Source organism: Sphingomonas sp. GW821-FHT12D09, from assembly GCF_058807215.1.
Map to the genome: position 1 here is coordinate 113596 of NZ_JBXAQL010000003.1, position 56950 is coordinate 170545.

49 protein-coding genes (2 of these 49 running past the window's edge) are annotated in these 56950 nt (G+C 67.2%); 29 read left to right on the forward strand and 20 right to left on the reverse strand.

The window, feature by feature from the left end; all coding sequences use genetic code 11:
* The 3 genes from sppA to AC1RPL_RS14155 form a co-directional block, all read right to left on the reverse strand.
* Positions 1 to 1185, reverse strand: partial view of a signal peptide peptidase SppA gene (gene sppA / locus AC1RPL_RS14145; RefSeq protein WP_493069952.1) — the 5' portion only. 708 nt of this gene lie to the left of the window's left edge; 1185 of the gene's 1893 nt are visible here — the first part of the coding sequence; its start codon is at positions 1183 to 1185; its stop codon lies beyond the left edge, outside the window.
* A gap of 96 nt (positions 1186 to 1281) precedes the next feature.
* On the reverse strand, positions 1282 to 2856 hold the full coding sequence (locus tag AC1RPL_RS14150; protein WP_493069953.1) for a ShlB/FhaC/HecB family hemolysin secretion/activation protein: 1575 nt from the start codon (positions 2854 to 2856) through the stop codon (positions 1282 to 1284).
* A 64-nt stretch (positions 2857 to 2920) separates the two neighbouring features.
* Positions 2921 to 3718 (reverse strand): hypothetical protein, encoded by a 798-nt coding sequence (locus AC1RPL_RS14155; RefSeq protein ID WP_493069954.1) that lies wholly within the window; start codon positions 3716 to 3718, stop codon positions 2921 to 2923.
* A 359-nt stretch (positions 3719 to 4077) separates the two neighbouring features.
* Between AC1RPL_RS14155 and groES the strand changes: the two genes are divergently transcribed.
* The 4 genes from groES (at position 4078) to pepF (ending at position 8424) form a co-directional block, all read left to right on the forward strand.
* Positions 4078 to 4365, forward strand: a complete 288-nt coding sequence (gene groES, locus AC1RPL_RS14160) for a co-chaperone GroES (RefSeq protein WP_493069955.1) — start codon at positions 4078 to 4080, stop codon at positions 4363 to 4365.
* A 71-nt stretch (positions 4366 to 4436) separates the two neighbouring features.
* A complete protein-coding gene (gene groL / locus AC1RPL_RS14165) occupies positions 4437 to 6080 on the forward strand; it encodes a chaperonin GroEL (RefSeq protein ID WP_493069956.1) in 1644 nt (547 codons plus the stop codon).
* Positions 6081 to 6264: 184 nt separating this feature from the next.
* Positions 6265 to 6444 (forward strand): hypothetical protein, encoded by a 180-nt coding sequence (locus AC1RPL_RS14170; protein ID WP_493069957.1) that lies wholly within the window; start codon positions 6265 to 6267, stop codon positions 6442 to 6444.
* A gap of 117 nt (positions 6445 to 6561) precedes the next feature.
* Positions 6562 to 8424 (forward strand): oligoendopeptidase F, encoded by a 1863-nt coding sequence (pepF, locus tag AC1RPL_RS14175; protein ID WP_493069958.1) that lies wholly within the window; start codon positions 6562 to 6564, stop codon positions 8422 to 8424.
* A 47-nt stretch (positions 8425 to 8471) separates the two neighbouring features.
* Here pepF and AC1RPL_RS14180 read toward each other — a convergent pair whose 3' ends face one another.
* A complete protein-coding gene (locus AC1RPL_RS14180; protein WP_493069959.1) occupies positions 8472 to 8837 on the reverse strand; it encodes a hypothetical protein in 366 nt (121 codons plus the stop codon).
* Positions 8838 to 9053: 216 nt separating this feature from the next.
* Entirely contained in the window at positions 9054 to 9641 is a 588-nt protein-coding gene (locus AC1RPL_RS14185; RefSeq protein WP_493069960.1) for an aspartyl/asparaginyl beta-hydroxylase domain-containing protein, read from the reverse strand.
* 41 nt (positions 9642 to 9682) lie between these two features.
* Between AC1RPL_RS14185 and AC1RPL_RS14190 the strand changes: the two genes are divergently transcribed.
* The gene (locus tag AC1RPL_RS14190; RefSeq protein ID WP_493069961.1) at positions 9683 to 10813 is read left to right on the forward strand and encodes a sulfotransferase family protein; all 1131 of its coding nucleotides are present in this window, start codon (positions 9683 to 9685) and stop codon (positions 10811 to 10813) included.
* Here AC1RPL_RS14190 and AC1RPL_RS14195 read toward each other — a convergent pair.
* Positions 10810 to 11868: a mannose-1-phosphate guanylyltransferase/mannose-6-phosphate isomerase gene (locus tag AC1RPL_RS14195; protein WP_493069962.1), complete on the reverse strand. Its 1059-nt coding sequence runs from the start codon at positions 11866 to 11868 to the stop codon at positions 10810 to 10812. The genes AC1RPL_RS14190 and AC1RPL_RS14195 overlap by 4 nt on opposite strands.
* Before the next feature lie 160 nt (positions 11869 to 12028).
* Between AC1RPL_RS14195 and AC1RPL_RS14200 the strand changes: the two genes are divergently transcribed.
* The 7 genes from AC1RPL_RS14200 to AC1RPL_RS14230 all read left to right on the forward strand — a co-directional run bounded on the left by AC1RPL_RS14200 (position 12029) and on the right by AC1RPL_RS14230 (position 21703).
* Entirely contained in the window at positions 12029 to 13417 is a 1389-nt protein-coding gene (locus AC1RPL_RS14200; RefSeq protein ID WP_493069963.1) for a TIGR03013 family XrtA/PEP-CTERM system glycosyltransferase, read from the forward strand.
* Positions 13417 to 15486, forward strand: coding sequence for an XrtA/PEP-CTERM system histidine kinase PrsK (gene prsK / locus AC1RPL_RS14205; RefSeq protein ID WP_493069964.1), 2070 nt, complete (start codon positions 13417 to 13419; stop codon positions 15484 to 15486). The genes AC1RPL_RS14200 and prsK overlap by 1 nt, the downstream gene beginning before the upstream one ends.
* On the forward strand, positions 15483 to 16853 hold the full coding sequence (gene prsR, locus AC1RPL_RS14210) for a PEP-CTERM-box response regulator transcription factor (RefSeq protein WP_493069965.1): 1371 nt from the start codon (positions 15483 to 15485) through the stop codon (positions 16851 to 16853). Before prsK ends, prsR begins: the two co-directional genes overlap by 4 nt.
* Entirely contained in the window at positions 16837 to 18918 is a 2082-nt protein-coding gene (locus AC1RPL_RS14215) for a tetratricopeptide repeat protein (RefSeq protein ID WP_493069966.1), read from the forward strand. The genes prsR and AC1RPL_RS14215 overlap by 17 nt, the downstream gene beginning before the upstream one ends.
* Positions 18919 to 19217: 299 nt before the next feature.
* A complete protein-coding gene (locus tag AC1RPL_RS14220) occupies positions 19218 to 19802 on the forward strand; it encodes a hypothetical protein (protein WP_493069967.1) in 585 nt (194 codons plus the stop codon).
* Positions 19799 to 20611: an ATP-binding protein gene (locus AC1RPL_RS14225; RefSeq protein WP_493069968.1), complete on the forward strand. Its 813-nt coding sequence runs from the start codon at positions 19799 to 19801 to the stop codon at positions 20609 to 20611. The genes AC1RPL_RS14220 and AC1RPL_RS14225 overlap by 4 nt, the downstream gene beginning before the upstream one ends.
* A gap of 72 nt (positions 20612 to 20683) precedes the next feature.
* Entirely contained in the window at positions 20684 to 21703 is a 1020-nt protein-coding gene (locus tag AC1RPL_RS14230) for a sensor histidine kinase (protein ID WP_493069969.1), read from the forward strand.
* Here the strand turns inward: AC1RPL_RS14230 and AC1RPL_RS14235 are convergent.
* Positions 21700 to 23478 (reverse strand): ABC-F family ATP-binding cassette domain-containing protein, encoded by a 1779-nt coding sequence (locus tag AC1RPL_RS14235; RefSeq protein WP_493069970.1) that lies wholly within the window; start codon positions 23476 to 23478, stop codon positions 21700 to 21702. The genes AC1RPL_RS14230 and AC1RPL_RS14235 overlap by 4 nt on opposite strands.
* Positions 23479 to 23591: 113 nt before the next feature.
* Between AC1RPL_RS14235 and AC1RPL_RS14240 the strand changes: the two genes are divergently transcribed.
* From AC1RPL_RS14240 to AC1RPL_RS14255, 4 genes are all read left to right on the forward strand, one after another.
* The gene (locus AC1RPL_RS14240) at positions 23592 to 23888 is read left to right on the forward strand and encodes a hypothetical protein (RefSeq protein ID WP_493069971.1); all 297 of its coding nucleotides are present in this window, start codon (positions 23592 to 23594) and stop codon (positions 23886 to 23888) included.
* A 20-nt stretch (positions 23889 to 23908) separates the two neighbouring features.
* Positions 23909 to 24577: a response regulator transcription factor gene (locus tag AC1RPL_RS14245; RefSeq protein ID WP_116839133.1), complete on the forward strand. Its 669-nt coding sequence runs from the start codon at positions 23909 to 23911 to the stop codon at positions 24575 to 24577.
* 157 nt (positions 24578 to 24734) lie between these two features.
* The gene (locus AC1RPL_RS14250) at positions 24735 to 26042 is read left to right on the forward strand and encodes a sensor histidine kinase (RefSeq protein WP_493070932.1); all 1308 of its coding nucleotides are present in this window, start codon (positions 24735 to 24737) and stop codon (positions 26040 to 26042) included.
* A gap of 222 nt (positions 26043 to 26264) precedes the next feature.
* Positions 26265 to 26846 carry a hypothetical protein gene (locus AC1RPL_RS14255; protein WP_493069972.1) on the forward strand — a complete coding sequence of 194 codons (582 nt, stop codon included), beginning with the start codon at positions 26265 to 26267 and terminating at the stop codon, positions 26844 to 26846.
* A 53-nt stretch (positions 26847 to 26899) separates the two neighbouring features.
* Here AC1RPL_RS14255 and AC1RPL_RS14260 read toward each other — a convergent pair whose 3' ends face one another.
* Positions 26900 to 27889 carry an LLM class flavin-dependent oxidoreductase gene (locus AC1RPL_RS14260; protein ID WP_493069974.1) on the reverse strand — a complete coding sequence of 330 codons (990 nt, stop codon included), beginning with the start codon at positions 27887 to 27889 and terminating at the stop codon, positions 26900 to 26902.
* Between the two features lie 231 nt (positions 27890 to 28120).
* Here AC1RPL_RS14260 and AC1RPL_RS14265 point away from each other — a divergent pair, with 231 nt between their 5' ends.
* The 4 genes from AC1RPL_RS14265 to AC1RPL_RS14280 all read left to right on the forward strand — a co-directional run bounded on the left by AC1RPL_RS14265 (position 28121) and on the right by AC1RPL_RS14280 (position 31538).
* Positions 28121 to 28789, forward strand: coding sequence for a pyrimidine 5'-nucleotidase (locus AC1RPL_RS14265; protein ID WP_493069976.1), 669 nt, complete (start codon positions 28121 to 28123; stop codon positions 28787 to 28789).
* Entirely contained in the window at positions 28786 to 29604 is an 819-nt protein-coding gene (gene dapD / locus AC1RPL_RS14270; RefSeq protein WP_493069978.1) for a 2,3,4,5-tetrahydropyridine-2,6-dicarboxylate N-succinyltransferase, read from the forward strand. The genes AC1RPL_RS14265 and dapD overlap by 4 nt, the downstream gene beginning before the upstream one ends.
* Before the next feature lie 66 nt (positions 29605 to 29670).
* Positions 29671 to 30435, forward strand: coding sequence for a tryptophan 2,3-dioxygenase (locus AC1RPL_RS14275; RefSeq protein ID WP_493069980.1), 765 nt, complete (start codon positions 29671 to 29673; stop codon positions 30433 to 30435).
* The gene (locus tag AC1RPL_RS14280) at positions 30432 to 31538 is read left to right on the forward strand and encodes an aminotransferase class V-fold PLP-dependent enzyme (RefSeq protein ID WP_493069982.1); all 1107 of its coding nucleotides are present in this window, start codon (positions 30432 to 30434) and stop codon (positions 31536 to 31538) included. Before AC1RPL_RS14275 ends, AC1RPL_RS14280 begins: the two co-directional genes overlap by 4 nt.
* Here AC1RPL_RS14280 and AC1RPL_RS14285 read toward each other — a convergent pair.
* The gene (locus AC1RPL_RS14285) at positions 31525 to 31953 is read right to left on the reverse strand and encodes a CoA-binding protein (protein ID WP_493069983.1); all 429 of its coding nucleotides are present in this window, start codon (positions 31951 to 31953) and stop codon (positions 31525 to 31527) included. The genes AC1RPL_RS14280 and AC1RPL_RS14285 overlap by 14 nt on opposite strands.
* Before the next feature lie 9 nt (positions 31954 to 31962).
* Positions 31963 to 32925: an Mrp/NBP35 family ATP-binding protein gene (locus AC1RPL_RS14290; protein WP_493069985.1), complete on the reverse strand. Its 963-nt coding sequence runs from the start codon at positions 32923 to 32925 to the stop codon at positions 31963 to 31965.
* Between the two features lie 82 nt (positions 32926 to 33007).
* Between AC1RPL_RS14290 and hflK the strand changes: the two genes are divergently transcribed.
* From hflK to AC1RPL_RS14310, 4 genes are all read left to right on the forward strand, one after another.
* Positions 33008 to 34102: a protease modulator HflK gene (gene hflK, locus AC1RPL_RS14295; RefSeq protein WP_493069987.1), complete on the forward strand. Its 1095-nt coding sequence runs from the start codon at positions 33008 to 33010 to the stop codon at positions 34100 to 34102.
* Entirely contained in the window at positions 34099 to 34950 is an 852-nt protein-coding gene (hflC, locus tag AC1RPL_RS14300; protein WP_493069989.1) for a protease modulator HflC, read from the forward strand. The genes hflK and hflC overlap by 4 nt, the downstream gene beginning before the upstream one ends.
* Before the next feature lie 94 nt (positions 34951 to 35044).
* Entirely contained in the window at positions 35045 to 36541 is a 1497-nt protein-coding gene (locus AC1RPL_RS14305) for a Do family serine endopeptidase (RefSeq protein WP_493069990.1), read from the forward strand.
* A 71-nt stretch (positions 36542 to 36612) separates the two neighbouring features.
* The gene (locus tag AC1RPL_RS14310) at positions 36613 to 38280 is read left to right on the forward strand and encodes a helicase HerA-like domain-containing protein (protein WP_493069992.1); all 1668 of its coding nucleotides are present in this window, start codon (positions 36613 to 36615) and stop codon (positions 38278 to 38280) included.
* A 37-nt stretch (positions 38281 to 38317) separates the two neighbouring features.
* On the opposite strand, the gene AC1RPL_RS14315 is transcribed toward AC1RPL_RS14310, so the two are convergent.
* The 3 genes from AC1RPL_RS14315 to AC1RPL_RS14325 form a co-directional block, all read right to left on the reverse strand.
* The gene (locus AC1RPL_RS14315; RefSeq protein WP_493069993.1) at positions 38318 to 39382 is read right to left on the reverse strand and encodes an AI-2E family transporter; all 1065 of its coding nucleotides are present in this window, start codon (positions 39380 to 39382) and stop codon (positions 38318 to 38320) included.
* 196 nt (positions 39383 to 39578) lie between these two features.
* Complete coding sequence (locus tag AC1RPL_RS14320) at positions 39579 to 40007, reverse strand: SRPBCC family protein (RefSeq protein ID WP_493069994.1); 429 nt, start codon at positions 40005 to 40007, stop codon at positions 39579 to 39581.
* Positions 40004 to 40336 (reverse strand): ArsR/SmtB family transcription factor, encoded by a 333-nt coding sequence (locus AC1RPL_RS14325; protein ID WP_493069996.1) that lies wholly within the window; start codon positions 40334 to 40336, stop codon positions 40004 to 40006. Before AC1RPL_RS14325 ends, AC1RPL_RS14320 begins: the two co-directional genes overlap by 4 nt.
* 203 nt (positions 40337 to 40539) lie before the next feature.
* Here AC1RPL_RS14325 and AC1RPL_RS14330 point away from each other — a divergent pair, with 203 nt between their 5' ends.
* On the forward strand, positions 40540 to 42579 hold the full coding sequence (locus AC1RPL_RS14330) for an OPT family oligopeptide transporter (RefSeq protein WP_493069997.1): 2040 nt from the start codon (positions 40540 to 40542) through the stop codon (positions 42577 to 42579).
* A 34-nt stretch (positions 42580 to 42613) separates the two neighbouring features.
* Here AC1RPL_RS14330 and AC1RPL_RS14335 read toward each other — a convergent pair whose 3' ends face one another.
* From AC1RPL_RS14335 to queF, 3 genes are all read right to left on the reverse strand, one after another.
* Positions 42614 to 43900, reverse strand: coding sequence for a glycoside hydrolase family 130 protein (locus tag AC1RPL_RS14335; protein ID WP_493069999.1), 1287 nt, complete (start codon positions 43898 to 43900; stop codon positions 42614 to 42616).
* A 40-nt stretch (positions 43901 to 43940) separates the two neighbouring features.
* Complete coding sequence (locus AC1RPL_RS14340; protein ID WP_493070001.1) at positions 43941 to 46202, reverse strand: glycosyltransferase family 4 protein; 2262 nt, start codon at positions 46200 to 46202, stop codon at positions 43941 to 43943.
* Between the two features lie 147 nt (positions 46203 to 46349).
* Positions 46350 to 46796 (reverse strand): preQ(1) synthase, encoded by a 447-nt coding sequence (gene queF / locus AC1RPL_RS14345; RefSeq protein ID WP_493070003.1) that lies wholly within the window; start codon positions 46794 to 46796, stop codon positions 46350 to 46352.
* 54 nt (positions 46797 to 46850) lie between these two features.
* Between queF and AC1RPL_RS14350 the strand changes: the two genes are divergently transcribed.
* The 4 genes from AC1RPL_RS14350 (at position 46851) to AC1RPL_RS14365 (ending at position 51520) form a co-directional block, all read left to right on the forward strand.
* Positions 46851 to 47675: a sulfurtransferase gene (locus AC1RPL_RS14350; protein ID WP_493070005.1), complete on the forward strand. Its 825-nt coding sequence runs from the start codon at positions 46851 to 46853 to the stop codon at positions 47673 to 47675.
* Complete coding sequence (metC, locus tag AC1RPL_RS14355; protein ID WP_493070007.1) at positions 47672 to 48856, forward strand: cystathionine beta-lyase; 1185 nt, start codon at positions 47672 to 47674, stop codon at positions 48854 to 48856. Before AC1RPL_RS14350 ends, metC begins: the two co-directional genes overlap by 4 nt.
* Positions 48853 to 50124 (forward strand): mechanosensitive ion channel family protein, encoded by a 1272-nt coding sequence (locus tag AC1RPL_RS14360; RefSeq protein ID WP_493070009.1) that lies wholly within the window; start codon positions 48853 to 48855, stop codon positions 50122 to 50124. The genes metC and AC1RPL_RS14360 overlap by 4 nt, the downstream gene beginning before the upstream one ends.
* Before the next feature lie 253 nt (positions 50125 to 50377).
* Positions 50378 to 51520 (forward strand): GNAT family N-acetyltransferase, encoded by a 1143-nt coding sequence (locus AC1RPL_RS14365; protein WP_493070011.1) that lies wholly within the window; start codon positions 50378 to 50380, stop codon positions 51518 to 51520.
* Here the strand turns inward: AC1RPL_RS14365 and AC1RPL_RS14370 are convergent.
* The 4 genes in view from AC1RPL_RS14370 to AC1RPL_RS14385 are tightly spaced (at most 46 nt apart) and all read right to left on the reverse strand, a layout consistent with a single transcriptional unit that may run on beyond the window.
* Positions 51517 to 53304, reverse strand: coding sequence for a hypothetical protein (locus AC1RPL_RS14370; RefSeq protein ID WP_493070012.1), 1788 nt, complete (start codon positions 53302 to 53304; stop codon positions 51517 to 51519). The genes AC1RPL_RS14365 and AC1RPL_RS14370 overlap by 4 nt on opposite strands.
* A 10-nt stretch (positions 53305 to 53314) precedes the next feature.
* On the reverse strand, positions 53315 to 54841 hold the full coding sequence (locus tag AC1RPL_RS14375) for a hypothetical protein (protein WP_493070014.1): 1527 nt from the start codon (positions 54839 to 54841) through the stop codon (positions 53315 to 53317).
* Positions 54841 to 56556 carry a hypothetical protein gene (locus tag AC1RPL_RS14380; protein ID WP_493070015.1) on the reverse strand — a complete coding sequence of 572 codons (1716 nt, stop codon included), beginning with the start codon at positions 56554 to 56556 and terminating at the stop codon, positions 54841 to 54843. Before AC1RPL_RS14380 ends, AC1RPL_RS14375 begins: the two co-directional genes overlap by 1 nt.
* A gap of 46 nt (positions 56557 to 56602) precedes the next feature.
* Positions 56603 to 56950, reverse strand: the end of a protein-coding gene (locus AC1RPL_RS14385) for a transglutaminase-like domain-containing protein (protein ID WP_493070016.1). Its footprint extends 432 nt past the window's final position; the window shows 348 of its 780 coding nt (coding positions 433-780); its start codon lies beyond the right edge, outside the window — the gene reads right to left on this strand; its stop codon occupies positions 56603 to 56605.

Sequence of the window (56950 nt, forward strand, 5' to 3'; positions counted from 1 at the left end):
GCCGCCGCTCGCGGCCAGGCTGCCCATCGAGACGACCACCGGCAGCCCCTGCGCCTTGGCCTGCAGGATCGCCTGGCGGATCTGCTCCGACGCCAGCGCCGATCCGCCCGGCGAATCGACGCGCACCACGAGTGCCTTGAGGTTCTTGTTCGCCAGCCCCTTGAGCAATAGCGCGCTCACGCTGTCGCCGCCGGCATGGCCGGGACCCGCCTTGCCATCGACGATCTCGCCGGCGATCGTAATCACGCCGATCGCATCGCCGCCGGTCGGCAGCGGGTTGGCGGCGACGAAATCGTCCAGCTTGATCCGGTTGAACGTGCCGACGGGCTTGCCGCTCGGCGCGCCGGCGATCTCGGCGACGCGCTTGCTGAACGCCAGCCGGTCGCCCAGCTTGTCGACGATGCCGAGCGCCAGGTTGGACTTGGCGATATCGCCCTTGGCGGCGGTCACGATCTCGGCCGGCTTGGCGAGATAATCGGCCAGCTTGGCCTTGGGCCGTGCCTTGGCGATCTCCGCCTGCCACTGCGCCCAGATCGGCTGGTAGATCGCCAGCTCGGCTTCCTTGGCCTCGGGCGACATGTCGCTGCGCATATACGGCTCGACCGCCGACTTGAACTTGCCGACGCGGTAGATGTGCGCAGTCACGCCCAGCTTGTCGAGCAGGCCCTTGTAATAGAGGCGGGTCCCGCCCGGCCCGGCGAACATCGCGCCGCCCAGCGGGTTCACCCAGATCTCGCTGGCATTGGCGGCCAGCGCATAGCTGTCATCGGTATAGGCCGTGGCATAAGCGAGCACCGGCTTGCCGCCCGCACGCACCCGGCCCACGGCCGCCGCGACTTCACTGATCGCCGCGGGATAGCCGCCCATGAAGCGGTCGAGGTCGAGCACCACCGCCTTCACATGGGCGTCGGTCTTCGCTGCATCGAGCGCGCGCACCACGTCGCGCAGCCGCTGCTGCTTGACTGCGCTGCCGCCGGTGAACTTCGAGAAGGGATCCACTTCCTCGGGCTGCTCGACCAGCGTGCCGTCGAGTGCGACCACCAGCGCGCCGTCGCGGATCGCCGCCGGGTTGGGCTTGGCCGAGAGTGCGGCAAACAGCATCGTGAAGAACAGCAGCATGAAGACCAGGACCAGAAAGTCCTTGATCCCCACCAGGATCTTCCAGGCGCCTTTAACAAGCTTCACGTGCCGCTCCCATGCGAAGGAATCCGGCGCTCCTGCTAGAGGATCGCCACACGGGAGTAAACGCCTGTACTAGCCAGGCAAGACAGCTCCTGTCTCTCAGAGGGAGAGCCGCCAGGCGACCGAGAAACGCCAGTCCTCGTCATAGCCGGGATAGGGGTCGTCGATCACCCGCTCCGCCTCCAGCCCGATCTCGGCCTTGTCGACCCAGCGCAGCCGCGTGCCGAAGCCGGCAGAGGCGAGCGCATAGTCGTTGCGCCCGGGCACGCCGCCGCGCCCTTCGATGCCGATCCAGGCGCGGTCGACGAACGTATAGATCTCGCTGGTGCCGAATTTCTTGCCCTTGAGCGGCCGCACCGCGAACTCGCCCGTCGCCCCCGCCCCCCGATCGCCGCTGAGGAAGCCGACATCGAAGGCCCGGCCATAGCTGTCACCGCCCACCGCGAAGCGCTCCGCCGCCGGCAGCCGGTCGCGGCTCCACTGGCCGCCTGCCTGCACCCGCGCCACGAAGCGCTTGCCGATCGCCTGGGCAAGATAGGCCGAGCCGTTGAACTTCAGGAAACGCGGATCGGCATAGAGCGGGTCGGTGCGCGCGCCCAACATGTCGAGCCCCTGCGATCCCGACAGCCCGAACGCCACGCTCCTTTTCTCGCGCGTGTCGGAGAAGCTCGCCCCGCCGCGCAAGGCCCGCGTCCGCTCGGTCGCGATCAGCGCGCCGAACGCGGCATTGTCGCTGTTGAGCCCGTCCACGCCCAGCGACAGGTCGAGGCTACGGCGAAAGCCCTTGATCAGCGGATAGCTGAGCGAGGTGCCGGCCAGCTTGGCCGTACCAAGCACCGGATAGCCCTTGGGCCGCGTCTCGAGATAGCCGCCGCTGGTGGTCAGCGTCAGCCCGCTCGCGGTGATCGACACGCCGTAGCTGCCGCTCAGATAGCGATAGCGCTTGAAGTCGCTCGCCGCCGATGCCGCCAGGCTGAGCTGGTCGCCATCGACCCCGAGCCCATAGAATTCCGCCTTGGCATCGAACTGCCCGTCCCCCAGCTGCGCTACCCCGCGATTGGTGAAGCCGGCAGTGAAGCGCGTGCGCTTCTGCTTGGGCGTCACGGTCAGCACCAGCGCGCCGTTCGCATTAGGGTCGGCGAAGTCGGTGGTGAAGGTCAGGCCCGGTATCGCCCGCATCAGCGTCACTTGCCGTTCGAAGGTGCCGCGGCTGAGCGGCGTCTCGTCGAGCATCGGCGCCATCCGCGCGCGCAGCAGGGAGTTCCCACCCTTTGCGTCCTTCACCGCCGCGCTGGCGATCCGCCCTTCGGTGAGCAGCACCGTCACGGTGCCATTGCTGGTGTCCTGCTCGGGGATCGCCACCGTGTAGAGCGCGACATCGGTGCGCTGATAGGCGCGCGACAGCATGCCGGCGAGCTCGAGCAGCGTGTCCTTGTTGCCCGGCCGCCCGATGAAGCGCCGCGCCGCATCGGCCACCGCGACCGGTGCCTCGGCACCCTGGAAGCGGATGCCCTGGATCGGCACTTCGCTGCCGATGGCACCCACGCTGGCGGTGCCCCGCCTGGGCGTGGCTCGGGCGGGTGTCTCGCGCGGCACCGGGGTGCGGTCGATCCGGTTGCGATCGACGATGACGCCCGCGTCCTGCCCCGCGAACGCGGCTAGCGCGATCAGCATGACTCTCTCCGATCATGTTCAGGAAAGACGAGCCGCGCGCGGACGGGCGCGCGGCTCCTCAGGGTCAGCGCGGCTTGCCGCCGACCAGGCCGTTGACCACGCCACCGACCGTGTTGACGGTGCCGCCGACGATATTGGTGCTGGCGTTGGCGCCAGCACTCGCGCCCTGCGGATTGACCACGCCGTTCACCGTGGCGTTGACATTGCCCAGCGTCGAATTGACCGCGCCAGTGACATTGGCATTGGCGTTGGTCGCCCCGGTCACGCCGGTCAGCAGCCCGCCGGTGCCGCCCGTCGCGCTGCCGAGATTGCCGGGCACGGCGACGTTGAGCAGCTGGCCGCCCTGCCCATTGGGCACGGTCACGCTCGCCAGATTGCCGGCCGTCGCGGCGCTCACCGTGGCGAGCCGGCCGGTCGAGGGATTGCGCGCCAGCACGTTGAGGCCGACCAGCGGTGCGCTGCCGGCCGACGCGCCGACCACCTTGCCCTGGCCCAGGTCGATCGAGACCAGGTCGCCCAGCTTGCCGCCCTTGCCGTCGAGCAGCAGCGTACTGCCATTGCCGAGCGAGACCAGCGTCTGCCCCGTCGCGCCGAGCACCCGGTTGACCGTGCCGGTGATCACGCCGTTTGCGGGAACGCCGAGGCCCGCGGTGAGCCCGGTCTGGGCATTGGCCGCACCCATCACTGCATTGCCCGAGGCGACCAGCAGGTTGCTGCCGACACCGCTGCCGCTGCCCGCGCTTGCGCCGGCGCCCGAACCGCTGCCATTGGCACCAGCATTGCTGGTGCCGCCCTCGCCGGCAGCACCGCCCGATCCCTTGTCGGTGGCATCGGCGGCCGCCGTAGTCCCGACCGATGCCACCCGATAGCTTCCCGAGCTGTCGCATGCAGCCAGAGTAAAGATCCCGATTGATGCAAGCACAATGCCGGTCGTCCGGCGACGATTAGTGATCATCCCACGTCTCCTGTACAGCAATATACTTAGGTACTTGTTGGTACGTCATAAATCTGTTGGTCGAGACATTGTTTCAATCCGTTTCCAGGATTCGTGGTGCACGTAATCTTTACCAGGAACCTTGCGGGAGAGACGGCGCCTCCTAAATTTGCAACGGCACGCCGCGCACAGGTTGACGCAAGCCACTCGGCTCCGCATATCGCGCCGGCTGGCACTCGACTCCGTGGAGTGCCAAACAAAAGATCAACCTAAGTGAGGATCACTCCATGACCTTCCGTCCGTTGCACGACCGCGTGCTCGTTCGCCGCGTCGAAGCCGAGGCGAAGACCGCCGGCGGCATCATCATTCCGGACACCGCCCAGGAAAAGCCGCAGGAAGGCGAAGTCGTCGCCGTCGGCTCGGGCGCCAAGAACGACAAGGGCGAGGTTACCCCGCTCGACGTCAAGGCCGGCGACAAGATCCTGTTCGGCAAGTGGTCGGGCACCGAGGTCAAGGTCAACGGTGAAGACCTGATCATCATGAAGGAAAGCGACATCCTCGGGATCGTCGGCTGACCCTTCCCGCGGGCGTGCCCGCGGGGAGAGTCAAGAGATTCAACATTTTCAGCTTTTGAAAGGGCAGTCACATGGCAGCCAAGGACGTAAAATTCGGCCGCGACGCGCGTGAGCGCATCCTGCGCGGCGTCGACATCCTCGCCGATGCAGTGAAGGTCACGCTGGGCCCGAAGGGCCGCAACGTGGTCATCGAAAAGAGCTTCGGCGCCCCGCGCATCACCAAGGACGGCGTCACCGTCGCCAAGGAAATCGAACTCAAGGACAAGTTCGAGAACATGGGCGCGCAGATGATCCGCGAAGTCGCATCGAAGGCGAACGACACCGCGGGCGACGGCACCACCACCGCCACCGTTCTGGCCCAGGCGATTGTCCGCGAGGGCATGAAGTCGGTCGCCGCCGGCATGAACCCGATGGACCTGAAGCGCGGCATCGATCTCGCCGTCCTCAAGGTCGTCGAGGACATCAAGGCGCGCTCCAAGCCCGTCTCGGGCTCGGCTGAAGTCGCCCAGGTCGGCATCATCTCGGCCAACGGCGACAAGGAAGTCGGCGAGAAGATCGCGGAAGCGATGGAGAAGGTCGGCAAGGAAGGCGTGATCACCGTCGAAGAGGCGAAGGGTCTCGATTTCGAGCTCGACGTCGTCGAGGGCATGCAGTTCGACCGCGGCTATCTGTCGCCCTACTTCATCACCAACCCCGAGAAGATGGCCGTCGAGCTCGCGGATCCGTACATCCTGATCCACGAGAAGAAGCTTTCGAACCTGCAGGCGATGCTCCCGATCCTGGAAGCCGTCGTCCAGTCGGGTCGTCCGCTCCTGATCATCGCCGAGGACATCGAGGGCGAGGCCCTGGCCACGCTCGTGGTGAACAAGCTGCGCGGCGGCCTGAAGGTCGCAGCGGTCAAGGCACCGGGCTTCGGCGATCGCCGCAAGGCGATGCTCGAGGACATCGCGATCCTCACCAAGGGCGAAGTCGTCTCGGAAGATCTCGGCATCAAGCTCGAGAGCGTTACCCTGGGCATGCTCGGCACCGCCAAGCGCGTCACGATCGACAAGGACAACACCACCATCGTCGATGGCGCCGGTGAAGCCGATGCGATCAAGGGCCGCACCGAGGCGATCCGCCAGCAGATCGAAGTCACCACCAGCGACTATGACCGTGAGAAGCTCCAGGAGCGTCTCGCCAAGCTCGCCGGCGGCGTGGCCGTGATCAAGGTCGGCGGTGCCACCGAGGTCGAGGTCAAGGAGCGCAAGGACCGCGTCGACGACGCGCTGCACGCGACCCGCGCAGCCGTCGAAGAAGGCATCGTCCCCGGCGGCGGCACGGCGCTGCTCTATGCCACCAAGGCGCTCGAGGGCCTGAAGGGCATCAACGACGACCAGACCCGCGGCGTGGACATCATCCGCAAGGCGATCACCGCACCGCTCAAGCAGATCGCGCAGAATGCCGGCCATGACGGCGCCGTCGTCGCGGGCAAGCTGCTCGAGGGCTCGGATACGTCGCTCGGCTTCAACGCCGCGACCGACGTGTACGAGAACCTGGTCACCGCCGGCGTGATTGACCCGACCAAGGTCGTCCGCACCGCGCTCCAGGATGCGGCCTCGGTCGCCAGCCTGCTCATCACCACCGAAGCGGCGGTGAGCGAGCTGCCGGAAGACAAGCCTGCCATGCCCGCCATGGGCGGCGGCATGGGTGGCATGGGCGGCATGGACTTCTGAGCCGACGCCGCCTGAATTGGCCTCACTAATTCAGGCGGCGTGGTTCCGGCCCATTCCGAGCAAAAGAAGGGCCGGGAGCGATCCCGGCCCTCTCTTTTTGCGGCAAATCGAAGCGAGTTGCCGTTGACCTGTTGGAAATGATCCGGAAATAGCTTCCGCAACATTCAGATAAGGGGTCGATCGGGTGTTTGGTTGGATCAGTGGGCGGGTGCGTTGTGTTGGCGGCAAGCATGAGCGCTCGGAGAAGCACGCTCAGCAGATCGGCTCGGCCGACAAATACATCAGCAAGTGCCGCTATTGCGGAGTGCACATGACGCGGCGCGCCAAGCGCGACTGGATCGTCACGCCCAAGGGCGCGCGCTGATCCTGTCCGAAACGCCCCTATAGGGCGACAATCCCGCTTCCCTCCGTCCCGAAACCGCGACAGACTGGCGCATCCACAACGGCGCTGGGCCTATAGGCGCGTTCTCGGGGAATATTGATGACCGAACTCTCTCGCCGCGAAGCGCTGACCGCGGCTGCATTCGCCTCGCTCGCCGCCGCATTGCCGGCCTGGGCCCAGGAGACCAAGATGACCACCACGCCGATGTGGGATCTGACCGAACTCTATCCGAACGAAGCCGCCTGGGATGCGGCCCGCAAGCAGGCCCTCGCCGCGATTCCCGGCGTCGCCAAGTACAAGGGCCGGCTGGGCGAGAGCGCGGCGGTGCTTGCCGAGGCGATGCTGCTCCAGTCCGATCTCGGCCGCACGATCGCCCGCATCTACACCTATGCCAGCCTCAAGGGCGACGAGGATGTCCGCATCTCCGCCAACCAGGAGAAGCTCGCTCAGGCCCGCGACCTCTACACGGCATTCGGCGAGGCGAGCTCCTGGGCCGCGCCCGAGTTGCTGACGCTGGGCAAGGCGAAGATCGATGCCTTCGTCGCCGCCAACGAGACGCTGCGCACCCGCTTCGATTTTGCACTGGCCGATACGCTGCGCCAGGCCGAGCACACGCTGAGCCCCGAGAGCGAGTCGATCCTCGCCAGTGCCAGCTCGCCGCTCGGTGCCCCCGGCGAGATTTCGGGCCAGCTGCGATCCTCCGACATTCCCTGGCCGACGATCACGCTGTCGACCGGCAAGGCGGTCCGCCTCGATTCGCAGGGCTATTCGCTCAATCGCGATGCGCCCAACCGCAAGGACCGCAAGGCCGTGTTCAACGCATTCTGGACGGCGCATGGCAAGTTCCAGAGCTCGTTCGGCGCGACCTATGGCGCCAAGGTGCGCGGCGACATCTTCTACGCCAAGGCGCGGAAATACCCGACCTCGCTGGCCCGTGCGCTGTCGGGCAACAACGTGCCCGAGGCGGTGTACCGCACGCTGGTGGCCGAGGCGAACAAGGGGCTGCCCCAGCTCCACCGCTATTTCGAGCTGCGCCGCAAGATGCTCAAGCTGCCGGACCTCGGCTATTATGACATCTATCCGCCGCTCGTCTCGATGGACCGCAGCTACACGCTCGACCAGATGCGCGCGACGACACTGGAAGCCGTGAAGCCACTCGGCCCCGACTATCAGGCGCGCATCGCCAAGGCGACCGCGGCGAAGTGGATGGATCCCTGGCCGCGCGAGGGCAAGCGCCCGGGCGCGTACATGAACCCCGGCGCGTTCGACGTGCATCCCTATCTGCTGCTGAACCTGAGCGACAAATATGACGGGATGAGCACCTATGCGCATGAATGGGGCCATGCGCTCCACTCGCTGCTCGCCAATTCGACCCAGGTCTATGACAAGGCTGACTATCCGATCTTCCTCGCCGAGATCGCCTCGACCTGCAACGAGCAGCTGCTCGTCGCCCACCTGCTCAAGAACGCGAAGACCAAGGAGGAGAAGCTCTTCTACCTCGGCCAGCAGATGGAGAATTACCGCGGCACCTTCTACCGCCAGACGATGTTCGCCGAGTTCGAGCTCAAGGCGCACGACATGGCGGAAGCGGGCGAGGGGCTGTCAGGCGCCAAGTTCACCAAGGTCTATGGCGAGCTGCTGCGCACCTATCACGGGCCCAGCATGATCCTCGAGCCCGAATATGCGAACGAATGGGCCTATATCCCGCACTTCTACAACAGCTTCTACGTCTACCAGTACGCCACCTGCATCGCGGCGGCGACCTACTTCGCCCAGTCGATCCTCAAGGGCGGCGCGAAGGAGCGCGACAATTACCTGTCGGTGCTGAAGGCGGGCGGGTCGGACTATCCGACCGAGATCCTGAAGCGCGCCGGCCTCGATATGGCGAGTCCGGCCCCGTACCAGGCGCTGGTCGCCGACTTCAGGAATGTGCTCGACCAGGCCGAGGCGCTGATCGGCTGAGCAGGGTGCGGCCGGTCTCGCCCGGGGCGGGACCGGCCGGCACTTCATCAGGGCTTGAACGGGCCGAAACTGGCGATCACGGTGGTGACGCCGGTCATCTTGACGGTGCAGGTCGCCTGCTTGCCACAGGACTTCGCGGCCCCGCCCCAGCCCTCGAACCATCCGCCCTTGGGCCATGAAGCGGTGAGCTTCACCGAGCTGCCGGACGGAAAGGTCGCCGTGCACTGGCCGACCGAGGGGCTGTCACCCTTGCCGGTGCAATGCACGTCCTTGCCTGCCACCTGATAGGCGACATAGCCATTGCCGATCATTTGCAGCTTGAGCGTCGCGACCTTCTTGATCTGCGCCTGGGCGGGAAGCACTGCAGCCAAGGCTGCGACGGCCAGGATCGTTGCGAAACGTGCGTTCTTCATTGGAACCTCCGAAGATGCAGGTCGGGCGAGTAAAGCCGACCGACCCGGTTGAGCACGCAACCCGGCGATACCTGTCGAGAATCGCAGATATCGCTTCGCCTTGATGCCTCTAGTTCCAGCGCGCCTCAATGCGCTTGTTGCCTTTCCGACTTCGCCGCGTCGGCGGGTGGAGATCAGGCTCCTCGTGCGCGACCTGCTTGCGCCGCCCGCGCCCGCTCATCCGCCCAGCTGGCGCAGCAGCCAGTCGTTCGCTACCAGGTCGAGCACTAGATGCACCCGCGCAGCCTCGCCCCGGTTCGCCACGCTGTGGGGGTCGGCGAGGCGCAGATACCAGGCCTCGCCCGGCGCCATCCTCACTTGCGTACCGTTGAGGCGGAAATCGATCCCGTCGTTGGTGACGACCGGCACATGCACGCGCGCGGATCCTTCGGCCGCATCGAGATCATCGTCACGGTGCTCCTTGATCAGCGATCCGGGTGCGAGCCGCATCAGCCGCACCGACAGTACCGGGCAGGCGAATGCGTCGATCACCGCCGATAGCGCCGGCATCCGCGCCCGCCACGGCGTATCCACGAACTCGGTGGCGCCCGGCGCCGAATAGATAAGCTGGATCGGATGGGTGGCGCCGGCCTGGGCGCGCAGGGCGAGCACGCTCCAGTCGCCCTCGTAATTCTGCTTCACGAAATGCTCGGTCCAGTCGGCACTTTCCAGCGCGGCGAGATCGGCGGCGAGCGCGGCGGGATCGAAGCGCAGCGGCAGGCGCACCCGATCGGGCAACGGTGATTGTGCCTGGACAGTCGCCATATTAGCTTCGCCGCTCCCTTCCTCGCATGAACCTATCCGCCTTGCCCATGAATGCAACGCCGCTCCCTGCCCTAGCCGCATTCCGCGCTGCCCTGCTCGCGGATCCGGCTGCGGCACGGAATCTCGCGGAGCCGATCCAGTTCGAGCTATTCACCGATCGCGCCCGCGCCTGGGCCGAGACGCAGGGAATCACCCTCACTACCGCGATCCTCAGTGACGCGGTGCATGCCGCCGACCCTATCGGGGTCGACCAGGTGCCGCCGCCCGGCTGGCTGCCCGTCCGGGTGCCGGACGGGACGCTCGATATCGAATGGCTGCACTTTGCCGGCATCCCGCCCCAGCGCCCCTTCTTCGAGGATTCGATGCGCGAGGCGCGGGCCCGTCCCCTGAACCGGCTGCTGCGCCCGCGCACATCGATCGACACGCTGATCGCAGCGCCGCGCGACCCTGGATTTGCCCCGGCTGGCTTCGTCTTCCACATGTCGCGCTGCGGCTCGACGCTGGTGGCGCAGATGCTAGGCGCCGCGCCGGGCCATGTCGTGCTCGCGGAGCCGCCGCCGTTCGACGCGCTGATCCGCGCCGAGTTCACCGATCCCGAGCGCCAGGCCAAAGCGTTGCGCGCGTTGCTCCATGCCTATGGCCGCGATGCCGAGCGGCTCTTCGTCAAGCTCGACAGCTGGCACACTCACGCCCTGCCGTTGCTACGCCGCGTCTTTCCCGATGTGCCGTGGATCTTCCTTCACCGCGATCCCGTGGAGGTGCTGGTCTCGCATCGGCGGATGCGCGGCATGCACACTGTACCGGGCCTCATCCCGCCCGCCTGGCTCGGCCTCTCCCCGAAAGACGCCGGCCTGCCCGAAACCGCGTTCATCGCAAAGGTGCTGGCGGGAATTTGCGCCGCAGTCGTCCCGTATGCCGATGCCGGGCTGGTGATCGACTATGACGAACTGCCCGAAGCCTTCTTCAACCGCATCTTGCCGCATTTCGGGATCGCGCCCGATGCGGCGGCACGCGCCGCGATGGAGGCTGCCGCATTGCGTAATGCCAAGGCCCCGGAGGACAGCTTCCGCGCCGATCGCGACACGAAGCAGAACGAAGCGGACACTGAACTCCGCGCCGCCGCCACGCCGGTCCGGACCGCGCTCGCCGCACTCGGCCCTTCCCGCGTCTAGCTCTTCTTCATCGCCTCGATGATCTTCTTCACTTCCTGGCTGCGCCCGCGCGGCAGGACCAGGATATCGTCGCCGGACGCGACCACGATCAGGTCCTCGACGCCGACCAGCGCCACCCGCTTGCCGGCCTCGGCGCGTACCAGGCAGTTGGTCGATTCGATCACCACCGCGTCGCCGCGCACGACATTGCCGCCGGCATCGGCATGGCTGATCGCATGGAGCGCATCCCAGCTGCCCACGTCGCTCCAGCCCATCGTCACCGGCACCACTGCCACGCGCGGCGCCTTCTCCATCACGGCATAGTCGATCGAGTCCGACGGGCTGGCGGCAAAACTATCGGCATCCGGCCAGATCCGGGCGCCATCGCGCCGGCCCTTTTCCATGGCCTGCTGCGCTGCATGCAGGATCTCGGGCGCGTAGCTGGCCAGCGCCCCGAGATAGGCATCGGCGCGGAACAAGAAGATGCCACCATTCCAGCTATGCCCGCCGGCGGCGAGCATCGTCTCGGCGGCCTCGCGCGGCGGCTTCTCGATGAAACGCTCGACCCGGTGCACGCCTTCGCTCAGCGCCTCGCCCACCTTGATCCAGCCATAGCCGGTCTCTGGCGAATCGGGGGTGATGCCGAAGGTGATCAGCCAGCCCTGCTCGACCAGCGGCAGCGCGGTCAGGATCGCGGCATGAAAGGCCTCGACATCGGCGATCACGTGATCCGACGGCATCACCAGCAGCGGCTGCGCCCCGCCGCCAGCGGCAATCGCGGCGAGCGCGATGGCCGGCGCGGTGTTGCGCCCCACCGGCTCGAGCAGCAGCGCCTGCGCCGAGCTTTCGACCGCGGCAAGCTGCGCCTCGACCATGTCGGCATGCGACGCATTGGCCACTACGATCGCCCGGTCGAACCGCTCGCCCGAGGCGCGCTGTGCCGTGAGCTGGAGCATCGTCTCCTCGGCGGTCAACGACAGCATCTGCTTGGGCTTTTCGGCGCGCGACATCGGCCACAGGCGCGTGCCAGACCCTCCCGAAAGGATGACAGGGACGATCGGCTGCGTATCCGGCATAAAGTTCGGACCTCCTGGAATGCTGCAATGCGGTGGTTTGTCCACCGCGTCAAACAACTGGCTTCGCTCACGGTTTCGTGACGGCATACAGATTTTTTGATTTCGACACACCAGCCGACATGTCGGATTTGTTTACACTTCCGCCGTACAGCGGACGGCGATGATCCGCCTGTTCAAGCATTATGTGCCCAACGCGGTGCTGCTGCTCGGCTTTCTCGACATCCTGCTGCTGGCAGTGTCGGGGGAGCTTGGCTGGACGCTGCGTGCGCATCAACTCGGCATGGGCCTGTCGCCGGTGCAGTCGCGCTGGCCGCAGCTCGTCAGCTATGCGCTGTTCCTCGAAGTCGCGATGGTGGCGGTCGGCGTCTACGGCGCCGATGCGCTGCAGTCGCTGCGCTATGCCACCGCCCGGCTGATCGTCGCCATCTCGCTCGGCGTGATCGGCTTGAGCGTACTCTATTTCCTGATCCCCGAGATCGGCTTCTGGCGCTCGAACCTGCTCTACGCGATGGGTTGTTCGATCCTGTCGCTGGTCGCGCTGCGCATCCTGCTCGGCAAGGCGCTGGGCCACCAGGCGTTCAAGCGCCGCATCGTCGTGCTTGGCGCAGGCGCGCGCGCCAAGCGGCTGAAGGACCTGTCCAAGACGCCGGGCGCCGGCTTCGTCGTCGTCGGCTATGTCGCGATGAGCGAAGCCAACCGCGTGATCCCGGAGGCGATCGCACGCGACGCGATCTACAATCTGGCCGACCATGTCGTGGTGCTCAACGCCAGCGAAGTGGTGCTTGCGCTCGAGGAGCGCCGCAACGCACTGCCGCTCAAGGACCTGCTGCGCATCAAGACCACCGGCGTGCACGTCAACGAGATCTCGACCTTCCTCGAACGCGAGACCGGCCGTGTCGACCTGGACAGCGTCAATCCGAGCTGGCTGATCTTCTCCGACGGCTTCTCTTCGGGCCGCATGTTCTCGAGCATGTTCAAGCGGCTGTTCGACATCTCGGCGAGCCTGCTCCTGCTCGCGCTGACGCTGCCGGTCATCCTGGTCCTCGCAATCGCCGTGAAGCTGGAGAGCAAAGGGCCCGCTTTCTATCGCCAGCGCCGCGTCGGCCTGTTCGGCATGGGCTTCGACGTGATCAAGCTGCGCTCGATGCGCCAGGACGCCGAGGTGAATGGCAAGGCCGTCTGGGCCGAGAAGGACGATCCGCGCATCACGCGGGTCGGCCGTTTCATCCGCAAGACCCGGATCGATGAACTCCCGCAATGCTGGAGCGTGCTGAAGGGCGAGATGAGCTTTGTCGGCCCGCGCCCCGAGCGACCCCAGTTCGTCGACGATCTCGAGACCAAGCTGCCTTATTATGCCGAGCGCCACATGGTGAAGCCGGGCATCACCGGCTGGGCGCAGATCAACTATCCTTATGGCGCCTCGATCGAGGATTCGCGCCAGAAGCTCGAATACGACCTCTATTACGCGAAGAATTATTCCCCCTTCCTCGACGTGCTGATCCTGCTCCAGACGATCCGCGTCGTGTTGTTCCCTGAAGGCGCGCGCTGATGGCGGCGCTGCTGCTCTGGTTGCACGCGCTCGCGGCGCTGCTGTTCGGCGCGCTCGCGCTCTGGGCGTGGCGGACGGGCGTGACCGGGTTGCCACGCCGCCCGCTCGCCTTTGCACTGGCAGCGACCGCGCTCTGGGCGCTCGCCATCGCCGGTATCGGATCGACCGACATCGCCACCTGGTTCGCCGAGAGCCTGCGTAATCTCGCCTGGCTCGGTTTCATGCTGATGCTCCACCGCCGCGACGCCCAGACCCGCCCGCCGATCGCGCTGGGTACGGTCTATGGTGTGGTGGTGCTGGTCCAGATCGCCGCGCTCGCCCTCACCCTGATTTCCTATACCAATCCGGCCGAGATCGCCGCGCAGATCGCCAACGCGGCAGTCCTGCTGCGCATGCTGGTGGCGGTTGCTGCCCTGGTGCTCGTCCAGGCGATGTGGTCGGCACTCAGCCCTGCCGCGGGCGGGCCGCTGCGCACCCTGATGATCGCGCTCGCCGGCATCTGGTGCGCCGAGTTCGCGCTCTACACCTTCGCCTATCTCGCCGCGCAGTGGCGAATCGAGCCGCTGGTGCTGCGCGGGCTCGCCTATGTCGCCGTCGCGCTGGCGATCGGCGCCGCGCTCCAGCGCAAGGGCGACTGGAAGATCGAGGTCTCGCGCGCGGTCACCTATCAGTCGCTTTCGCTCGTCGCGATCGGCGCTTATTTCGCACTGCTCGCACTCGCTACTTCCGCGATCGCCACCGTGGGTGGCGCCAATGCCCGTGTGCTGCAGACCGCCTTCGTGCTCGGCTCCACCGCCGCGATCCTCACTTTGGTGGCAAACAGCTGGCTGCGCGCCTGGCTCAAGGTGAAGCTGGCCAAGCATCTCTTTCGCCACCGCTATGATTATCGCACCGAATGGATGCGCTTCACCGAGACGCTCGGCACTCCCCAAGGCGGTGCCGGGCTCGACGAGCGTATCGTCAAGGCCGTCGCCGACCTGACCGAGAGTCCCGCAGGCGTGCTGCTCGTGCCCGATGCGAGTGGCCTGGGCGTCGGCGCGAGCTGGAACTGGGACCGCGCGACGCTGCCGCTCGCCAGTGACGAGGCGCTTGCCCATCACCTCCACGATACCGGCCGCATCGTGGAGCTCGACGCCGTGCGCCGCAACGACAACCATGTCGACGCGCCCGCCGTGCCGCAATGGATGCTCGACCTGCAGACCGCCTGGGTGCTCGTGCCGCTGCCGCATCATGCCGAGCTTGCCGGCGCGATCCTGCTCGCCCGCCCTGCGCTCGACCGCGCGCTCGACTGGGAGGATTTCGACCTGCTCAAGGTGGCCGGGCGCCAGGCCGCATCGTATCTCGCCGAAGCCCGCGCGCAGGATGCGCTGGCCGAAGCGCAGCGCTTCGACGAGTTCAACCGCCGCTTCGCCTTCATCCTCCACGACATCAAGAACCTTGTGAGCCAGCTGACCCTCACCGCCCGCAATGCCGAGCGCCATGCCGACAATCCCGAGTTCCGCGCCGACATGGTCGCGACGCTGCACAACAGCGCCGAGCGGATGAACGCGCTGCTCGCCCGTCTCTCGCAGAACCATCGCGGCCGTACCGAGGCGCCGCACGCGATCGAGATCGTCACGCTGGTCGAACGTGTCGCGGGGCAACGCAAGGCGCACCATCCGGTGCTGACCTCGGGCGTGCGCAGCGCCATCGCCCATGCCGATCCGGCCAGCCTGGAGCAGCTGCTCGGCCATCTCGTCCAGAACGCGATCGAGGCCAGCCCGGCGCACGAGCCCGTCACGCTGTCGGTCTCGGCGGATGGGGAGCGCGTGGCAGTGGACGTGATCGACCAGGGCACCGGCATGTCGCCCGCCTTCATCCGCGACAAATTGTTCAAGCCGTTCGTCTCCTCGAAGGACGGCGGCTTCGGCATCGGCGCATTCGAGGCGCGCCAGCTCGCGCATGCCATGGAAGGCCGCATCGAAGTCACTTCGCGCGAAGGCAAGGGCACGCGCTTCCGCGTGATCCTCAAGGCCGCGCATCCCGCCGATCTCGGCACCCGAAACGACAATTGGGGGAGGGCCGCATGAGCGCCGCCGCACCGCTTCCCAAGCTGCTGCCGAAACTCCTCATCGTCGAGGACGATGCCGGACTGCAACGGCAATTGCGCTGGGCCTATGACGGCTATGAGATCTTCACGGCGTCCACCCGCGAAGAAGCGATCACGATCCTGCGCGCCGAAGAGCCGCCGGTGGTCACGCTCGATCTCGGCCTGCCGCCGGACCCCGACGGCACCACCGAAGGCTTCGCGACGCTCGAGACGATCCTGTCGCTGCGCCCGGATACCAAGGTGATCGTCGCCTCGGGCCACGGCGCGCATGAATCGATGCTGCGCGCGATCGCGCTCGGTGCCTGGGACTTCTATCAGAAGCCGATCGACATCGACGCGCTCGGCCTGATCGTCGCCCGTGCCTTCCACGTCCACGCGCTGGAAGCGGAGAATCGCCGCCTGGCCGAGCGGGTCGAGGCCGGCGCGGTGCTGGGCGGCATGCTCACCGGCGCGCCCGAGATGCTCAAGGTCACCCGCACGATCGAGCGCGTCGCCAGCGCCGATGTCTCGGTGATGCTCTTGGGCGCGAGCGGTACCGGCAAGGAGCTGCTCGCCCGCGGCCTGCACGACAAGAGCGGGCGCAAGGGGCGGTTCGTCGCGATCAATTGCGCCGCGATCCCCGAGACGCTGCTCGAATCGGAACTCTTCGGCCATGAGAAGGGCGCCTTCACCGGTGCCGTGAAGACCACCGAGGGCAAGATCGAGCTCGCCCATGGCGGCACGCTCTTCCTCGACGAAATCGGCGACGTGCCCCTCCCCCTCCAGGTCAAGCTACTGCGCTTCCTGCAGGAGCGCGTGATCGAGCGCGTCGGCGGCCGACAGGCGATTCCCGTCGATACGCGCATTGTCTGCGCGACCCATCAGGACATCGACGCGATGGTCGCCGAGAGCCGCTTCCGCGAGGATCTCTATTACCGCCTGGCCGAGATCGTCGTGCGCATCCCGAGCCTGGCCGAGCGGCCGGGCGACGCCGGGCTGCTCGCCCGCCATTTCCTCCAGAAATACGCTGCGCAGATGAACACCGGCGCGCGCAGCTTCGCGCCCGATGCGCTCGCCGCGATCGACGCCTGGGGCTGGCCGGGCAATGTCCGCGAGCTCGAGAACCGCGTGAAGCGCGCGGCGATCATGGCGGATGGCAAGCACGTCAGCGCCGCCGACCTCGACCTCGAGACCCAGGCCGAGATCGAGCCGATCAACCTGAAGGCGGCGCGCGAGCTAGCCGATCGCAAGGCGATTCGCCACGCGCTCGCCCGCGCCGAAGGCAATATCTCGGGCACCGCCCGCCTGCTCGGCATCAGCCGCCCCACCCTCTATGACCTGATGAAGGCCTATGACCTCCAGCCGTAACCGCGCGCGCGCCAAATCCTCGGGCTTCGGCCTGCGCGGCTTGCTGGTGATCGGCGGCGCGCTCGCCGTGCTGTGCATCGTGCTGATCGGCTGGTTCACGATGGCGCCCGGCAAAATGAGCCAAGGCGACGCGGCGGAGGCCACTGCGCGCGCCGAGGAACTGCTCAAGGCCGACAACGCCACCGGTGCGCGCGACCTTGCCGCCGAAGCGGTACGCGGCGATCCCGACAATGAGGACGCCCATATCGTCCTCGCCCGCGCGCTGCTCGCGTTGCACGAGGGCGTCGCGGCCGAAGGCGAGATCCAGCGCGCGGTCGATGCCGGCTATGATCCCAAGGCAGTGCCGCAATGGCGCGCCGAGGCCTGGGTGCTCCAGGGCAAGACCGACAAGGCTCCCGCCGAAGCCGACAAGGCCCCGGCCAAGCAGCATGTCTATGGCCTGCGCATCCGCGCCCGCGCGCTCACCGCGCAGAGCGACTTCGCCGGCGCCCAGGCCGCGCTCGCCGAGGCTCTGCGCCTCGCCCCCAATGACGCGGGCGTGTGGACCGATATCGGCCGCTTCCGCTTCACCGCCGGCGACCTGCTCGGTGCCGCCGAAGCATCGGACCGCGCGGTCAAGCTCGCGCCCGGCAGTGTCGATGCACTGATCCTGCGCGGCGAGATCGTGCGCAGCCAATATGGCCTGGTCGCCGCCCTGCCCTGGTTCGAGCAGGCGCTGAAGCGTGACCCCGCCCGCCATGACGCGCTGATCGAATATGCCGCCACCCTCGGCGATGCCGGCCGCACCGTCGATGCGCTCGCCGCCACCCGCCGTGCGCAGGGTGCGCGCCCGGGCAGCCCGCAGGCACTTTATCTCCAGGCGGTGATCGCTGCGCGCGCCGGCAGTTTCGACCTCGCCCGCGCAATCCTCGACAAGACCGGCGGCGCGATCAACGACCTCCCCGGTATGATGTTGCTCGGCGGCACGCTCGACCTCGAAAAGGGCGATTACGAGCAGGCGATCGAGAAGCTGACCGACCTGGTCGGCATGCAGCCGATGAACATCACTGCGCGCAAGCTGCTCGCGGTGGCGCTGCTGCGTACCGATCGCGCCCGCAACGCCATCGACACGCTGCGCCCCGTCGTCGCCCGCGCCGATGCCGACAGCTATGCGCTCACCCTGGTCGCCCGCGGCTTCGAGCGGATCGGCGACCGCGCCTCGGCTTCCCGCTATCTCGACCGCGCCGCCTTCCCGGCGATCGGCGAGTCGACGGCGTTCAGCGCCGACGACAGCACCGCCACCCTCGCCGCCGACGCCGCCCTGAAGCCGGGGGACCCCGACGCGACCGTGCCGCTGATTCGCGCGCTGATCACCAGCGGTGACAAGGGCGCGGCGCTCGCCCGCGCGCAGGACATCGCCGCCAGGAACCCCGGCGCGCCAGGCGCGCAGCTCGTGCTCGGCGACCTGCTGATGCTGCTCAACCGTCCCGGCGACGCCGTCGCGCCGTACCAGAAAGCCGCCGACCTGCGCTTCGACGAGCCGGTGATGCTCCGCCTGGTCGAGGCACTGGACCGCGCCGGCCGTCGCGAGGATGCCGCCAACGCACTCGCGCTGTTCCTGTCGCAGAACCCGGCCGACATCGCCGCGTTGCGCCTCTCTGCGCACTGGCAGCTGGCGGCAGGCGATTACGACGCCGCGATCGATTCGCTCGAGGACATCCGCGCCCGCATCGGCGACGGCGATGCCGCGCTCAACGCCGAACTGGCCGCCGCCTACACGGGTGCGGGCGAGACCGGCACTGCGGTCGATTTCGGCGAGGCCGCCTATGGCCTTGCCCCCGCCAACCCGGCGGTGGCCGACGCCTATGGCTGGGCGCTGTTCAAGGGCGGCGACAAGGAAGGCGCGCTGGAGCTGCTCCAAAAGGCGGTGACCCTGGCGCCCAGGCACCCAGGGCTGCGCTGGCACCTGGCGCAGGTCTATGCCGCGCTCGGCCGCAAGGCGGAGGCGAAGCTCCAGGCCCAGGCCGCGCTCGCCGACCCGGGCTTCCCGAATCGGGCCGAGGCGCTGGCGCTGGCGAACGGCTGAGTCGGGCGGGGCGCGCCCGTGGAAGTTTACGAAGTTTACGCTACGGGGGCCCGGTTTCCTCTTCCCGTGCGCGCGCTCACAACGGATGCGATCGACAGCGGCAAGGAAGACGGCCTGCATCCACCAGTATGGAGCAGGCGAAATCCTACATTGCAATACGGGCGGTCAGCCAAGCCCGACACGCAGCGGCTGATAGCGAAGATGGGGTGAGCCAGAGCAAGGGCCACGCTATAGACCGCAATCCGCCCGCAACGAACCGCTCCTAGCGCGTCCGTAGTCCAGAGAGCCGAAGGGGAGCCATGCGCAGCCTGTTGATGCCACCACTTGCCGCGATTGCATGCATCGCGCTGGGCGCCGCCGCGCAGGCGCCGGTCGAGACCAGCTATCGCGGCCATGTGATCGACTGGCAGGGCGTCGCACCGAGCGCGGAGATCGCCAAGTCGATCGCGCAGCAGATCGACCTGGTCGAGGCAGTGAGGGTCTCACCCGAGGTGATGGCATTCTTCCGTGCCCAGCGCATCCTGATCAACGAGGATCCCGAGGATATCTCGCGCGCCGGCATGCGCACCTTCCTCGCCCGCCGCGTCCACCCCGCGGACAACCCGGTGCTGCTCCACGAGCTGATCCATCGCTGGATGTTCGATCGCATCGCCGGCCGCACGCAGAACCCCGAGCTGGCCCGCCTCTACGAAGCGGCCAAGGCAAGCGGCGACTTCCCCGCCACTGCCTATTTGTACAAGAACCCGTCGGAATTCCTGGCGATGACCGCGAGCGTCGTGATCCACGGCCGCGCCGCGCGCCCTCCCTTCACACGCGACACTGTCCGCAAGAAGCTGCCCGAGGTGTACGCCTATGTCGTCCGCGAGTTCGGCTTCCAGGAATGAACGACCAGCTCCTCGCCCGCATCGCCGATGCCCTCGACCGGCTCGCGCCGCCCCCGCCGCCGCCCGCCGATCTCGAGGCGCATCCCGCCTATGTCTGGCGCGGGCACGGCCTGGCACCGGCGCGCGCGTTCGATCCGCTGCCGCTCGAAATCCTGCGCGGCGTGGACAGCCAGCGCGAGGCGCTGGTTTCGAACCTCACGCGCTTCTCTGAAGGCCATGCCGCGCAGGACGTGCTGCTGTGGGGCGCGCGCGGTACCGGCAAGTCGGCCCTGGTGAAGAGCGCGGTCGCCGCGGTCCAGGCCCAGGGCGGGTGCCTCGCCCTGGTCGAGGCGGTCACCACCCAGCTCGACACGCTGCCCGAACTGTTCGGCCTGCTCGCCACCACCGACCGGCCTTTCGCGATCTTCCTCGACGATCTCGGCTTCGACGGCGTCGGCGACGCCCGGGCGCTGCGCTCGCTGCTCCAGGGCGGCGCGGAGGCGCGGCCCAGCAATGCCCGGTTGCTCGTCACTTCGAACCGCCGCCACCTCGTCACCCGCGACATCGCCGAGCAGGCGAGCGCGATCAATCCGCGCGATTCAGCCGATGACGGCCTGGCGCTGGCCGATCGCTTCGGGCTGAGTCTCGGCTTCCACGTCGTCGACCAGGACACTTATGTCGACATCGTCCGCGGCTATGCCGAGGCGCATGGGCTGAGCTTCGATCCGGTCGATGCGATCGGCTGGGCGACCCGGCGCGGCAGCCGTTCGGGGCGCGTCGCCTGGCAATATGTGGTTGATCTGGCGGGAAGATCGGGCCGAAACCTGTAAATGGCTTAAACCAGATCAAAAAGACCGATACGGATGCTTGACTCTCGACGAGCGCCATTGCCTGCTCCCTTCATGGGGCGAATAGGGGAAACCGATCTTGCCGATCGGCTGGCGCCAGGCGGGCGTGGCCAATGGATCGTGCAGCTGAGCTTCGGGCTGTTGGTGACCGGGCTCGGCATCGGCCTGCGCGCGGTGATCGACGGCATCTGGCCCGCCGCCGGCCCCTTCTCGCTCGGCTTTCCCGCCATCCTGATCGCGACGCTGTTCGGGCGTTGGCAGGCCGGGCTGCTCACCGGCGTGCTGACCCTGCTCTACAGCTGGTATTTCGTGCTGCCCGTCCAGCACAGTTTCCTGCTCAAATCCGATGACGATACCGCGCGGCTGGTGCTCGCCACCCTCAACTATGCCGCGGTGCTGGTCGTCGCCGAGCTGTTCCGCCGCGCCGCGCGCCGGGCGACGCAGGAGCGTGACCGCGAGATCGCCGAGCGCGACCTGTTCCTCGAGGAGTTCGACCACCGGGTGAAGAACAACTTCATGCTGGTCGCGGCGCTGCTCGACATGCAGCGCCGCCGGGCCAGGGACGCCGAGACCACCGAAGCCCTGTCCTCGGCGCTGGCACGGGTCGAGAGCATCGCCCGGGCGCACCGCCACCTCTATCGCGGCGCGGCTGCGTCGGCGGGCGAAGTCGATATGGCGCTCTATCTCGATGAGCTGTGCACGGCGCTGGCCGAGGCGCTGTTCCTGCGCGGTGCGATCACGCTCGATTGCGTGTGCGACCATGGCGCAATCCCGCGCGACCGCGCCGTCTCGATCGGCCTGATCGTCAATGAGCTTGTCACCAACGCCGCCAAGCACGCCTTTGCCGGCCGTGAGACCGGGCGGATCGAAGTGCGCTTCGAAGCGGCGACGCCGGGGTGGAAGCTGGTGGTGCGCGATGACGGCGTCGGCCTGCCCGAAACGCCCAAGGCGCGCGGCAAGGATGGCGGGCTCGGCCAGCGGCTGATCGAGGGATTCGTCCGTCAGGCGCGCGGCAAGGCGAGAACCGAGACCGGCTCCGACGGGACCCAGGTGACGGTGGTGCTAGAGGCTTAGCCCAGAGCCTCGACCATCTCCGCGAGCTCCAGCCAGCGCATTTCTGCCGCGTCCTTCTCGCCGCGCAGCTTTTCGACACCGTCGCTCAAGGCCGCGAACTTCTTCGGGTCCTTCACATACAGGTCCGGGTCGGCCAGCGCGGCCTCGTCCCTGGCGATCTGCGCCTCGATCTCCTCGATCCGCTTGGGCAGCAGGTCGTAGTCGCGCTGGTCCTTGTAGGTGAGCTTGGTGACCTTCCTGGGCGCCTCGACCACTGCGGCCGCCTTTGCCGCCACCTTCTTCGGCTCGACCCTGGGCCGGCGCTTGGCTTCCCAATCGGCATAGCCACCGACCACCACATCCACCATGCCCGAACCGTCGAGTCCCAAAGTCACCGTCACCGTGCGATCGAGGAAATCGCGGTCATGGCTGACGATCAGCACCGTGCCTTCATAATCGGCGATCACTTCCTGGAGCAGGTCGAGCGTCTCGAGGTCGAGATCGTTGGTCGGCTCGTCGAGCACCAGCAGGTTCGAATGCCGGGCGAACTCGCGCGCCAGCAGCAGTCGCGAGCGCTCGCCGCCCGAAAGCGTGCCGATCTTCGCTTCGGCGATGCTCGGATCGAACAGGAATTCCTTGAGATAGCCATGGACGTGCTTCTTCACGCCCAGCACCTCGATCCAGTCGCCGCCATCCGCCAGCACGTCGCGCACCGTCTTGGCGGGATCCATCAGGCTGCGCTGCTGGTCGATGATCACGCCATCCAGCGTCTTGGCGAGCCTGACGCTGCCCTCGTCGGGCTGGATCTCGCCGGTCAGCAGCTTCAGGAGCGTCGACTTGCCCGCCCCGTTCGCGCCGACGATGCCGATCCGGTCCCCGCGCGTCACCCGGAAGGTCAGGTCCTTGATGATCGTGCGGTCACCGAACTTCTTGGTGACGTGCTTGGCGTCGATCACGATCTTGGTGTTGCTGTTGTCGGCGGCGGTGACGAGGTTGGCCGCGCCCTGCGGCCCCATCATTGCCGCGCGGACGGCGCGCATCTCCTTGAGCTTCTCGAGCCGTCCCTGGTTGCGCCGGCGGCGCCCCGTAACGCCGCGCTGGAGCCAATGCTCCTCGAGCTTGAGCTTGGCATCGAGCCGCTGCGCGTTGCGCTCCTCCTCGGCATAGACCTGCTCGGTCCACGCCTCGAACCCGCCGAACCCAACTTCCGCCCGGCGGATCGCCCCGCGGTCGAGCCACAAGGTCTGCCGGGTCAGCCGCGTGAGGAAGGTGCGATCATGGCTGATCACGATGAACGCGCCGGTGAAGCGGCTCAGCCAGTCCTCCAGCCATTCGATCGCGGCGAGATCGAGATGGTTGGTCGGCTCGTCGAGCAGCAGCACGTCGGGGTTCTGCGCCAGCGCGCGGGCGATCGCGGCACGGCGGCGCTCGCCGCCGCTCGCGGTCTTCGCCTCTCGGCTCAAGTCGATGCCGAGCTGGTCGGCGATCGCCTCGGCCTCATGGGCGGCCGGCGCGTCGTCCCCGGAAAGGACATAGTCGAGCAGCGTATCGCAGCCGATCATCCGCGGCTCCTGCTCGAGCAGCACCACGCGCGTGCCCGGCACGATGATCCGGCGCCCCTCGTCGCTGTCGATCTGACCGGCGATCAGCCGGAGCAAAGTGGTCTTGCCCGCGCCGTTGCGCCCGATCAGCGCCAGGCGGTCGCGCTCGCCGATATACAGGTCGAGCCCGCGGAACAGCCAGCCATGGCCCTGGACGAGACCGAGATTTTCATATGCGAGAACGGGTGCAGCCATGCGCGCCACCTAGGGACCGATCCGGCGCCCGGCAAGTTACAGCCGGCTGAAGGCCCCGTTCAGGGGCTATTCAATGCGCGGACCCTATGCCAGATGCCATGAAGATGTTGGTGATGCCCATCCTATGCGCCTGTCTGGCGGCGTTCGCGCCTGCCGGCAGCGCGGCTGCACAGCCGGATCGGCATCAGGATTCGGACGCGCGCGCGCCTAAGCGCCAGGCCCCGCCGCCGCTCTCGGTGCGCGAGATCGAGCGCCGGGTCGTTCCCCGCGTGCCGGGGGCGCAATATCTTGGTTTCGACTATGATCCTGCGACGGAAGTTTACACGCTGAAGTTCCTGCGCAATGGATCGGTGATCTGGGTGGACGTCGATGGCCGTACCGGCGCGATCGTCCGCAAAACGGGCAGTTAGGGCCCGGCGAGGGGAAAGACATGCGACTTCTGATCGTCGAGGATGAGCCGAACCTGGGGCAGCAGCTCCGCAACGCGCTGGAAGGCGCGGGCTATGCCGTGGACCTCGCCACCGATGGCGAGGAGGGGCTCTATCTCGGCTCCAACGAGCAATATGACGCGATCATCCTCGACCTCGGCCTGCCCGAGATCGACGGGCTGACCGTGCTCGATCGCTGGCGCAAGGAAGGCAAGACCACGCCCGTCCTCGTGCTCACCGCGCGCGACAGCTGGTCGGACAAGGTGGCGGGCCTCGATGCCGGCGCCGACGACTATGTCGCCAAGCCGTTCCAGACCGAGGAGCTGATCGCCCGCCTGCGCGCGCTGATCCGCCGCGCCTCGGGCAATGCCTCGGCCGAGCTGATCGCGGGTGACATCCGCCTCGACACCCGCTCGGGCAAGGTCACCAAGGCCGGCGAGCCGGTGAAGCTGACCGCGCAGGAGTATAAGCTCCTGTCCTACCTGCTCCACCACAAGGGCAAGGTGGTCAGCCGCACCGAGCTGATCGAGCATATCTACGATCAGGATTTCGACCGCGATTCGAACACGATCGAAGTGTTCGTCACGCGCATCCGCAAGAAGCTGGGTCCGGACGTGATCACCACCATTCGGGGCCTGGGCTACAGCCTCGAGGAACCGGCCGACGCCTGATTCGATGGCAACGCTCGCCCAGACCTTAGGCGGGCTGCGCCAGCGCCTGTTCGGCGGCAAGCCGCAAGCGGTCGAGCTGCCAGCCACCGATGAAGGCGCACCCGGCGAGCCGCAGCCGCGCCACTATACCCGCTCCACCGGATCGGTCAGCCGGCGCATGCTGCTGGTCGCCACCGCCTGGATCATGCTGCTGCTCGTCGGCGGAGGCGTCGCGCTCGACCGCGTGCTCGTCTCCACCGTCACCAAGAATTTCGACGAGCAGCTCGATTACCTGATCAAGGCGATGATCTTCTCGGCCGAGCTCGGCCCCACCGGCGAGGTCATCCTCAACCGCGAACTCGCCGACCAGCGCTTCCTCGAATATAATTCGGGTGCCTATTGGCAGATCAGCGGCAAGGGCTTCGAGCCCTTCCCCTCGCGCTCGCTCTGGGACCAGCGGCTCAAGGTCGATCAGCAGCACAACGATACCAATGTCCATGTCTATGACAGCCGCCAGATCCCCGGCCAGCTGCTCCGCATCGCCGAGCGCGATGCGACGCTGCCAGGCTCGGCGGTGCGCTGGCGCTTCCAGGTAGCGCAGAGCCGCGAGACGCTGGACGGGCAGATCGCGACGCTGCGGCGGACCCTGGTGCGCAGCTTCGTGCTGCTCGGCCTCGGGCTGATCATCATGGTGGCGCTGCAGACCTGGTACGGGCTGTTGCCGCTCCGCAAGGTCCGCTCCGAGATCGCGCGCCTTCGTGCCGGCGAATCGACCCGCGTCGAAGGCAAGATGCCCGCAGAAGTCGCCCCGCTGGTCGAGGAGCTGAACGCGCTGGTCGAGCATAACGACCGCCAGGCCGAGGAAGCGCGCCGCCACGCCGGCAATCTGGCGCATGCGCTCAAGACCCCCTTGAGCGTGATCATGAACGCCGCCGCCGCCGGCCAGGACGACCTCGCCTCGGCCGTGATCCGCGAGGCGCGCACGATGCGCCGCCAGATCGATCACCACCTCGCCCGGGCCCGCGCCGTCGGCCGCCGTGGTTCGGCGCACAGCCGCGCGGCGGTATGGCCCTCGATCGAAGCGGTCGAGCGCGCCGTCGCCCGGCTCTATCCCAATGTCCGCATCGACATCGACGGCCAGAAGGACCTGGTCGCGCATATCGAGCGGCAGGACCTGGACGATTTGCTCGGCAACCTGGTCGAGAATGCCGCAAAATATGGCGGCGGCAGCGTGTTCATTACTGCCGGCGTCCAGGCAGGGTTCGTCGAGATCCTGGTCGAGGACGATGGCCGCGGCATCCCCGAGGCCGACCGCATCCGCATCTTCGATCGCGGCGTGCGGTTGGACAGCGGCAAGCCCGGCACCGGCCTCGGCCTCGCCATCGTGCGCGACGTCGCCGAGATCTATGACGGCACCGTCAGCCTGGAAGAGAGCGAGGACCTTGGCGGCCTGCTCGTCCGCCTCCGCTTGCCCGCGGCGAACTGATTAGACCTGCAACAAATTGAAATTCTGAGGCGATGAACCGGACGCAAAACGTTCGGAAGCTCGCGGATTGCCCTCTTTTATCCGTCGGGTCGCGTGGCGGCGCTGGTTCTGGGGCCAGCGCCGCCCAAATACCGGAAACAAGGTTATTATCCTTCGTTTACAATATGTTAGCTAATTCATGCTAAACTCCTGCTGGGGATTGTAGACGCAAAGGGAACCGACATGACTTCCATTTCCTCCAATGTGCCGCGGTTCGATCCGCGCGCGCAGATGGATGCCCGGATATCGGCAGCCGCTTCGACGGGCGCGATCAGCAGCGACGACCAGGACGCACTGAGCAGCGCGCTCGATTCGATCGACTCAAGCCTGTCCTCGGGCGGCACCAGCGGCGGCAAGCCGGGCGACATGAAGGGCAAGATCGACGGGCTGATCGACAAGCAGGTCGAGAGCGGCGCGCTCACCGACGATCAGGCGACCGAGCTCAAGAGCTTCTTCGCCCAAGGTCCGGACGGCGACAAGCAGGGCGGCCCCCAGGGCATGGGTGGCCCACAGGGCGCCGGCGGCCCGCCCCCGGGTCCGCCGCCGTCGAGCGACGAGGATGATTCGGACGACGATTCGACCACAAGCACCGACAGCGCCACGCAGATCAGCGACGCCGCCGCGCGCCAGCTCGAGGCGATGACGGCGTTCCTCGAGAAGCTGCGCAGCGCCGCGGCTTCGAACAGCAGCACCTATGGCAGCAATGCCGGCACGACCAGCAATGGCAGCTCGGCGACGGGCCTGGTGATCAACACCAACGCGTGATCCCGACCTGATGCCGCGCGGCGCCGTTCCGGGGGGACCGGCGCCGCGATACCTTACAGGGAGCGCATCGCCTCCGCCGCGATGGTCAGGCTCTTCTTCCGTGCTTCCGGATCGAACATCGCGCTGGTGAGCATCAGCTCGTCGGCACCGGTGCGCGCGATGAAGGCGGCGAGCTGCTCGCGGATCCTGTCCGGCCCGCCGATCGCGCTGGCCGAGAGCACCTGGTCGAGCATGGCATTGCCGTGCCCGCCGAGACTCTCGCGATAGCCGCGCACCGGCGGCGGCAGCTGGATGCCCCGGCCGGTGGTGCGGATCGCGACGAAGGCCTGTTGCTGCGAGCTGGCGAGATATTCCGCTTCCTCGTCGGTATCGGCGCCGAACACGTTGAAGCCGAGCATCAGATGCGGCTTCTGCAGAACGTCGGACGGCCGGAAGTTGCGCCGATACATGTCGATCGCCTCGTCGAGCAGCCCCGGCGCGAAGTGCGAAGCAAAGGCATAGGGCAGCCCGAGCATCGCCGCGAGCTGCGCGCCGAACAGGCTCGATCCGAGGATCCAGATGTCCACATTCGCGCCGGCGCCGGGCGTCGCGCGGATGCCGGTGCGCCCGTCATCGGCGAAATAGCTCTGCAGCTCCTGCACGTCGCGCGGGAATTCGTTGCCGTCGCTGTCGAGGCCCCGACGGATCGCGACCGAGACGCGCTGGTCCGATCCCGGCGCGCGGCCCAGGCCGAGGTCGACGCGGCCGGGGAACAGTGCATCGAGCGTGCCGAACTGCTCGGCCACCTGCAGCGGCGAATGATTGGGCAGCATGATCCCGCCCGCACCGACGCGGATCGTCGAGGTCGCCGCGCCGACATGCGCGATCACCACCGCGGTGGCGGCGCTGGCGATGCCCTCCATGCCGTGATGCTCGGCCACCCAATAGCGAGTGAAGCCGAGCTGCTCGGCATGGGCAGCAAGATCGGCGGCGTTGGCGAGGGCCTGGGAGACATTTCCACCCTGGATGACGGGCACGAGGTCGAGCAGCGAGTAAGCGGTCATGCAGAGCAGATGGGGAGCCGTTCGCCGCTGTGCCATAAAGTTTTGGTCGTGCGCGCCGAAGCAATCATCCGTCGCCCAGCGCATATCCGTCACCGCGGCGAAAGCCGGGGCCAAGGGTTACTCTGCCCAGTCGGTCCTGCCTGGCCCTGGGTCCCGGCTTTCGCCGGGATGACGAGAAGGACAAGAAACAGTTGCTTGATAGCCCCTGCGCCACTGCCTAGACGCCCGCTCATGAACCCCGCCCTGTCGCACATCCGCAACTGGATCTTCGATCTGGACAACACGCTCTACCCGGTGAGCGCGAACCTGTTCGCGATGATCGATGCGCGGATCGGCCAATATGTCCAGAAGCTGCTGAACCTCAGCCCCGAGGACGCGCACCGCGTTCAGAAGGGCTATTTCCACGCACACGGCACGACCCTCTCGGGCCTGATGGCCGAGCATGGCACCGACCCGCATCATTATCTGGCCGATGTACATGACGTCGACATGAACGTGCTCGAAGTGAACGAAGCTTTGGTCCAGGCGCTCGCACTGCTGCCCGGCCGCAAGCTGGTCTTCACCAATGGCGATGCGCCCTATGCGTCGAAGGTGCTCGACAAGCTTGGACTGGGCGAGACCTTCGAAGCGATCCACGACGTCCACGCCACGCAGTATCGCCCCAAGCCCGATCCGCTCGCCTATCAGGGCCTGTGCGATGCGTACGGCCTCGATCCCCGGGAAAGCCTGTTCGTCGAGGACATGGCGCGTAACCTCGCGCCGGCCAAGGCGATCGGCATGACCACGGTGTGGATCGACAATGGCTCCGAACAGGGGCCCGGCGAAGACCGCAGCTATATCGACTATACCGTCACCGACCTCGGAGCCTGGCTCCACGAAATCCTGGAGACTTCCGCATGACCGACCTGCAGACGACCATCGACGCCGCCTGGGAAGACCGCGCGAACCTGGGCTTCGGCACCGAAGGCGCGGTGCGCGAGGCAGTGGCCGAGGCGCTCGACCTGCTCGATCGCGGCGAAGCCCGGGTTGCCGAACCCATCGAGGGCGGCTGGCAGATCAACCAGTGGCTGAAGAAGGCAGTGCTGCTCTCCTTCCGCCTCAACGACAATGTCGTGATCCAAGGCCCGGGCGGCGCCAACTGGTTCGACAAGGTGCCCTCGAAGTTCGCCAATTGGGGGGAGGACGCGTTCCGCCAGGCCGGCTTCCGCGCCGTGCCCGGCAGCATCGTCCGCCACGGCGCGCACATTGCCAAGGGCGCGGTGCTGATGCCGAGCTTCGTCAATATCGGCGCCTATGTCGGGGAAGGCACGATGGTCGATGGCTGGGCCACCGTCGGCAGCTGCGCCCAGATCGGCAAGAACGTCCACCTCTCTGGCGGCGTCGGCATCGGCGGCGTGCTCGAGCCGCTCCAGGCCGATCCCGTGATCATCGGGGACGGCGCGTTCATCGGTGCACGCGCCGAGGTGGCAGAGGGCGTGCGCGTCGGCGAAGGCGCGGTGCTGTCGATGGGCGTCTATCTCGGCGCATCGACCAAGATCATCGACCGCGCCACCGGCGAAGTGCACCGCGGACATGTCCCGCCCTATTCGGTGGTCGTGCCCGGCACGGTGCCGGGCGAAGCGGGCAAGCCCGGGCTCTATTGCGCGGTGATCGTCAAGACGGTGGACGCGCAGACCCGGAGCAAGACCGGGATCAACGAACTGCTGCGCGACTGAACCGCGCAGATAGTCTCAGCCGTTACGGCTTTCATCCGGGCGACGAGATGGCGTAGGGACGGGGTCATGACCGAAAGCATGACCTATGGCCGCTATCTCGCGCTCGACCAGCTGCTCGCTGCCCAGCACCCGCTGTCGGACCGGGATGACGAGCTGCTGTTCATCATCATCCACCAGACCAAGGAGCTCTGGCTCAAGCAGATGGTCGCCGAGCTGCGGGCGGCGCTCGATCTGGTCCGCGACGACAAGCCGGTGGAGGCGTACAAGTCGCTCGCCCGGGTGAGCCGCATCCAGGCGGTGATGACCCTGAGCTGGGACGTGCTCGCGACGATGACGCCGAGCGACTACACGCGCTTCCGCGAAGTGCTCGGCACCAGCTCGGGCTTCCAGTCGGACCAGTTCCGCGCGGTCGAGACGATGCTGGGCCTTCGCGGCGGCGGGGTGCCCGGGCCGCTGACCACCGAAGTCGCCGCGCTGCCGAGCCTGTGGGACGAAGCCAATGCCGCGCTCGCTCGCGCCGGCTTCGCGGTGCCGGCCGAGGCGCTCGAGCGTGACTGGTCCCAGCCCTATGTGCCCAGCAAGGCCGTCGAGGATGCCTGGGCCGAAGTCTATCGCGACCCGACCCGCTGGTGGGAGCTCTACCAGCTTGCCGAGAAGCTGGTCGATATCGACGATGCGCTCGCCACCTGGCGGCACAAGCACGTCATCACCGTCAGCCGCGTGATCGGGATGAAGCCCGGCACCGGCGGCACCCCCGGGGTGTCCTATCTCGAATCGACGCTCGCGAAGCGCGCCTTCCCCGAGCTGTGGACGCTCAGGACGCAGCTGTGACCAGCTACAAGCACCTATTCCAGCGCGCGCTGGCCGCGGCGCCCGAGCGGCTGCACTTCGCGGCGCACTCGCACCATCTCTGGCCGGATGCCTCGTATCTCGGCCAGCTCGCCGCCTGGCAGGACGGGGTGCGGCTCGCCGACCGCAAATGGGAGCGGGTGATGGGCGAGATCTGGCCGGCCGCACAGGCGCAGGTCGCGCACGAGCTGAAGCTCCCCGATCCCGACACGATCGTCTTCGCCCCCAACACGCACGCGCTGCTGCTCCGCATCGCCTCGGGGCTGCCCAGGCCGCTGCGCATCCTGGCGAGCACCGGCGAGTTCCACAGCTTCCGCCGCCAGTCGATGCGCTGGGAGGAAGCGGGCAGCGCCACGGTCGAGCGCGTGCCGCTCGAACTGGTCGTCGAGCGGGCCAGGTCCGGCGAACATGATCTGATCTTCGTCAGCCAGGTCCAGTTCGGCACCGGTCATGTCTTTGACGGGATCGCCGAGCTCGCCGCGCTCGCAAAGCCTGAAGGTCCTTGGGTGGTGGTCGACGGCTATCACGGCTTCATGGCGATGGAGACCGACCTGTCGGCGGTGGCGGACAAGGTCTTCTACCTCGCCGGCGGCTATAAATATGCGATGGCCGGCGAAGGCTGCGCCTTCCTCCACGCGCCGCCGGGCTTCGGGCCGCGCCCGGAGATCACCGGCTGGTACGCCGAGTTCGAGGACCTCGCGCTGCCGCCGGGCCAGATCGGCTATGCCCCCGACGCGCGCCGCTTCCTGGGGGCGACCTTCGATCCATCGGGCATCTACCGCTTCGTCGCGGTCCGCGACATGCTGCGCCAGGAGGGCCTGGCCACCGCGGACATCGCCGCGCACGCCGCGGCGCTGAAGGCGCATGTCCTCGCCGAGCTGCCGATCGCGGCCGAACTGCTCAATCCGGGCAGCCCCGCACGCTTCCTCGCACTGCGCAGCCCAAGCGCGCAAGTCTGGAAGGCCGAGCTCGAGGCGGAGGACGTGATCGTCGACGTCCGCGGCGATGTGCTGCGGATCGGCTTCGGGCTCTACCAGGACATGCGCGACGTGGCGCAGCTGCTCGAGGCGCTCAGGCGACTTTAGCCAGGCCCAGCCGGGGGATCTCGATCGCCGGGCAGCGGTCCATCACCACCTCGAGCCCCGCCGCCTCGGCCCGGGCGGCGGCTTCCTCGTTGATCACGCCCAATTGCAGCCACACTGCCTTGGCGCCCGCCGCGATGGCTTCGTCCACTGCCTCGCCCGCGGCCATCGGGCGGCGGAATATGTCGACCAGGTCGATCGGCTCGCCGATCTGGCTGAGCTCGCGGAACACGAACTCGCCGTGGACATGCTCGCCGGTGATCTGCGGGTTGACCGGGATCACGCGGTATCCATGCCGCTGGAGGAACGCCATCACCCCGTAGCTCGGCCGGTCGGGCCGGTCCGATGCGCCGACCAAGGCGATGGTGCGCACGCTTTCCAGCAGCGCCTTGATGTCCTCGTCGCGGGTCAGCGGCATCGCATCCTCCTACTTCGCCTGTTTGAGCCAGTCGTCGACTTGCCTGGCCAAGCCAGCAAACAGCTCAGCCGCGAGCCCGTTCCCGGCCGCAGGCGGCTCGCCCGCATCGGACGCCACGCGAATCGCCATTTCCAGCGGCACGCGGCCAAGGAAGGAGATGCCCAGCTTTGCCGCCGCTGCCTCGGCGCCGCCGCTGCCGAAGGGATCGGAGATCTCGCCGCAATGCGGGCAGGCATAGCCCGACATGTTCTCGATCAGGCCGATCACCGGAATGCCGGCCTTGTTGAACAAGTCGATCGCGCGGGTCGCGTCGATCAGTGCCAGGTCCTGCGGGGTCGAAACGATCACCGCGCCGGCCGGCTTGTGCTTCTGGATCATGGTCAGCTGCACATCGCCCGTACCCGGCGGCAGGTCGAGCACCAGAAGTTCCGCCTCGCCCCAATCGGCATCGACCAGCTGACCGAGCGCGCCGCCCGCCATCGGCCCGCGCCAGGCGATCGCCTGCCCCTCGGCGACCAGCCCGCCCATCGAGAGCATCGGCACGCCGAACTTCGTGCGCACCGGCAGCAGCGTCTTTTCGCGTGCCTGGGGCCGAAGGCCTTCCACGCCCAGCAGCCGCGGCTGCGAAGGGCCATAGATATCGGCGTCGACCAGTCCGACCTTGCGCCCGGCCTTGTGCAGCGCGATCGCCAGGTTCGCCGCTATGGTGGACTTGCCCACCCCGCCCTTGCCGCTCGCCACGGCGATCAGCCGGCGGGTGCGCCGCTCGCTGGTCATCAGCACACGTACTTCCTCGACGCCCGGCAAGCCACCGGCGGTAGCGCGGATATCGGCTTCCAGCTCCTCGCGGGCGCCCTCGGAAAGGCCGGTCACGTCGAGGACGATACTGGCGCGCGCGCCTTCGATACGGGCAGTGGCACGGCCAGCGGCAATCGGGGCCAGCGCGGCGCTCAGGGCTTCACTATCGGTCATCGCGTGCCAGATAAGCGCACAATCGCCGCGCGCCACTGTAAATCCGCGTAGGTCTCCTTATAAAGGCTGGATGGCAAACCTGATGAGCTGGCTGAGCAAGGCCGGTAACTGGCATAATGAGGCTCCGAAGAGCCCCTGGGGCTCTGGCAGCGGTAGCGGCGGCGGTGACAACGGCGGCGGCTCCGGCGATGGCAAGGGCGGCGACGGCAAGGGCAGCGGCCCGCGCAATCCCTGGTCCTTCCCGCCCGAGGGACGGCGCCCCCGCTCCGGCGGTGGCGGCGGTCCGTTCGAGGACCTGTTCCGCCGCATGGGCGGCGGTGGCCTGCCGATTCCGCCGGGGGGCACGCGGCTCTGGTCGCTCGTGGTCGTCGGCCTGCTGCTCGTCTGGGTGGTCTTCACCAGCTTCCACACGATCGGCGCGCGCGAACGCGGCGTGGTCACCACGCTCGGCCGCTACACGGGCACGCTCGGCACCGGCGTGCAGTTCACCCTGCCGGCGCCCTTCCAGCTCGTCGAAGTCGTCGATGTCGGCTCGGTGCACACTGAGAAATTCCCCGAGAACGGCCCGAACCTGATGCTCACCGGCGATCAGAACATCGTCGATCTCGCCTATTCGGTGAACTGGTACATCGTCGATGCGGCGGACTATTCCTTCCAGATCAAGGATCCCCAGGCGACGGTGAAGGACACCGCCGAGAGCGCGATGCGCGCAGTGATCGCGACGACCACGCTCAACGAAGCGATCGGCGAGGGCCAGGGCCGCATCTCGGCCGATGTGCAGGCCGCGATGCAGAAGATCCTCGACGAATATCATTCGGGCATCCGCGTCCAGAGCGTCGCGCTGACCAAGGCCGCCGCACCCGAACAGGTGGACGACGCCTTCAAGGCGGTCCAGGCGGCGCAGCAGGGCGCCCAGGGCGCGCGCAACAACGCCAATGGCTATGCCCAGCAGGTGATCGCCTCGGCGCAGGGCGAGGCCGCCGAGTTCGACAAGATCTACGAACAGTACAAGACCGCACCCGTGGTCACCCGCCGCCGCCTCTATTACGAGACGATGGAGCAGGTGCTCGCACGCACCAACAAGACCATTGTCGAGGCGCCCGGCGTCACCCCCTATCTGCCGCTGCCCGGGCTCCGCCCCGATGCCGGCAAGGCCCAGCAGGGAGACCAGAAATGACCTGGCTGCGCAGCCCGATCGGCATCGCCGTTGCCGTGATCGTCCTGCTCATCGTGATGATGAGCACCGTCGCCATCGTGCCCGAGACCAAGCAGGCAGTGATCCTGCGGCTCGAGCAGCCCAAGCGGGTGGTCAATGCCTGGCGCTCCGGCGAGGCGTTCGGCCGTACCCAGGCGGGCCCGATCTTCCGCCTGCCGTTCTTCGACCGGATCGTCTGGGTCGACAAGCGCGTGCTGTCGGTCGATCTGCCCAACGAGCCGGTGCTCTCGACCGACCAGCTCCGCCTGCAGATCGACGCCTATGCGCGCTTCCGCATCACCGATCCTCTCAAGATGGTCGTCACCATCGGCACCGAGGAGCGGGTGCGCGAGCAGCTCCAGCCGCTGTTCCGCTCGGCGCTGCGCGACGAGCTCGGCAAGCGCCCCTCGGCGATCCTGCTCAGCCCCGAGCGGGCGGAGGTGATGGACAACATCCAGGGCTCGCTCCAGACGCTCGCCGCGCAATATGGCGTCTCCATCGTCGACGTACGGATCAAGCAGACCGAGCTGCCCAGCGGCTCGCCGCTCGACAGCGCGTTCGAGCGGATGAAGACCGCGCGCTTCCAGGAAGCCAAGACGATCGAGGCCCAGGGCATGAAGGACGCGCAGATCATCCGCGCCAACGCCGATGCCCAGGCGGCGCAGATCTATGCCCAGGCGTTCAACAAGGACGCCGACTTCTACGATTTCTGGCGGGCGATGCGTTCGTACCGGACGACCTTCACCAACACGTCGCCGGACAAGGGCGAGACGTCGATCATCCTCTCCCCGCAGAATAGCTACCTGAAGGAATTCATGGGGCAACGATGAGCCTTTCGATCCGTTCATATTCAATCGCCGTTCAGCATTTCGGCGCAACAACCCCGTTCGAACGCTTTTCCTTCGTCTGAGAGGACCGACACACGTGCGTTATGCTTACGCTCTCACCACCGCCCTTCTGCTGAGCGGCGCCGCCGCGACGCTGACCATCCATCAGCCCGCCGGCGCCCAGACCGCGCAGAACGAGCCGGGTGCCATCCAGGCGGCCGCGCCCAAGGCCGGGGCGCCGATGAGCTTCGCCGACATGGTCGCCAAGCTGCAGCCGGCGGTGGTCAACATCTCGACCACCCAGCGCGTGACGATGAACGCCAATCCCTTTGCCGGCACGCCGTTCGAGGCGTTCGGCGGAGGCAACCAGCCGGTCACCCGCCAGGCCGAATCGCTCGGTTCGGGCTTCATTATCTCCGCCGATGGCTATGTCGTGACCAACAACCACGTCATCTCGGCGGGCGCCAAGGGCGCGACGGTCGAATCGATCACCGTCACCCTGCCCGACAAGCGCGAGTTCAAGGCCAAGCTGATCGGCAACGACGCGCAGTCCGACCTTGCCGTGCTCAAGATCGAAGGCGCCAACCTGCCCTTCGTCCGCTTCGGTGATTCGGGCGCGTCGCGCGTCGGCGACTGGGTCGTCGCGATCGGCAACCCGTTCGGCCTGGGCGGCTCGGTGACCGCCGGCATCATCTCGGCGGTGCACCGCGTCACCGGCCAGGGCGGCGCCTATGACCGCTTCATCCAGACCGACGCCTCGATCAACCGCGGCAATTCGGGCGGCCCGATGTTCGACCTCAACGGCAACGTGATCGGCATCAACTCGCAGATCCTGTCGCCCACCGGCGGCAATGTCGGCATCGGCTTTGCGATTCCCGCGGAAGAAGCCAAGCCGGTGATCGACACGCTGATGAAGGGCGCCAAGATCACCCGCGGCTATCTTGGCATCGGCATGCAGAACCTGACCGACGACATCGCCGACGGCCTGGGCGTGCCCAAGGGGCGCGGCACCGTCGTCGCGCGCATCGAGCCGGGCCAGCCGGCGGAGAAGGCCGGCCTCAAGCAGGGCGACGTGATCGTCGCGGTCGACGGCAAGGACGTCACCCCCGATCAGACGCTGTCCTATCTGGTGGCGAATGTGAAGCCGGGCACCCGCATCCCGCTCGATCTCTACCGCGACGGCAAGCGCCAGACGGTGACGATCACCGTCGGCACCCGCCCGCCCGAGGAGCAGCTCGCCCAGTTCGATCCGAACGACGAGAATTCGCCTGCGCCGGGCGCCGATGCCGATACGATGGCCGCGGCCTCGCTTGGTATCCAGGTGACCCCGCTGACCCCGCAAATCGCGCAGAGCGTCGGCGTCAACCCGAACACCACCGGTGTGGTCGTGGTCCAGACCAGCCCGGCGAGCGACGCGGCCGGCAAGGGCGTGCTGCGCGGGGACGTGATCACCTCGGTCAACCGCGTGCCCGTCGCTAGCGCGGCGGACGTCGCCAAGCAAGTCGCAGCGGCCAAGGCCGCGGGCAAGTCCAACGTCCTGCTCTGGGTCCAGCGCCGCCAGATCGGCCAGTTCGTCTCGGTGCAGATCAACTAAAACCAAGCCCCATCGGGCTGACGAATGCCCGTTTCTCCTCTACTCCAGTCCTCCAACAAGGAGTCGCTGGAATGGCAGGAGAGACGGGCATCTTCATTGGCGCGGGCCCCGGCGGTGCCGATCCGCAGGCGCTGGTCCTCCGGCGCGCCAATCGCCACGGGCTGATCGCCGGCGCCACCGGCACCGGCAAGACCGTCACGATCCAGGGCATCATCGAGGGCCTGTCCAACGCCGGCGTCCCCTGCTTCGTCGCCGATGTGAAGGGCGACCTGTCCGGCCTCGCCATGGCCGGCTCGCCGACCGCCAAGACGCATGAGATCTTCGCCGCGCGTGCGGCCGAGATCGGCATGGCGGGCTGGGCCTATGCCGATTCGCCGGTGCAGTTCTGGGACCTGTACGGCGCGCAGGGCCATCCGATCCGCACCACCGTTTCGGAGATGGGCCCGCTGCTCCTGTCGCGGCTGATGGACCTCAACGAAGTCCAGGCGGGCGTGCTGACGATTGCCTTCACCGTCGCCGACAAGGACGGGCTGCTGATCCTCGACCTCGACGATCTCCAGTCGATGCTCGCGCACTGCGCCGAGCGCGCGGACGAGCTGACTTCGACCTATGGCAATGTCTCGAAGCAGTCGGTCGGCGCGATCCAGCGCGCCTTGCTCCAGCTGCGCAGCCAGGGCGGCGACCATTTCTTCGGCGAGCCGGCGCTGTCGATCGGGGATCTGCTCGGTACCGACGACAAGGGCCGCGGCGTCGTCAACATCCTCGCCGCCGACAAGCTGATGGCGTCGCCCAAGCTCTACGCCACCTTCCTGCTCTGGCTGCTCTCCGCGCTGTTCGAATCCCTCCCCGAGGTAGGCGACCCGGACAAGCCCAAGCTCGCCTTCTTCTTCGACGAGGCGCACTTGCTGTTCGACGATGCGCCCAAGGCCCTTCTGGAAAAGATCGAGCAGGTCGTTCGCCTGATCCGCTCCAAGGGTGTCGGCGTCTATTTCATCACCCAGAACCCGATCGACGTGCCTGACACGATCGCCGGCCAGCTCGGCAACCGCGTCCAGCACGCGCTACGCGCCTTCACCCCGCGCGACCAGGCCGCGGTGAAGGCCGCCGCCACTACCTTCCGCGCCAACCCGAACGTCAATGTCGCCACCGTGATCACCGAGCTCAAGGTCGGCGAGGCACTGGTCTCGCTGCTCCAGGAGGATGGCGCGCCCAGCCCGGTGCAGCGCACGCTGATCCGCCCGCCTGCCACCCGCGTCGGCCCGGTCACGCCGGAGGAACGCAAGATCCTGATCCAGACCGACGCGATCGGCGACAAGTACGACACGCTTGTCGACCGCGAATCTGCCGAGGAGCTGCTCGCCGCCAAATCGGCCGAAGCCTCCGCCGCCGCAGCCGAAGCCCAGGCCAAGACCGAGGCCGACAAGGCCGCCGCCGCCCAGGCCAAGGAAGACGCCCGCCTGGCCAAGGAAGCCGAGCGCCAGCGCCTCGCCGAACAGCGCGATGCCGATCGCCAGGCCCGGCTCGACGCCCAGGCCCAGCGCGCATCCGAGCGCGAGGCGGCCAACAACCCCTGGAACCGCGCCATCACCGGCGCCACCCGCTCCGCCTCGTCGGCGGCCGGCCGCGCGGTGGCGAACGAAGTGTCCAAGGCAATCTTCGGCAGCTCGCGCGGGGCAGGCGCGGGGATCGTCGGCGGGCTGGTCCGCGGCGTGCTGGGCGGGTTGTTCAAGGGACGGTGATACGTAAAGGCCCCTCCCCAAGGGGGAGGGGCTTAGTTCACTCCTGACCGACCACCACCGACACCGCCAGAAACTCCCGCCACAGCATCACCAGCACCGCCATCACCGCCGGCCCGATGAACAGCCCGAGCAGGCCGAGCGTCTCGACGCCGCCCAAAATCCCGATCAGCACCCACAGGAACGGCAGCTGCGTCGCCCCACCGATCATCGCCGGGCGGATGAAATGGTCGGCGACGAAAATGATCGTCGCGCCAATCGCGACAACAACGACCGCGCCGACCACCGAGCCCTGCAGCAGCAGCAGCACCGCGGCCAATGCGAAGATCACCGGCGCGCCGAACGGAATCATCGCCGCGATCGCCGTCGCCGCGCCGAGCAGCAGCGGATGCGGCACGCCCGCAACCAGATAGACAATCGCCATCAGCGCGCCGACCGCGAGCCCGACCAGCACCAGCCCGTCGATCGTGCCGCGCACCGAACGGATCGCCTGGGTCCCGACGCGCTCGCCGGTCGGCCCGAACAGCTTGAGCACCGCGCGGCGCCCCTGCGCCAGTAACGCATCGCGGTCGCGCAGCACGAAGAACAGGGTCAGCAAGGTGAAGCTGAACACCACCGCGCGGTGCGCGAGATTGGCGCCGATGGCGCGGGAGTGCGTCAGCCATTCCCCTCCACTCAGCAAACGGAGCTGCTCGGCCGCATCCTCGGGCCGGGCGAGATGCGTGTCCCACCAGCTGCGCACTGCCTCGCTGCCGAAGGGCAGGTTCGCCACCCAGTCCGGCACCGGCACGCCCTGTGCCTGGGCCATGCCGATCCAGCTGCTGATATCCTGCGCCTCGCGCAACGCCTGGGTAACGCCGAAGCCGAGCGGCACCAGCACGACCAGCGCGGCGAGCGCCGTGATGATCAGCGGGATCACGATCCGGTGCGTGCCATGCAGCCAGGCGCGCAGCTTCAGATGCAGCGGATCGACTGCGATGGTCAGCACCACCGCCCAGAGCAGGGCGGGCACGAAGCCATGCGCGACCCAAAGGCCGATGAGGAGAAGTGCGCCGACAAGCGCCAGCCGGGCAGCGCGCTGCGCCCGTTCAATTGCAGTGTCCATGCGGTGGAGCGTAGCAGGACGTTCGCCCGCCTCAACTCCCCGTTCGCCGTCCCTGCCCCCTATTTGCCGTCCTAACTCCCTATTCGTCATCCCCGCGAAGGCGGGATTCAGGGTTACTCTGCCCTGCCAGTCCTGCTTGGCTCTGGATCCCCGCCTTCGCGGGATGACGGGGAGGTGGAGATGGCGGGGAAGAATATCACTCCATCCCCTCCGCAACCCCCTCCAGCCGATCGAGGAACTTGCCCCAGCCAAAGCGCGCGCCGCCATAATTGTTGTCGTTGGTGAACCCGGTCTGCTCCATCCTGAGTCGGGTGCCGCCCGCCACCGCCTCGATCGTCAGCGTCACGACGGACTCGAAGCGCGGCATCGCCTGCTCCCCGCCGCCGGTGTCCCAGCTGTACGAAAGCTGCCGCCCAGGCTCGATCTCGCGCACTTCGCAATCGATCTGTCCATCCCAGCCGGGATACGCCTGGCTCTGCAGCGTAAAGCGATGACCGGGCTCCGCCATGAAGTCATTGGGCATCAGCCACTCCGCGATCAGATGCGGCTGGGTGATCGCGCGCCACAATTTGTCCGGAGCATGCGGAAATTCGCGCTCCATCACCAAGGTCCGCGTCTCGGTCATTGGTCCATCCTCTTGAGCAGGTCTTCGAGCCGGTCGAAGCTGCCGGCCCATAGGGTCTCGTGCAGCCGCATCCAGTCGAGCAAGGGCGCGAGCCCCTTGGGGTTAGCGCGGTAATGCGTCTCGCGGCCCTGTGGCCGGTCGAACACCAGCCCGGCGCCACGCAGTACCGCGAGGTGCTTGGAGACCGCCGGCTGCGAAATCCCCGCGCCGTCGGTGAGTGCCCGCACGGTCAGCTCCGACCGCGCCAGTCGTTCGAACAGCGCGCGGCGGGTGGGGTCCCCCAGCGCGCGGAACAGCGCATCGGCGGCGGCGGGGGCAAGCGGCTCCATAGGTCAGATCATAACCATATGGTTATCGAAAGCAACCGGTGTGCAAAAAATGCTGTCCTACACGGGCTCGGAATGTCAGGCTCAAGCGATGACCAACGCATTCCTTACCAAGCGCGCCGCCACGAACGGCTCCTCGCGCGCGAGCACGCGCACGCGCGTAGGTGTCGTGACTTTTGTGAATTTCCGGGTGGAGATCTGAGCCGATGACCCCAGAATCGTCTCGCGAATCGACTCGCCCGATGGCCGAGCTCACGCTGCGCGGCATCGTACTCGGCGCGCTGATCACCATCCTGTTCACCGCGGCGAACGTCTATGCCGGGCTCAAGGTCGGCCTGACCTTCGCCACCTCGATCCCCGCCGCGGTCGTCTCGATGGCGATCCTGAAGGCGTTCAAGAGCGGCACGATCCTGGAGAACAACATCGTCCAGACGATCGCGTCCGCCGCGGGCACTCTCGCTGCGATCGTGTTCGTGCTGCCCGGCCTGATCATGGTCGGCTGGTGGTCGGGTTTCCCTTACTGGACCACGGTCGCGGTGTGCATCACCGGTGGCGTGCTCGGGGTGATGTTCTCGGTGCCGCTGCGCCGTGCGCTGGTGACCGGTACCGACCTGCCCTATCCCGAAGGCGTCGCCGCCGCCGAAGTGCTCAAGGTCGGCTCCAATTCCGGGGCCGGCGACAAGGAGAATAGCGCCGGACTGCGCACGCTGATCGTCGGCACGATCTTCTCCGGCGCCTTCGCCCTGCTCGCCAAGATGAAGTTCGTCGCAGAAGAGGCAGGCAAGAACTACGCGGTGGGCAGCACTGCCACCGGCTGGTCGACCAGCTGGTCGATGCTCCTGATCGGCGTCGGGCATCTCGTCGGTATCTCGGTCGGTGCGGCGATGTTCTTCGGCATGCTGATCTCCTGGACCGTGCTGGTGCCGTATTTCGCCTCGGGCGGGGACATCAGCGCCGGCGTCGATGCGCTGGTCGGCGGCACGTTCCGCGGCCAGGTGCGCTTCATCGGTGCCGGCACGATCGGCGTCGCGGCGATCTGGTCGCTGCTCAAGATCATCGGCCCGATCATCGCGGGCCTGCGCTCGGCGCTCGCAGCCTCGCGCGCTCGCCAGGCCGGCGAAGCGATGGACATCACCGAACGCGACATGCCGATCGGCGTGGTCGCCCTCATCACCCTCGCCACGCTGGTGCCGATCGGCTGGCTGCTGTGGAGCTTCTCGGCCGGCGGGCCGGTGCATGATTATCCGCTCGCGGTGATCGGCGGCTCGATCGGCTATATCCTCGTCGTCGGCGTGCTGATCGCGGCGATCTGCGGCTACATGGCCGGTCTGATCGGCGCGTCCAACTCGCCGGTTTCGGGCGTCGGCATCCTCGCGGTGCTCGGCGCTTCGCTGCTGCTGGTCGCGGTGTTCGGGCATGAGGCCGATCCGGCACGCACCAATGCGCTGATCGCCTATGCGCTGTTCACCACGGCGATCATCTTTTCGATCGCGACGATCTCCAACGACAATCTCCAGGACCTCAAGACCGGGCAATTGGTCGGCGCGACGCCGTGGAAGCAGCAGCTGGCGCTGATCCTGGGCGTGGTGTTCGGCAGCCTGGCGATCCCACTGGTGCTCGATCTGCTCAAGAACACCTTGGGCTTTGTCGGCATGCCCGGTGCAGGCCCCAATGCGCTCTCGGCGCCCCAGGCCGCTTTGATCTCGTCGATCGCCAAGGGCGTTCTCGGCGGCGACATCGACTGGAATCTGATCGGTATCGGCGCGCTCATCGGCGTCGGCGTGATCGTCATCGATGAAGTACTGGGCAAATCGGGCAAGATGCGCCTGCCGCCGCTCGCCGTCGGCATGGGCATCTATCTGCCGATGGGCCTGACCCTGCTGATCCCGGTCGGCGCGGGAATCGGCTATTTCTACGATCGCTGGGCCAAGCGCCAGGCGAACCCGGAGTTCGCCGAGCGGATGGGCGTGCTTGCCGCCACGGGCCTGATCGTCGGCGAAAGCCTGTTCGGCGTGGCGTTCGCCGGCATCCTAGCCTGGGCCAACCGCAATGCGCCGATCCCGCCCAACGACGCGCCGCTGGCGGTGATGGGCGAGAACTTCGAGAGCATCGCGATGTGGATTGCGCCGCTGCTGTTCTTCGGGCTGATCGCAGTCTCGTACGCGCTCACCCGCACGCTGGTTCGCGGCACGCCCGCCGGCGCAGGGCCGGAGACGCCTGCGGACGATATCGCCACTTACCGGTGATCCATGAAGGCGGCGGGGCGATCCCCGCCGCCGCTCACTTCATCTGTTCGAGGATCGTACTAATCGGCACAAAGGCAAAGGCGACCGAGCTGTCCGCCACGCCGTAAGGGATGAACAGCGTGTCGCCATGCTTGATCGCGCCGCAAGTGTAGACGACGTTGGGCACATAGCCCTCGCGGTCCTGATCCGCCGCGGCGAGCAGCGGCTCGCTCGAGCGGGCCAGCACCTTGGACGGATCGTTCTTGTCGAGCAACGCGGCGCCGATCGAATATTTGCGCATCGCGCCGACGCCGTGGGTAAGGATCAGCCAGCCTTCCTCGAGCTCGATCGGCGGGCCGCAATTGCCCATCTGGACGAGCTCCCAGGGATATTGCGGCTTGATCAGCAGCTCGCCGCCTTCCCAGCTGGTGATGTCGTCGGAGGAATGGAGGAAGATGTTCTCGCCGTCCTGCCGGCCGAGCATCATGTACTTGCCGTTCACAGTGCGCGGGAACAGCGCCATGCCCTTGTTGCGGCTCGCACTGCCCGACATCGGCACCAAGTCGAAGGTGCGCCAGTCGCGGGTACGCAGCAGCTCGGACTGGATCACCGAGCCGTTATACGCGGTGTAGGTGCCGATCCATTCTTCCTGCCCGTCCTCGTGCCGGAAATGGGTGATGCGCAGGTCTTCGAGGCCGTTCGACTGGGCCTTGGTGATCGGGAAGATCACTGTGCCCGAAAGCGTCGAATCGCGGTGGCGATAGACCGTGACCGGTCCCTCGGGGATATGCTCCTCGTCCTCTTCGCGGGCATCCGCGGCGGTGGCGAAGGGCGGCTCGGGCGCCAGCGTCAGGTCGTTGCCGTCGGTGATGATGCCTTCGCGGAAGGCGACCGAGGAGATGTGCCCCTCGCCCACCGCACGCAGGCTCATCAGGATGCGCAAGGACCCTGGCGGCATGCCGGTCTGGTCGTAGTGCGGCACGGCGCTGGGGTTCATCAACGCGGCGGCGGCGTAGCTGTACTCGTGGCAGAAATAGGCGCCGATCAGCTGGCGCTTCTCATCGCCGATCTCGCTGCCGTTGAGCCCGAGCATCCCCTCGATCTCGTCATAGCGCGTCATGAACACGCGGCGCGTCTGCCAGTGACGCGCCTCGAAGTCCTTGAGGACGATCTCCAGCTGGCTGCGCGCCTCGCCCGGCGACATTGCCAGCACTTCGGTCACCAGCCGCTCGCTGCGGCTTGGCCCCGAACCGTTGGACGCCCATGCGATATGGAATGGCCGCACCACGACGCGAGAGGGATCCGCCCGCAGGCGCAGCGCATGATTGAACAGTTCGAGCATTCGGCTCCCAGCCATTGTCCCCGCGCCGGCGCGAAAGTCGTTACGCCACTGCGGCTCGAATGGGTGTTGCCACGTTTCCGGTCACTTTTGAAAGAGCCGAAATCGCGCAATTGGCCAATTGAAGCGCCAAAATGGACTCAGCACCCTGGTTGCGGTTGAGGCCGTGCGGCATCAGCCCGTCGAAACAGCCGCCATCCTGCGCGCTGGCAAGTGGCAGTTCGAGGTCATTGGCGCCGAGATACCAGCGATAGGCGCGCGTCGCTTCGTCCACCCAGCGCTGATCGCCCGTCGCCTCATGCGCAGCGACACAGGCCTCGACCGTCGCCTGCGCCTCGAGCGGCTGCTGGTCGAACTGCATCGGCGGCGCATACGGGCGGCCGAAGCTCTCGGACCCCACCGCCCGGAAGCGGCCCTCGGGCGAAGTCTGTTGCGCGACGATCCACTCCAGCGTCTCGAGACCGACACTGATGAACTCGCTGCGGCCGAGCGCCACGCCTGCGCGCAAAAGCGCTTCGGGCAAGCGGGCATTATCATAGGCCAGCACGATCTCGAACCAGCTCCACTCCGGCCGGCGATTGGCGTCGAGCAGATCGATCAGCTCCTCGCCGAACCGGGTGAGTATCTCGCGGCTGAGCGGATGGCCCGGATGCGCATCGAGCATCGCGGCGGCGCCGAGCATCGCAAAGGCGCGGGCGCGCGGGCTGCCCAGCTCGAGTGCGATCGAAGCGGTCGAATCGAACAGGGCGGAGGCCCAGTCGCGATGCTTCTGCGCGCGGGCATCGCGCGCCGTCACACCCAGCGACCAGAGCGCGCGGCCGTTCGAATCCTCGGATCCGACATCCTCGCACCAGGTCCGGTCGAAGTTCATGAAGTTGCGGAAGCGGCGCACGTCCTGGTTCCACGCATATTGGACGAAGGCGGCATAGACGCTCGTCCATTTGTCGCGCAGCGTCTCGTCGATCTCCTCGATCCTGCTCATCAGGATCAGCGCGCGGGCATTGTCGTCGATGCAATAGCCGTGGCGGCGATCGGGTACCGAAAAGATCGAATGCTGGAGCATGCCGGTCGCGTCGCTCATCCGCTCGACGGCGGCGATATCGGGCTTTAGCGGCGAAAACTCCTTGGCCGGGCGGGCGAAGCGGCGCGGCTTTGACGCGACAATGCCGACCAGCGCGTCCATCGCCGTTTCGGCGAGGCGGGGCCAGAGCATCGTACGGCCACGGGCATAGGCGCGCTCGGCCAATGCCGTGCGCGCAGCCTTGTCACCGAGCAGGCGACTGATCTCGCGGGCAAAGGCCGCGCTATCGTTGAAACCGACGAGCACGCCGTGATCGTCCGCCAGTATCTCGGTCGCATGGACATAGGGAGTCGAGACCACCGGCTTGCCCACGGCGACGGCATAGGAAAGCGTACCCGAAGTGATCTGCGCGGGGTTGGGATAGGGCGTCGCATAGACGTCCGCCGCCTGGAGATAATCGAGCAATTCGTCCTGCTCGACGAACCCGTCGATGAACGTGACGTTCTCCGCCACGCCCAGCGCCGCAGTCTGCGCCTTCAGGCGATCACGATAGGCCTCGCCCTCATGCGCGACCAGATTGGGGTGCGTCGCGCCCAGGATCACATAGAGGGAGTCGGGCCGCGCGGCGGCGATCGCCGGCATCGCCTCGATCACCGTCTCGATGCCCTTGCTCGGTGCGAGCAAGCCGAAGGTGAGGATCACTTCGCGGCCCTGCCAGCCGAAGCGCGCCTTGAAGTCCTCCGGATCGGCAAAAGGACGATCGGGCACTCCGTGCGGGATCATCGCGATCTTCTTGTCGTCCGCGCCGTGGACGCGCTTGAGGATCTCGCGACCCTTCTCGGCCATGACGATCACGCGCGACGCGCGGCGCAGCAACGCTTCCATCACGCGGCGCTCGTCGGGATTGGGGTTTTCGAGCACCGTGTGCAGCGTTGCGATAACCGGAATCGAGATCCGGTCGAGCATCGCGATCAGATACTCGCCCGCCGGGCCGCCATAGATGCCGTATTCGTGCTGGATCCACAGCGCCTGCGCGCCCGAAGCTTCGATCTGCCGGGCAGTATCGAGATAGGCGGCGCGATCCTGCTCCGGGATCGCGCGGGTCACCGCGTCGGGATAGTCATAGCGGCCGACATGGTCGTCCATCGCAAAGACATCGACCCGAAGATCGGGAAAGCGCTGCTTGAGGGCCGTGTAGGTATCGGTGGTGTAGGTAGCGAGGCCGCACTTGCGCGGCATGAAGTTACCGATCAGCGCTATGTGATGGACGTTCGGGGCTTTCATTGCGCCGATCTTTCCTTTCGCTGCCGCAAAAACTATTTTGCGTGGGATGACTCGTCTCGCCTCTCCAAACTCACTGATTTCAATAAGGTTTCATCATGGTGCGATGCAGCATGATACGCTTCGGACGAACCGTTGTAAATCTGGCGTTCAGCCGCGTCCACGATAGCCGGAAACGCCCTGATCGGGTACCCAGACACCTTCCGGCGGTGCACTAGATTGCCAGAACACGTCGATCGGGATTCCACCGCGCGGATACCAATAGCCCCCGATTCGGAGCCAAAGCGGCTGCATTTCGTCGAACAGACGCTGGCCGATGCCGACGGTGCAATCCTCATGGAAGGCGCCGTGGTTGCGGAACGATCCCAGGAACAGCTTGAGCGACTTGGATTCGACGATCGTATCGCCGGGTACATAGTCGATCACCAGATGCGCGAAATCCGGCTGGCCCGTGATCGGGCAGAGCGAGGTGAACTCGGGTGCCGCGAAGCGAATGAGATAGTGCGTGCCCTTGCGGGGATTGGGCACATAATCCAGCTCGGCCTCTTCCGGCGTGGCGGGAAGGGTCGAGGTTTTTCCGAGATGCTTGGCGTCCATGCGCGCCATGTAGGCATTTGCGCGCGCGTTTCCATCCTCCTAGGACACAGAGCCATGGATGGCCTTGTTACGACCGAGTGGCTGGCCGGCGCCGGGCATGTGCTGGTGCTGGACGCGACCTACACCTCGACGATCCCCGGATCGCCGCCACGCAACCCACGTGCCGAGTTCGAGGCGGAGCATATCGCCGGCGCGCGCTTCCTCGACCTCGACAGCCTGATCGACGAGACAAGCCCGCTGCCTTCCACCGTGCCGCCGGTCGCCAAGATCGCCGAACGGCTGCGCGCGCTGGGTGCGGACACCGAGACGCCGATCGTCCTTTACGACAATGGCCCGCACCACACGTCTTGCCGCGCCTGGTGGGTGCTCCGGCTGGCGGGCGTCGATGTCGCGCTGCTCGATGGCGGCATGGCCAAGTGGAAAGCCGAAGGGCGCCCGACCGAGAGCGGCCCGCACCGGGCCGAACCCGGCAGTTTCGAACCGCGCGCGCCCAAGACCGAGATGCGCACGCTCGACCAGATGAAGGCCGAGACCGGGCAGGTCGCCGATGCCCGCTCGGCCGCGCGCTTCACCGGCGAGGAACCCGATCCCCGCGCCGAAGTCGCCGCCGGCCATATCCCGGGCTCGCGTAGCGTCCCCTATCCGCGCTTCTTCAACGCCGACGGCACCTGGAAGCAACCCGAGCATATCCGCAGCGTATTCGAAGACAGTGGTATCGATCTCGCCCAGCCACTGGTCACCACCTGCGGCTCCGGCATCACCGCCGCGATCCTGGCGTTCGGCGCGCATCTGCTCGACAACGAGGCTGCGCTTTATGACGGCAGCTGGACCGAATGGGGTAGCCGCCCGGAGACGGCCAAGGCATTGGGTCCCGCATGAGCGAGAAGCAGGACAAGACCAAGGTCGTCACCGCCGGACGGCGCAAGGAATGGACGCAGGGCATCGTAAACCCGCCGGTGTGGCGCGCCTCGACGATCCTGTACGAGGATGTCGCCGATCTGCGCGCGAGCGGGGCGAAGGACACGCATCATCGTCTGTTCTACGGCCGCCGCGGCACGCCGACGCAGTGGTCGCTCGCCGAGGCGCTGACCGAGTTGGAGCCGGGCGCCGAGGCGACCCTGCTCTACCCGTCGGGTGTCGCCGCCATCGCCACTACGCTGCTCGCGATCCTGTCGCCCGGCGATCATCTGCTGATTCCCGACAGCGCCTATGACCCCACCCGTAACCTTGCCAACGGCATGCTCAAGCGGATGGGGATCGAGACCAGCTATTACGACCCGCTGATCGGCGCGGGCATCGCGGCGCTGTGCCAACCGAATACCAAGGCGATCTTCCTGGAGAGCCCGGGCAGCCTGACCTTCGAAGTGCAGGACGTGCCGGCGATCGTCGCGGTCGCCAAGGATCGCGGCATCACCACCCTGCTCGACAATACCTGGGCTACCCCCCTGCTCTTCCCGGCGATCGAACTGGGGATCGACTACACCATCCTGGCCGCGACCAAATATGTCGTCGGCCATTCGGATGTGATGCTGGGTTCCGTCACCGCTGCGCAGGGCAAATACCAGGCACTGCGCGCCGCCACCTACCAGCTCGGCCAGACCGCGAGCCCGGACGATGCCTGGCTCGGCGCACGTGGCCTCAGGACCATGGCGATCCGGCTCGAGCAGCATGGCCACGCCGCGCTCAAGATCGCCGAATGGCTCAAGACCCGCCCCGAAGTGGCGCGCGTGCTGCACCCGGCGCTTCCCGATTGCCCGGGGCACGAGATCTTCCACCGCGACTTCAAGGGCGCCTCGGGCCTGTTCAGCTTCGTCCTGAACGGCGGCGATGAAGCGGCCCGCGCGGCGCTGATCGACACGCTCGAGCATTTCGGCATCGGCTATAGCTGGGGCGGCTTCGAGAGCCTGGCGATCCCGGTCGACCCCGAGCGCTATCGCACCGCGACCAGATGGGAAGCCGAAGGCCCCGCCATTCGCCTGCAGATCGGCCTCGAGGATGCAGACGACCTGGTCGCCGATCTCGAACGCGGCCTCGCCGCATTCCGGGATGCGCGCGGATGATGCAGCGCTTCGGTGACTGGCTGGCGGGGCACAACCTTCCCGCGCCGCCCGAGCTCACCGAGGCTGGCATCGCCGTTGCGCTCGCCCTCGCGGCACTGGCGCTGGGCTGGCTCGCCGGGCGCAAGCTTGGCCCTCGCATTGCCGGGCTGTGGACGCACGAGGGCGAGCACGGCCCGGTGTTCAGCGGCCGCGTCTGCGACGTCACTCGGCATGGCAGCGCCACGCTGCTGCTCGGAATCATCCTCAACGCCTGGCCCTGGCATCCGCTTTCGGCGCTGATCCTGGGCTTCGCCACCGGCGCCGCGGCATCACGGGCAGCCGTGGCGATCCTGCGCGGGCTCGGCCTGCCGCGCGGCATCGCCTGGGCCGCCGGCGCGCTCGCCTTCGCCGCGATCTTCACGCATGCGATCGGCGGCTTCGACGCGACCCGGGAAATCCTGGAGCGGGTCGGCATCGATATCGGTCGGCGGCGGCTGACACTCTTCTCGCTGGTCCAGATCAGCCTGACCGTGCTGCTGCTCATCGCCGGCGTCCGCCTGGTCGATCGCCTGGTTTCGCAGTGGATCAAGAGCGTTCGCGGTTTCGACCCCACCCAGAAGCTGCTCGTCCAGAAGCTGGCGACCATCGTCGCGGTGATCGCTGCCTTCTTCATCGGCATCGATGCGCTCAAGATCGACCTGACCGTCTTCACGGTCTTTTCGGGCGCGTTCGGCCTGGCGATCGGCTTCGGCCTGCAAAAGACGATCGGCAACCTGATCGCCGGGATCATCCTGCTGATGGACCGCTCGATCAAGCCGGGCGACGTGATCGTGGTGGGGGACAGCTTCGGCTGGGTGAACCGGATCGGCGTGCGCGCGGTCAGCGTGGTCACCCGCGACGGCAAGGAGCATCTGATTCCGAACGAGAATCTGATGACGCAGGAAGTGGAGAACTGGTCCTATACCGATCGCAACGTCCGCGTCCGCATCCCGGTGACCATTGCCTATGATTGCGACTTGAAGCTCGCCCAGGCGCTGATGCTGCGTGCCGCGAAGGAGAGCCCGCGCGCGCTCAACAACCCGCCGACCAATGTGCGCCTCACTGCCTTTGGCGAGAGTGGTGTCGAGCATGAGATATTGTGCTGGATCAACGATCCCGAAAGCGGCGTGGGCAATGTGAAGAGCGATGTGCTCAACCGGCTCTGGGTGCTGTTCCAGGAGAATGGCATCAAGCTGCCGGTGCCGCGGCGCGACATTCGCATCACCCGCGGTGACGCGAAGCTCGACTGACATCCAACATCGGCCGCACCGCCGACTCGCCGATGGGCACGAAGTGCACGCCAAGAGCCAGTTTTCGCAGCGCTTAAGTTGACACAATTCCCGCGAACGCCGCGCATCTCGCAATATCCTTGCGCAAGCGTGATCCTATCTTTCCAACAAATCAAAGAGCGGCCGACCCGGCACAGGGAGCAAAACAGCCGAAATCCTACATTGCAAGCACAGGCCATTGCCCTTTGCGGGGGGCGCTCCTTATCTGGAGCCCGTGCCTTCCTCCTCCGTGACCGCCCGCATCGCCAACGGCGTCGCCTCGATCCTGCCGGGGGATTGGGACGCGTGCACCGACGGGCGCAATCCGTTCGTCAGCCACACCTTCCTGTCGATCCTCGAGCGATCCGGGTCGGTGAGCGCGCGCGCCGGCTGGCAATCGCTGCCGATCGTGATCGACGATGCGCAAGGCCGTCCCGCCGCGATTGCGCCTGCCTATGCCAAGAGCCACAGCCAGGGCGAATATGTCTTCGATCACGCTTGGGCGGATGCCTGGGAGCGCGCCGGCGGACAATATTATCCCAAGCTCCAAGTCGCCGTGCCCTTCACCCCGGTGCCGGGCCCCCGCCTGCTGCTGCGCGACGGCGCGATGGCGCCCGGGCTGATCGCCGGGATCGAGGCGGTGACCGATCAGAACCAGCTTTCCTCGGCGCACGTCACCTTCCTCGACGATGCCCAGTTGCCGCTGTTCGAGCAGGCCGGCTGGCTGGTCCGGGCGGGCACCCAGTTCCACTGGGCGAATAAAGGCTATGGCGACTTCGAGGAATTCCTGGGCGCGCTCGCCAGCCGCAAGCGCAAGGCGATCCGCAAGGAGCGCAGCGGCGCGCTGGCAGATGGGCTGACCATCCGCCATCTGAGCGGCACCGAGATCAGCGAGGCGCATTGGGATGCGTTCTGGGCCTTTTACCAGGACACCGGCAGCCGGAAGTGGGGCCGGCCTTATCTCACCCGCGAATTCTTCTCGCTGCTCGGGCAGGAGATGGCGGACCAGGTGCTGCTGATCCTGGCCTATCGCGGCGACACGCCCATTGCCGGTGCGCTCAACCTGATCGGCGCCGATGCCCTGTACGGCCGCTATTGGGGCGCGATCGAGGAAGTGCCCTTCCTCCATTTCGAGCTCTGCTACTATCAGGCGATCGACGCCGCGATCGCGCGCGGGCTGAGCCGCGTCGAAGCTGGCGCGCAGGGCGAGCACAAGCTGGCGCGCGGTTATGCGCCGGTCACCACCTGGTCGGCGCATTACCTTCCCGATCCGGGCTTCCGCCGCGCCGTTGCCGACTATCTGGCAAGCGAGCGCGAAGCGATCGCGCAGGAACAGGAATATCTTGGCGAGCTGACGCCCTTCCGCCGCGGCGGTTAGTGGCGGGCCTTCTTGTGCTTCGCCTTCGCCGCCTTGTGCGTCGGGCTGGGCGACGGGGACGGCGTGGGCGTCGGCACCGGCGATTCGATTGGCTCGGGCACCGGGCTGGCCTCGGGATCGGGGAGGCTGCTGCCCCCCTGATGCCCCTCGCGCAGGATGATGTCGCGTTCCCAGCGCGGCACCGGCAACTCGCCCGGCTCGATCACCGGCGCGGGGACGCTATGGTCGATCTTGAACAGCGCGCTTGCACCGTCGCGCCATAGCGGGATGAGGCCCTGCTCGAAGCGCGGGTTATAGGCCGGCGGCTCGATCATCCAGACATAGTCGAACGCATCGCGCGGGAAGCGCGCCAGCGCCCAGGCGATCGGGCGCCAATATTCGCGCGGGCACTGCACGTCGGTGACCATCTGCGACGGATCGTGCGCGAAGCGCTGCGCGGCGGCATAGCGCACCGTGAGCAGCTGGCCGCCGGCCATCGACCATTGATCGTTTGTATAGGCAAGCTTGCGCTCCAGGGCGAGCGCCGGGACGTGCTGGAGCCGCGTCTGCTTCCATTCATAGCGGCAGGTCTCGCCGACGAACGTGATCAGCCGCGCGCCCTGGGGCAGATGATCGAGCGCCTTCAGCTCGCGATCATAGGTGCCGCTGTAGAGCGCGAAGCTCCAAGTGGTCGCAGCGATGCGCACGCAGAAGAATGCCATGCCGAGCGCCGCCATCGTCGCGGCGCCGCGGATCGACAGGCCCGGCTTGGGCCGGATCGCGAGGATGCCCACCGCCAGCAGGAACGGCACCAGCCGCATGTCGGCATAGGCCGAGCCGAACACGACGCGCGGCAGGAAGATGTACACCAGCGTCAGGAAGATGCCCGACAGCGCCAGGTTGCGCGAATATTGGATGTTCGGATCGCGCACCGCCTTGAACAGCAGCAGGAACAGCACGCCCACCGAAGCCAGGTCGAACAGCTGCCAGCGGTCGCGGAAGACCTGGGTGATCCACAGCATCTTCGCGCGCCAGTTGAACATGTCGAACGTCTGGCCCGAGACATGATCGCCCGAACGCCACAGCACCATCATCACGGCGGGAGGCGCGAGCACGATGCACTGCAGGCCGGCATAGAACCAGGGCAGCACCCAGCCACCCCAGATGTCCTGCTTCCACGGCACATGCGGATTGCGGCGCAGATCGTGCTGACGGATCAGCTCGGCCGAGAAGGCGAGGATGCCAAGCAGCCCCCAGCCATAGGTGTGGCAGATCCAGATCAGTACCGAGATCGGCACGAACACCATCGTCCGGAAGGCGAACTTGCCCAGCCGCGCCAGCCGCAGCCACCAGCCGAATGCGAGCAGCGCGAACGCCATCGACAGCGCGAAATTGACGAAGCCAAAATGGAAGGGGAAGGCATAGGCGAGCGGCAGCGCGATCAGCGCGGTCGCCGGGATGCGGCCGTGCACCTCGCGCGCGATCCACAGCATCCCCGCCACCGTCATCGCTGGGATCGCGATCACCACCAGCTTCACTGCCAGCTCGAGCCCGAAGACATAGTGGAGCGGGAGGACGAGCAGGTCGACGCCCAGATTGCCCATCAGGCTCCAGCGGAAGTCGTACCACTCGCGCAGGAACGGATATTGGTCATAGGTGAACTGGACGCGGTAGCGCCCCATATGCCCGGGCAGGTCGACCAGCGGCGGAATCGTCGGCCAGAGCAGCGGAATGATGGCGATGAAGGCGCAGAGGGCCACGAACCGTCGTGTCTGCCACCAATGAAGCTCCGGATTCCCCTGCATCCGACCGCTATTACCGCTGCCCTGCGCTCCCAGACAAGCCGCCATTATGCGCAACGCGATATATCGAGGACATGCCGTTGCTCCATTCGAGCGTCACGTCACGCGCAAGCGCCGGCTGCGGCTTGAATCCGATCACCCAGACATGGGTGAAGGTGCCGCGATCGAAGTCGCGGATCGCGGTCTCCGGATCGGTCGGCCGATAGGCGCAGCCAAGCGGATAGACGAGCTGTGAGGGGTCGGAGGCATAGGGCTCCGCGCCCTCATGCCGGTGGCGCAGCAGCTGCTGGCCCGGCAGCGTCCATTGCGCACTCTCGAACACGTCGCGGCGTGCGACCGCCATGCCGGAGATGTGCCCGAGGCGGCGGCTCACCCAGTCGGTCGCGCAATTCTCCTGCGCGAGCACAAGCACCGCTGCCCCGCGCGGCAAATGCGGCACTGCCTCCAGCGCCTGTTGCTGGGGCTCGGCGGCGATCAACATGCTGATCGTCCCCGCCACGGTGCGTATGACGAAGAACAGCGTCGCGCCGATCGCAACGGCGCGCTCCCACTGGGCAGGGGGACGGATAGAAACCAGCGCGATGGCCACCGCCGGCCCCAGCAGGCGCATATCGGCATAGGCGCCCGCGGCGACGGTGAAGGGAAAGACCAGGAACGCCAGCACTCCGATCAGCGCGGCGGCGCCGGTGGGCGAGTCGAAGCGCCAGCCCGGACGGCGGACCGCCGTGTACAGCAGCAGCGCGAGCGCGAGCACGTTGGCGACATCGAACCATTTCCACCGGTCGCGCAACAGCGACGCGACCCAGCCCGGCTTGGCCCGCCACTGGTAATAGACGACCGAGCTATATTGCGTCGCCACGGTGAGCAGCGCCGGGCCACCCAGCGGCACGCAGGCGAGCACAGCGCCCAGAAGCGCGGCCCGCCAGGTCTTGCCGTCGGCGCGCAGCCGGGCAAGCTCGGCGGCGAAGGCGAACAGGCCGAACATGCCCCAGCCGAAGCTGTGCGCGAGCCACAGCACGAAGGAGATCGGCACGAACAGCGCCGCGCGGAGGCTGAGCCTGCGCTGACGGCCCAGGCGGATCCACAGCGCGAGCGCTGCAATGGCGAGGGCGCTCGCCAGCGCGAAGTTCACGAAACCGAAGATGAAGGCATAGCCATAGGCGAGCGGGAAGGCCGCGAGCGTCGCCGGCGACATCCGCCCGCCGCTCTCGCGCGAGAGCCACGCCAGCGCGGCGGTGGTGAGCAGCGGGATCGCCACGATCGTCCATTTGGCCGCGGCCTCGACACCCATCAGCGGCGTCAGCGCATAGACTATCCCATCGACGCCCAGATTGCCGATCAGCGCCCAGTGATAGGTCCAGTGGCGCTGAAGATCGATGGAGTCCCGGATCGTGGCGGCGATGTGATAGCGCCCGATATGCGCGGGCAGGTCGATCAGCGGCGGCAGGGCCGGCCACAGTAACGGCACGCACGATGCCAGGATCGCGGCAAGCGCGAACCAGCGCGTCTCCCACCAGCGAAGCGCCGCCGCCTGTTCCATCAATGGTGCGATGCCAGCCGATAGATGCGCGGGGCGTCGCTTCCAGTGTTCACCGGCACCAGCCACTCGGGCACCGCGCCGGCGCGCAGTTGCTCGGCCAGGCTGTCCGGCGCGCGCGCCGCCTTGGCGAAGCGATCGAGATCGCCGTCGCAAAAGGCGACATAATCGATCCCCCATGCCCTCGCGATCGCCTCCGATTGCGCGGGCTGCCCCAGGAAGAAGTCAACCATGGCACGATTCCCCCGATTGTTACGATGATAGGGTGCCGCCAGCACCGCGTGCGGCGTGGCGGCGAGCGCATAGGCGCCGATGTCGAATGGCGCGAGCAGGCGGCCCCGCGGCAGTGCGGCGAGACGCGCGAGGCTATCCGGCGCGGTGCAGTTCGCGCCTGGCTCGGGCCTTGGCGGGAAGATCGCGGTGGCGGCGATCGGATAGAGGATGCCGGTAGACGCGATCCAGGCAACAGCGAGCACGAGACTGCCGTGCAGTCGCGCAGCGCCGATCATCACCGCCAGCCCGGGCACCGCGAGCAGTACCGCGGCATAGGCCCCGCGCAACTGGAAGCAGGTGACCGCGAGCGCCGTCAGCATCAGCGCCGTCAGCACCCACCAGCCAGCCTCACGCCGCCTCCAGGCGACAGCCAGCGTGGCGGCCAGCCCGACCAGCGCCAGGCCGGCATAGGCAATCGCGTTGGAAGGCGAGGTGCCAAGCAAGGTCTGCGCCTCGCCCACCTTGCCCAGCCAGAGCCGGGCGAGCAGCGGATCGACCGCGCCATAGGGATGGAGGCATTGCGGCGCGAGCAGCAGTACCGCCGCCAGCGCCGCGGCACCGGCGATGCAGGCCGCAATTGCCCGCGCGTGCAATGTCGCCGTTCCGGCAAGTCCGAACAGCGCCAGCGCCAGCGGTGCCAGCGATGCACACTGCGCCGCGCGCCACAGAAGGGCGGTGAAGCCGTCACAGGCAGGCACATCCCAACCGCTCGTCCGCAGCAAGGCGCCCGCCCCGGCCAGCGCAAGCGGCAGGGCAGTTCCGAAGCCGAACAGCCGATCCCGGCTACCGGGTGCGTCCATCACCCAGAGCAGCACCAGAGCTGCGCCGCCGACAGCGAGCAGCGGCAGGGTCTCCAGCCCGATCGCCAGCGATGCCGTGATCGCCAGCGCGGCGAGGATCCCGGCACCCAGGGTGCCGGTGCCGAGCAGCGTGCGCACCAGCAGCAGGATCAGTGCCATCTGCAGCGCGTGATGGTCGATCCTCCCGGGCAGGAACAGGCTGGTTGCGGGGTAAGCGAGCGCGGCCAGCAGGATCGCCGTCACCGCTGGCGCACCGAGGCGGCGGGCGATGCAGCCGGTCAGCGCCAGCGCGAAGAAGAACAGGAGCGCCGGCGACACGATCACCGCGCAGAGCTCTGCACCATGGTTTCCGAGCAAGGGCGCCAGGATCATGATCAGTGCGGCGGGCAGCAGATCGGGCAGCCGCGACCAATGCATCTCCAGCCCCGGCGGAGGCCCGAGCCGATGTTGGGCGAGGTCGGCGAACCCCTGACCCGCCAGCCAGTCACGGATCAGCTGGAGCCGCACCATGTCGTCGGTGTCGGGAAGCCGCAACGCCGCGAGATCGTGCCACCCGCGCAGCGTCCAAACCAGGCTCAATCCCACGGCAAGCAGCAGCGCGACCAGCCAGTCGCGCCATGCATCCCAGGGCAGGCTCGTTTCCATGGCTCGGGGCTAGGGCAGTTTGGTTAATCCCGCGTTAGGCGCGGCTTCAGGATATCCGCTCCACCAGCACCGACTGCTTCTGGAACTGCGCGTTGCCGTAGCTGGTGAGGAACGAGACATCGGCGGCGTCGCGCCCGATTCCGATCTTCGCCATGCCGGCCTCGGTCGCCATGCCGGTCGCATCGACGAGGTGCCATTCGCCGCCCAGGAACACTTCGGCGACTGCATGGAAGTCCTGCGGCTCGACGCCAAGCGCATATACACTCGCCATCCGGGCGGGGATTCCCGCCGCGCGCACGAGCGTGATCAGGACATGCGCATAGTCGCGGCAGATGCCCTGGCGGCGCACGAAGGTGTCGAGCGCGGTCGTCTCCGAATTGCTGATGCCGGGGAC

Excerpts from the sequence above, each read along its gene's own strand:
- AC1RPL_RS14150 (WP_493069953.1), bottom strand. The coding sequence starts at position 2,856 with ATGCTGATCGCGCTAGCCGCGTTCGCGGGGCAGGACGCGGGCGTCATC.
- groES (WP_493069955.1), top strand. The coding sequence starts at position 4,078 with ATGACCTTCCGTCCGTTGCACGACCGCGTGCTCGTTCGCCGCGTCGAA.
- groL (WP_493069956.1), top strand. The coding sequence starts at position 4,437 with ATGGCAGCCAAGGACGTAAAATTCGGCCGCGACGCGCGTGAGCGCATC.
- pepF (WP_493069958.1), top strand. The coding sequence starts at position 6,562 with ATGACCGAACTCTCTCGCCGCGAAGCGCTGACCGCGGCTGCATTCGCC.
- AC1RPL_RS14180 (WP_493069959.1), bottom strand. The coding sequence starts at position 8,837 with ATGAAGAACGCACGTTTCGCAACGATCCTGGCCGTCGCAGCCTTGGCT.
- AC1RPL_RS14185 (WP_493069960.1), bottom strand. The coding sequence starts at position 9,641 with ATGGCGACTGTCCAGGCACAATCACCGTTGCCCGATCGGGTGCGCCTG.
- AC1RPL_RS14195 (WP_493069962.1), bottom strand. The coding sequence starts at position 11,868 with ATGCCGGATACGCAGCCGATCGTCCCTGTCATCCTTTCGGGAGGGTCT.
- AC1RPL_RS14200 (WP_493069963.1), top strand. The coding sequence starts at position 12,029 with ATGATCCGCCTGTTCAAGCATTATGTGCCCAACGCGGTGCTGCTGCTC.
- prsK (WP_493069964.1), top strand. The coding sequence starts at position 13,417 with ATGGCGGCGCTGCTGCTCTGGTTGCACGCGCTCGCGGCGCTGCTGTTC.
- prsR (WP_493069965.1), top strand. The coding sequence starts at position 15,483 with ATGAGCGCCGCCGCACCGCTTCCCAAGCTGCTGCCGAAACTCCTCATC.
- AC1RPL_RS14215 (WP_493069966.1), top strand. The coding sequence starts at position 16,837 with ATGACCTCCAGCCGTAACCGCGCGCGCGCCAAATCCTCGGGCTTCGGC.
- AC1RPL_RS14220 (WP_493069967.1), top strand. The coding sequence starts at position 19,218 with ATGCGCAGCCTGTTGATGCCACCACTTGCCGCGATTGCATGCATCGCG.
- AC1RPL_RS14225 (WP_493069968.1), top strand. The coding sequence starts at position 19,799 with ATGAACGACCAGCTCCTCGCCCGCATCGCCGATGCCCTCGACCGGCTC.
- AC1RPL_RS14230 (WP_493069969.1), top strand. The coding sequence starts at position 20,684 with ATGGGGCGAATAGGGGAAACCGATCTTGCCGATCGGCTGGCGCCAGGC.
- AC1RPL_RS14235 (WP_493069970.1), bottom strand. The coding sequence starts at position 23,478 with ATGGCTGCACCCGTTCTCGCATATGAAAATCTCGGTCTCGTCCAGGGC.
- AC1RPL_RS14240 (WP_493069971.1), top strand. The coding sequence starts at position 23,592 with ATGCCCATCCTATGCGCCTGTCTGGCGGCGTTCGCGCCTGCCGGCAGC.
- AC1RPL_RS14245 (WP_116839133.1), top strand. The coding sequence starts at position 23,909 with ATGCGACTTCTGATCGTCGAGGATGAGCCGAACCTGGGGCAGCAGCTC.
- AC1RPL_RS14250 (WP_493070932.1), top strand. The coding sequence starts at position 24,735 with ATGCTGCTGGTCGCCACCGCCTGGATCATGCTGCTGCTCGTCGGCGGA.
- AC1RPL_RS14255 (WP_493069972.1), top strand. The coding sequence starts at position 26,265 with ATGACTTCCATTTCCTCCAATGTGCCGCGGTTCGATCCGCGCGCGCAG.
- AC1RPL_RS14260 (WP_493069974.1), bottom strand. The coding sequence starts at position 27,889 with ATGACCGCTTACTCGCTGCTCGACCTCGTGCCCGTCATCCAGGGTGGA.
- AC1RPL_RS14265 (WP_493069976.1), top strand. The coding sequence starts at position 28,121 with ATGAACCCCGCCCTGTCGCACATCCGCAACTGGATCTTCGATCTGGAC.
- dapD (WP_493069978.1), top strand. The coding sequence starts at position 28,786 with ATGACCGACCTGCAGACGACCATCGACGCCGCCTGGGAAGACCGCGCG.
- AC1RPL_RS14275 (WP_493069980.1), top strand. The coding sequence starts at position 29,671 with ATGACCGAAAGCATGACCTATGGCCGCTATCTCGCGCTCGACCAGCTG.
- AC1RPL_RS14285 (WP_493069983.1), bottom strand. The coding sequence starts at position 31,953 with ATGCCGCTGACCCGCGACGAGGACATCAAGGCGCTGCTGGAAAGCGTG.
- AC1RPL_RS14290 (WP_493069985.1), bottom strand. The coding sequence starts at position 32,925 with ATGACCGATAGTGAAGCCCTGAGCGCCGCGCTGGCCCCGATTGCCGCT.
- hflK (WP_493069987.1), top strand. The coding sequence starts at position 33,008 with ATGAGCTGGCTGAGCAAGGCCGGTAACTGGCATAATGAGGCTCCGAAG.
- hflC (WP_493069989.1), top strand. The coding sequence starts at position 34,099 with ATGACCTGGCTGCGCAGCCCGATCGGCATCGCCGTTGCCGTGATCGTC.
- AC1RPL_RS14310 (WP_493069992.1), top strand. The coding sequence starts at position 36,613 with ATGGCAGGAGAGACGGGCATCTTCATTGGCGCGGGCCCCGGCGGTGCC.
- AC1RPL_RS14315 (WP_493069993.1), bottom strand. The coding sequence starts at position 39,382 with ATGGACACTGCAATTGAACGGGCGCAGCGCGCTGCCCGGCTGGCGCTT.
- AC1RPL_RS14320 (WP_493069994.1), bottom strand. The coding sequence starts at position 40,007 with ATGACCGAGACGCGGACCTTGGTGATGGAGCGCGAATTTCCGCATGCT.
- AC1RPL_RS14325 (WP_493069996.1), bottom strand. The coding sequence starts at position 40,336 with ATGGAGCCGCTTGCCCCCGCCGCCGCCGATGCGCTGTTCCGCGCGCTG.
- AC1RPL_RS14330 (WP_493069997.1), top strand. The coding sequence starts at position 40,540 with ATGACCCCAGAATCGTCTCGCGAATCGACTCGCCCGATGGCCGAGCTC.
- AC1RPL_RS14335 (WP_493069999.1), bottom strand. The coding sequence starts at position 43,900 with ATGCTCGAACTGTTCAATCATGCGCTGCGCCTGCGGGCGGATCCCTCT.
- AC1RPL_RS14340 (WP_493070001.1), bottom strand. The coding sequence starts at position 46,202 with ATGAAAGCCCCGAACGTCCATCACATAGCGCTGATCGGTAACTTCATG.
- queF (WP_493070003.1), bottom strand. The coding sequence starts at position 46,796 with ATGGACGCCAAGCATCTCGGAAAAACCTCGACCCTTCCCGCCACGCCG.
- AC1RPL_RS14350 (WP_493070005.1), top strand. The coding sequence starts at position 46,851 with ATGGATGGCCTTGTTACGACCGAGTGGCTGGCCGGCGCCGGGCATGTG.
- metC (WP_493070007.1), top strand. The coding sequence starts at position 47,672 with ATGAGCGAGAAGCAGGACAAGACCAAGGTCGTCACCGCCGGACGGCGC.
- AC1RPL_RS14360 (WP_493070009.1), top strand. The coding sequence starts at position 48,853 with ATGATGCAGCGCTTCGGTGACTGGCTGGCGGGGCACAACCTTCCCGCG.
- AC1RPL_RS14370 (WP_493070012.1), bottom strand. The coding sequence starts at position 53,304 with ATGCAGGGGAATCCGGAGCTTCATTGGTGGCAGACACGACGGTTCGTG.
- AC1RPL_RS14375 (WP_493070014.1), bottom strand. The coding sequence starts at position 54,841 with ATGGAACAGGCGGCGGCGCTTCGCTGGTGGGAGACGCGCTGGTTCGCG.
- AC1RPL_RS14380 (WP_493070015.1), bottom strand. The coding sequence starts at position 56,556 with ATGGAAACGAGCCTGCCCTGGGATGCATGGCGCGACTGGCTGGTCGCG.